This is a genomic window from Rhodococcus sp. PML026 (genome assembly GCF_000963615.1).
Lineage (GTDB): Bacteria > Actinomycetota > Actinomycetes > Mycobacteriales > Mycobacteriaceae > Rhodococcoides > Rhodococcoides fascians.
On sequence record NZ_KQ031373.1, the window covers coordinates 687,830 to 745,500 of the forward strand.

The window sequence follows — 57,671 nt, forward strand, 5'->3', positions numbered from 1 at the left end:
ACTCGTCCTCGAACTTGTAGCCCGGTCCGCCGGTGCCGGTTCCGGTCGGGTCGCCGCCCTGGATCATGAAACCGTCGATGACGCGGTGGAAGACTGCGCCGTCGTAGAACGGTCCGGTCTTGGCACCCGACGCGTTCTGCGTCGTGTATTCCTTCGACCCGTCCGCGAGACCGACGAAGTTCGCGACGGTCTTGGGGGCGTGATTGCCGAACAGTTCGATGACGATGTCGCCGCGGTTGGTGTGCAGCGTTGCCGTTTGGGTCTTGTTTGGTGAAGTCACGCTCACCATCGTGCCATCTCGAGCGACCGGGTAGTTCACAGGTGGTGTATCGGGAGGGTCGATCGGGGCGCTGTTGTGGAACAGTGAGGGCATGACGAGCACAACGAAGACCGAGCGGGTTCACTCCTCCACCGGTACGGCGGCGTCGACGCTGCTCGGTGCCGCTTCCGTCGTGAGCAAGGGCCCTGCCGGAGTGGGCCTGTTGCTCGCCAAGCGCGGCTACGGTCTGGCGCGTAAGCAGGCTGCGCAGCGTCGCGCGGCGACTGCCGAGCGCATTGCCCGGGCCGATCTGACCAAGGCAGCTCTCACGACTGATCGGACGCCGGGAAACAAGCGTCGCGTCTTGGCGCTCGGAGCTGCCGCTGTCGTCGTCGGAGGTGTCGTGTTCTACCTCAGCCGTCGCCGCCACGAGGTGCCGCCGCCCGCAGATGCGCCGCCCAGCTTGGTCGATTACGAAGACGAGTCGACGTCACAGGTATAGAAGCTTCTGTAGTAGATCGAACAGGCCCGGCCGGGGCTTGGTTTCTGCATCGTCACCCCGGCCGGCGACGACCAGCGCGACGTTGTGTTCGACGCTCGAACCGTCCGTGAGGTAGTCGCCGTGACCTGTCGTGCCCGGACGCCCGTCGCCCTCGTCGGTCGCCAGTTGGGTCACTCCATCGAGTGTGCCGGGATCGCGACCGAAGGCACCGATGTCGGCAACGATGTCCCCGCGCGCCTCCGCCGCGAAAACGTGACCGTCGGGAACCTGTAGGTCGGTCACACTGTCGGTGCCGAGGCCAGGTGATCCGAGGGCCACGAACTCGTCGACGCCGGTGCTTTCTTGCAGGGCAGCGGCTGCGGTCAATGATCCGTACGAGTGTGCGAGCACCGACAGATGTGGATCGTTCGACCGGGCCGCATCGAGGCCCTCCAGAAAGGGCACCAATCGCGTCGCCCCCGCGTGCGCTGCTGCATCGGATACGACGGTCCGATCGGGATCGAGCAGGCCCCATCCCAGCTGTGGTGCCTGGTAGTTCATCCACGTCACGGCTGCGACGGTGGGCGGCGGATCCTCCGAAACTGTCTGCTCCACAGCACTTTTGAGATTTTCCAGGTCGCCGTCGTAACGTACCGCGTCTCCGTGGACGGTCGAGCCGAGGCCGGGTACGAACACCGCCACGTGTGTTGCCGTGTCGACGTCACCCACCACGATCGCGGCAGTGGTCTCTGCATACGTCGAATTGTCGAGCGCCAACAGTTGCCTGTCACCCTGCGCCAGAGTGCTCTCGATCGCGTCGAGCGAACGCAACCGTGTTAGCGTCTGTTCCAAGCCGGCGTCGGCATCACTGAACATTCCTCCGAAAGTGTTGTCCTGCAACTGTTTTCTGAGTTCATCCGCCACAGCCTGCAGTCGGAGGCGCTCACTGGCAAGTACCCGACGGTTCGCTGAATCCCGAATTCGACCCGGCACGCCGTCGAGATTACCGATGAGAGCCGGGTGCTCGACGAGCAGTCGAGTGCGCTCGGCGGGCGAGAGTGCGCTCCAGAACGCCGCATTCGTGGCCGGGCTCCCAGCGACCGGCACTATCGATACCCCTGCCGTGGTCAGTTTTACCGGTGAGATGTCGCCGGCGAGGCGTCGGGCAAGGTCGTCGTCGAACGCGGTCGCGGCTCGCATCAGTTGGGTGATGCGTTCGGCCAACTCGGTGCAACGGCGACGCCGATCGCGAATGGTCGACGACAGGTCCTGCTGCGCAACCGAATACGACGTCAGCACGTCGGTCACCGAACCGTCGCGTCGGATATCGAAGTGCTCGCGCGCGGCGTTCGATTCCAGAGCGGTCAGCGCCGAGACGAGTCCGGCCATGTCGATGGCCGCCGGAGCGGTGCACAGCGCTACCCGCAGTAGCTCCGTCGCACAGTCCCCCACCTGCGCACGGAGAGCTCCGATGGCATCTCGGTATGCCGTTGCCGCGGGGCCCTGCCATCCGTCGTCGACGACGGTCTCCAGCAGTGAGCTGTGCACGGCGGTCAATTCGCGCCAACGGTGCATGAACTGATTCGAGACGGCGGTCAGCGCCTGACTGTCCCATGATCTGACGTCATCGAGCGTGACCATCGCAATCCCCCCGCAGAGTTGTCGTCGTACTCGACGAGTCAACGTCAGCGAGACGGTGCAGCGAGAAATCTATCCCCAGGCTGTGGATGAAATCTGGGGATGACGGGCATATCGGTGTATCGCTACACGATTCTGCGTACCGGCCCGCGATGTCCGTCGCCGGGCTCGGTATGGCGAGACGCCTTCGGGGGACGACTCCGCTTGGCGCGGTACAGGTCTGCGTCCGCGGCGCGGTAGATCTCACCCCACCGGCGGCCGGCAGGCATACAGGCCAGACCGACGCTCCACTCGGCTCGATGGGATCGGCGCAAGCCGTCGATGACCTGCCAGGCTTCGGCCTCGAGAACCCCTGGCATGAACAGGACGAATTCGTCTCCGCCGAGCCGGCCCAGAACATCCCGTTTCGTCAGTTGCCCCTTCCACGCCTTCGAGACGCGAGTGAGCAACACGTCGCCGGCAATGTGGCCGTACTCGTCGTTGATCTCCTTGAAGTTGTCGAGATCGAGCACCGCCAGACTGACCGTCAGACCACGAGCGGCGCACGCGGGCAACATCTTCTCGATCTTCGACTCGAAACCGAATCGATTGAGCAGGCCCGTCAACGCGTCATGAGTGGCCGAATACCGCATTCGACGCGCGAACACACCGAACACTTCCGTTGCGCCGACGATGCCGAGGGCGACCAGAATGTAGCTGATGAAGGGCGTGCCGTAGGGGGCGACGGCGGCACCCACGACCGCAGACACGGCCAGCACCGCAACCCATATTCCAGCGTCGCGCTCGGACCAGAATGCCCCGATGTGCATGCCGAGGAACATCGCCGCTTGCACGCAGATCAAGAACGCGGGCATCGTGTTACTACTACCCAATGCACAGGCAAGCGCGCCCACCGACAGAGCGGTGGCGATCCCGACCACATGCTTGGGACTCGGCGCTCCTGCCCGGGCGAGAACAACGATCGCCGCCGGCCCCAGAACCACTGCGAGCGCGGCGAAGAGCTGCTGCGGGTTGGACAGGTCCGACCACGATGCAATGCCGTTCGCGATGTAGAGAACCGTGGTCACCGCGGCGAATACCGCCAGCATCCGGCCGGACTCGTCGAACCTGAATCTGCTCACCAGCAGACACCGTCGACTACGCGTGACGCCTCACCGAGGCACGCAACGAACCGGACACCACCGCTCACGCGATTCCCCCCAGGCACCATCGGCCCTCCCCACGCACTACGACCATCGCCTCATCGGGCCCACCCGTGACCGGACTCTAACACCTCCGAGCTTCGATCACGACCCGCAGCAGCGATTCCGTAGCAGGTCAGGACGCTTTCTCGGCCCGCGCTGCCTCCCGCGCCAACAGGCGATCGCGTGATTCCTCGAACTTCGTCGCCTTCGCCTCGAGATCCTGGACGAATGCGGCCAGACGATCGCGATCGCGTTCGCCCTCACCACTGAAGTCGTTGCGCTCGAAGATGTTCCATTTCCGCAACACCGGCATCAGCACCTCGTCCAAATGCTGGCGGAGATCGTAGATCCCGTGCTTCGCCAGGATCATGGCGTTCTTGCGGAAGTTCGGCATGTTCAGTCCCGGCATCTGAAAGTCCGTCGCGACATCGGCGATGGCACGGACCATCTGGTCCGGGACCAGGTCGAGCGACGCCTCGCCGAGGTTCCGGTAGAAGATCATGTGCAAATTCTCGTCGGCGGCCACCCTGGCCAGCATTCGATCGGCGATCGGGTCACCACAGGCCAGACCCGTGTTGCGGTGGGACACGCGCGTCGCGAGCTCCTGGAACGTCACGTACGCCACCGAATGCAAGAAGTTGGAGCCGTCCATCGGGGCATCGACTCCGACCGTCATGTGGTGCATCCGAGCCCGCTCCAGCTCGACCGGGTCGACGGCGCGTGTGACGACCAGATAGTCGCGCATCACGATCCCGTGACGGTTCTCCTCCGCGGTCCAACGGCCCACCCAGGTGCCCCAGGCTCCGTCCAACGAGAAGTTGTCGGCCAGACCGCGGTGGTACGACGGCAGATTGTCTTCGGTCAACAGATTGGTGATCATCGCTGTACGAGCCAACTCCGACAAAGACGACTGCTCCAGCGACCAGTCCTCTCCGCCCATTGCTGCAAAATTGCGACCCAGATCCCACGGCACGTAATCATGCGGATGCCACTCCTTCGCCATCGACAGATGGCGATTCAGGTTGGCTTCCAACGTGCCGTCGAGTTCGGTCAACAGCTCTTCATGATCGAGAACACGCGTCATCTGTGGGGCTCCTCCGAGAAATATGAGACGCCCGAACCGAAGACCGATCCGAGACGCCGAGATCGAACGACGGCACACCCCCCTGCGGTGCGCCGTCGCGACCTGTCCCGTCGATCCGAGAACCGACGCTGCTGTACCCGAAGAACGCTAGGGACCGCGGACGTGATGCGAAACGAATCCAACAATGATCTGGATATCTGGGCACCGATCTCGACAGCGGTTGGTCCGAGTCACAACAGTGGTCGACGCATCCCTGCCACTCGGCCGGGACTCAATGTCACGTTCGGTGGACTTTTCGGGGGTCAATGTCACATCTAGTGGACTTGGGGTGAGCGGCAGTCGGGTGCAGACACGAAAAAGGACGCCCATCGGAATGGACGTCCTTTTGATTGTGGAGCCTAGGAGATTCGAACTCCTGACATCTGCCTTGCAAAGGCAGCGCTCTACCAACTGAGCTAAGGCCCCGGGTGTTGCTGTCGAACGTGCACGAACTTTACACGTTCTCTCCGAGCGATTGTCACCCGGTGGAGATGCTGTGCCAGACGCCTTCCGAGCTGCGCGTGGAGCGCACCTTCGATACTGTCAGCACTGCGATCACCACCGAAGCAACAAGAAGAAGGATTTTCACGTCCTGCCTCTTTTCGTTCGTTCGGTGTGGGCCTAGGAGGACTTGAACCTCCGACCTCTTCCTTATCAGGGAAGCGCTCTAACCGCCTGAGCTATAGGCCCTCGATACTGCTTCGGGCCGAAGAATTGCTCTCCTCGAACCGAGGGATGAGATTACCGTATCGGGCCGCTGTCTTCCAAAACGGCCCGATACGGCAGTCGTTCGTGCTGGTCAGTCGCGATCTGCCAGCGTCACTTCGAGGCCGCCGACCAGGTCCGACGACAGGTTGTAGATGAAGGCACCGATCGTGGTGAGTGCGGTGAACAGTACGACATTGATCACACCGATCACTGCCGCGTAGCCGAACACCTGACCGGCGCTGACGAGTCCGCCGTCGCCGGATTCATTGACGATCTCGGTGAAGGCACTGTTGAGTCGGTCCCACACACCCATGCCGTCGAGCACGGCGTACAGCAGGCCGACGGCCACCATCCACACGAAGAACAGCGACACAGCGATGACCAGTGCGATCTTGAGCGTCGACCAAGGATCGATCTTACGAATCTGGATCGTCGCCCGCAGAGGATCGCCGTCCGCGCTGGGTACCGCCGTGATGGCGGTGGGGGCTGCTCGATCGGCTGCCGTCGGCTCGGGATGCCGGGTGGCGGACAGATCCGGCATGTCCTTCGCCAGATCCTTGCGCTCGATGTGCCGAGTCGGTCCGTCGATCACGGCCGCTTTCGACCGCGCTGCCTCGCGTCGTTCGGTCTTGTCCCCACCCGATTCACGCTCGCCCGATTCACGCTCGCCCGATTCACGCTGGCCCGATTCACGCTGGCCCGGCGCTGCCGAGGCGGCTGCAGCTGCCGCTGTCGAACGATCGAACTCACCTGTTGCCGGCAGTGCGGTGCCGCGCCCGGACAGGTTCGTCTGAGGTTGGTTCTGGGGCTGCTGACGGTCGTCGGGCCCCTGCTGTGCCGGACGCTGGCCGGGGCCGCGCTGCCAGGGCGGAGTGCCGGAACCGCCCTGCGGGCCGTCTCCGCGTTGAGTCGGTATCGCCTGGGTCGGTGCCGGAGCCTTCGACTCGGCTGACCCCTCGGCGGCCGGAGCAGCGTCATTGGCGGGACGCGGCGGCGATGCGGGACCGGACGGTCCCTGACCCTGCGGCGGCTGGCCGTTGGCGGGGCGACCGCCGTCGGCGTTTGCGGTACCCGGCTCACCGGGCCGACCGTTGGCCGCCTGTGGCGGGCGAGACTGAGCCGGACCCTGCGGTGCCGGGCCCTGCTGAGGTGCTCGCGGCGGCGGTCCCTGAGGTGCCGGCTGACCCTGAGAACCCGGCTGACCCTGCGGTGCCGGTGGGCGCTGCGGCGGCGGTCCCTGCGTCGGACGAGGCGGGCCGGCCGGACCACCCTGTGTCGGGCGTGCCGGTGGCCGAGCACCCTGCTGCGGTGCCGGTCCTCGCCCGGCCGCGGGTGCCGGACGCGTCGCCGGCTGGGGGCGACTTCCCGGTCGGGCACCTTCGGGGGGTGCCGGACGCGATGGCTGCTCGGTCTGCGCAGCGTCCCTGCTGTCCGGTCCACCCGTGGGGCCGGGCCTGCTGCCAGGCCGGTTGGGAGTGCTCACTTACGACTCCTTCGGTGCATCGTCTTCGGGACCTGCTGCGTCCGGTTCGATCTCGTCGGCGTTGCGCGCTATCGCGAGCAGTGTGTCGCCTTCACCGAGATTCATCAACCGCACGCCCTTGGTCTGTCGGCCGGCTTTCCGAACCTGCTTGGCAGCGGTCCGGATGACGCCACCACTGGACGTGATGGCGTACAGCTCGTCCTCGTCGTCGACGATGAGAGCTCCCACCAGCGTGCCACGCTTGGGGTCGTACTGGATTGTCAGTACTCCCTTTCCGCCGCGGCCCTGCTGCGGGTAGTCCTCCATCGCGGTGCGCTTGGAATAACCGCCCGACGTCGCGACCAGCAGGAACTTGTTCTCGCTGACCACGTTGAGCGAGAGCAGCTCGTCTTCGCCGTTGAAGCGCATGCCCTGGACACCGGAGGTGGCGCGGCCCATGGGTCGCAGTACCTCGTCGGTGGCCGAGAATCGGATCGATTGGCCTTGAGCCGAGACGAGCAGCAGGTCGTCGTCGGACGACGCCAGAACTGCCCCGACCAACTCGTCCTCGCCGCGGAGGTTGACGGCCACGATGCCGCCGCTGCGGTTGGAGTCGAAGTCGGTCAGACGCGACTTCTTGACCAGACCGCCCTTGGTGGCGAGCACCAGGTAGGGAGCATCTTCGTAGGTCTTGATCTGGATGACCTGTGCGATGCGTTCGTCGGGCTGGAACGCCAGCAGGTTCGCGACGTGCTGTCCGCGCGCCGTGCGGTTGGCCTCGGGCAGCTCGTACGCCTTGGCCCGGTAGACGCGTCCCTTGGTGGTGAAGAACAGGATCCAGTCGTGCGTCGAGCAGACGAAGAACTTGCTGACGATGTCGTCCTGCTTGAGGCCTGCTCCCTGCACGCCCTTGCCGCCGCGCTTCTGCGACCGGTACAGATCGGTTCTGGTGCGCTTGGCGTATCCGGTTTCGGTGATCGTGACGACCACGTTCTCCCGGGCGATCAGATCTTCGTCGTTGACGTCGCCGTCGGCAGCGATGATGCGCGTGCGACGGTCGTCGCCGAACTTCTCGACGATCTCGGCCAGTTCGTCTCGCACGATCTGACGCTGACGCTCCGGCTTGGCCAGAATGTCCTGCAGGTCGGCGATGGTGCGTTCGAGTTCGGCCAACTCGTCGATGATCTTCTGGCGCTCGAGGGCTGCGAGGCGCCGCAGCTGCATGTCGAGAATTGCCTGCGCCTGGATCTCGTCGATGTCGAGCAGATCGATCAAGCCCTGCTTGGCGAGATCGACCGTCTGCGACGCACGGATGAGGGCGATGACCTCGTCCAACGCGTCGAGCGCCTTCACGAGACCGCGCAGAATGTGGGCCCGCTCCTCGGCTCTGCGCAGGCGGTACCGCGTACGACGAACGATGACGTCGAGTTGGTGAGTGACGTAGTACCGGATCATCTGATCGAGCCGCAGGGTGCGCGGCACGCCGTCGACGATCGAGAGCATGTTGGCACCGAAGCTGGTCTGCAGCTGCGAGTGCTTGTAGAGGTTGTTGAGCACGACCTTGGCGACGGCGTCGCGCTTGATCGTCACGACGATGCGCATACCGACGCGGTCCGAGGACTCGTCGTCGATCTTCGAGATACCGGACAACTTGCCGTCGCGAACCTGCTCGGCGATCGAGGTGATCAGGTTGTCGGGGTTGACCTGGAAGGGCAGTTCGGTGATGACAATCGTCGTGCGACCGTTGGAGTCTTCCTCGATCTCGACGACGCCGCGCATGCGGATCGAACCGCGGCCGGTCGAGTACGCATCCTGAATTCCCTGGCCGCCGACGATGAGTCCGTGGGTGGGGAAGTCGGGACCCTTGACGCGTTCCATGCAGGCCGCGAGAGTCGCTTCCTCGTCGGCCTCGAAGTTGTCGAGGGCCCAGAACACCGCGTCGCCGAGTTCACGCAGGTTGTGCGGCGGAATGTTGGTGGCCATACCGACGGCGATACCGTTGGAGCCGTTCATCAACAGGTTCGGCACGCGTGACGGAAGTACCGTCGGCTCTTGGGTTTTGCCGTCGTAGTTGGGGATGAAGTCGACGGTTTCCTCGTCGATGTCGCGCAGCATCTCCATGGCGAGCGGGGTAAGACGCGCTTCGGTGTATCGCATGGCGGCGGCACCGTCGTTGCCGCGGGAGCCGAAGTTGCCCTGGCCGTCGACCAGTGGGTACCGCATCGACCACGGCTGAGCCAGACGCACGAGCGCGTCGTAGATCGAGGTGTCGCCGTGGGGATGGTAGTTACCCATCGTTTCGGCAACGGGCCGTGCGGATTTCACGTAACTACGGTCGGGACGGAAGCCCGAGTCGTACATCGCGTACAGCACACGTCGGTGCACCGGCTTGAGACCGTCGCGGACCTCGGGAAGCGCGCGGCCGACGATGACGCTCATCGCGTAATCGATGTAGCTGCGCTGCATTTCCTGCTGGATGTCGACCGGATCGATCCGGTCGCCGCCCTCGGCGTTGGTGGTCGAGCCCGGCGGGGGCCCGACCGGCGGTTCGGTGATGTCAGACATAGAAGATCTCCTCGAAAACGGTCGTCGGACGCACCGACACTGAGTGCGGTGCGTCCGAGAAACGACTAAACGTCAAGAAAGCGAACATCTTTCGCGTTACGCGCGATGAAGCTTCGGCGGGCGGACACGTCCTCGCCCATCAGGACGCTGAACAGTTCGTCCGCGGCCGCGGCGTCGTCGAGAGTGACCAGACGAAGAACTCGCACTGCCGGGTCCATCGTGGTTTCCCACAGCTCCTTGGCGTTCATCTCGCCGAGGCCTTTGTAGCGCTGGACGCCGTCCTCGACGTTGATCTTGCGCTTGTTGGCGATACCGGCCTCGAGCAGACCGTCGCGCTCGCGGTCGGAGTACGCGAAATCCGGTTCGCCGCGGCTCCACTTGAGCTTGTACAGCGGCGGCATGGCCAGGTAGACGTGACCGTTCTCGATCAGCGGCCGCATGAACCGGAACAACAGGGTCATCAGCAGGGTGGAGATGTGCTGGCCGTCGACGTCGGCGTCGGCCATCAGCACGATCTTGTGATAGCGCAGTTTGGCGATGTCGAACTCGTCGTGAATGCCGGTGCCGAACGCGGTGATGATCGACTGGACCTCGTTGTTCTTGAGGACACGGTCGATGCGGGCCTTCTCGACGTTGATGATCTTTCCTCGCAGCGGCAGGATCGCCTGGAACATCGAGTCACGGCCGGATTTGGCCGAGCCGCCGGCGGAGTCGCCCTCCACGATGTAGATCTCCGACTTGCTCGGATCGTTCGAGCGGCAGTCTGCGAGCTTGCCGGGCAGGCCACCGATATCGGTTGCGCTCTTGCGCCGCACCAACTCTCGCGCCTTACGTGCGGCCATGCGGGCCTGCGCGGACGAGACCGCCTTGTTGATGATCGTCTTGGCATCGGCCGGGTTGGACTCGAACCAGTGCGAGAGGTGCTCGTTGCACGCCTTCTGCACGAACGAGCGAATCTCGGTGTTGCCGAGCTTGGTCTTGGTCTGGCCCTCGAACTGCGGCTCGCCGACCCGCACCGAGATGACGGCGGCGAGGCCTTCACGGATGTCGTCGCCGGTGAGCTTGACGTCCTTTTCCTTGACCAATTTCTTCTCGATGGCGTACTTGTTCACCGTCGACGTCAGCGCGGTACGGAAACCCTCTTCGTGGGTACCGCCCTCGTGCGTGTTGATCGTGTTGGCGAAGGTGTGCACCGATTCGGAGTAACCAGCGTTCCACTGCATGGCGATCTCGACCTCGTGGCCCTCACCCTTGCCGGTGAAGCCGACGACCGAGTTGTGAATCGCGGTCTTGGTGCGGTTGATGTGCTTGACGAAGTCCACCAGACCGTCGGGGTAGTGGTACGTCCGCTTACGAACCTTGGCCGGCTTCGCGTTGGCCGCGTCGGCCTGCTCTTCCTCGGCGGTCTTGGGTGCCTCGGCGGTCTCGCCGAGTTCTTCCTCGGTCGCGTCGGTGGCCGCCACTCGCTCGTCGGTGAAGTTGATGGTCAGTCCCTTGTTGAGGAACGCCATCTCCTGCAGGCGACGATGCACGGTCTCGAAGCTGTAGTCGAGAGTCTCGAAAATCTTGCCGTCGGCCCAGAACCGCACCGTGGTGCCGGTCTCCGTGGTGTCGCCGACGGTCTCGAGCGGGCCGGGCTTGGCGTAGTCGTATGTCTGCTTGTAGCGGTGACCGTCACGCGCGATCTGCAGTTCGACCTTGGTCGAGAGTGCGTTCACGACGGAGATACCGACGCCGTGCAGACCGCCGGAGACGGCGTAGGAGTCGGAGTCGAACTTGCCACCGGCGTGCAGCTGGGTCATGACGACCTCGACGGTGGGAACACCGGAGGAGTGCATGGCGACGGGGATGCCGCGGCCGTCGTCCTTGACCTCGACGCTGCCGTCTTCGTGGATGGTGACGTCGACGGTGGAGGCGTAGCCGGCCATGGCCTCGTCGACGGAGTTGTCGACGACCTCCCAGATCAGGTGGTGCAGGCCTCGTTCACCGGTGGAACCGATGTACATACCGGGCCTCTTACGGACTGCTTCCAGGCCCTCGAGGACCGTGATGGACGAAGCGCCGTAATCCTTGCTGTTCTCACTGTTACCTGACTTCTGGGCAGCCACGGTTAGCTGGTTCTCCTTCTACGCGTCCACTACCCCGCTCACACCTGCTGTAGGTGCTACCGCAGGGTCGGCACGGTCGTTTCCGCCGTGCTCGGTCCATGCGTTTGTTCCGGGCTTGATGTCGTACCGGTCCATAGTACTGGGTGGCTGCGACAGCATGGGGACGATGACACCCCTAAAAGGCCCCTGATTGCTTCACAGGCGCATTTTCTCGACATCGGACGACAAAGATGAAGGGTAAAACCGGCGATTCGGCTACAGATCGAGGACGATCCGTTCTCCGTCCGACCGCGAGACACAGATCAACATCTCGTGCCGCTGCTCCTCGGTCGTCAACCGATTCTCTCGATGCTGCGGTGTTCCGCTGAGCACTCGCACCCGACACGTGCCGCAGAAACCCTGCTGGCACGAGTACGCGACATCCGGCCTGATGCGTCGAATGGCATGCAGCGCAGTCTCTTCCGCACCGACCGACAGAATTTCGCCGGAATCGACGAGCTGCACTTCGAATTCCGTCCCGTTCTTCACCGGCGGCGGTGAGAAGCGCTCGAAGTGCAGATGCGTGGCCGGGAGGGCGTCGAACGAGGCGCGAACGAGGTCGATCATCGGCGGCGGACCACATACGTAGACCGAACCGCCGGGGGCCGTCGAGCCCAACAGATCCATACTCGACGGCATGCCGTCCACGTCGTCGGTGCGCACGGTGACCCGGGCGGGATCCCAGCCCTCGATCTCGTCGAGAAACGGCATCGACTCGCGGGAGCGGCCGCAGTAGACGAGGTGCCAGTCCATGCCCAGATCGCGGGCACGGCGCACCATCGAGATGATCGCGGTGATGCCGATTCCACCGGCGACGAATACTGCCTGTTCGGACGGTACGAACGGAAACCCGTTGCGCGGCCCCCTGATCGACACCGCAGTGCCGACCGTCAGCGCGTGCATCTCCGGAGATCCGCCGCCGCCGTCCGGCACGAGTCGTACTGCAATCGAGTACGTGTCGTCACTGGGCAATCCGCACAGGGAGTACTGCCGTCGCCGACCGGACGGGAGGTAAAAATCCAAGTGCATTCCCGGTGCCCACGCCGGCAGAGCCGACCCGTCGGCGGCGGCGAAGGTCAGCTGGACGACCTGTTCGTCGATGCACAGAACGTCACGGGAGACCAGTGTCAGTTCTCGGGTACGCGCGACGGGAGGCGCCGCGAACGAGGCGTCGTACTCACCGTTGTCGAGGAGGGCGAACCACTTGTCCAGTGCATCGGTGACCAGCGACACCGTCTGATCCGGCTCGTCACGCCCGTACAGATTCTGTGGAATCGTGCGGCCTACTCGGAACGAGTCGACCTTTCGAGCCATCGCGTCGAGCCTGCTCCGCAACGTGCGTTTGGTCATCGATCAGCGGACCGCGCCGCCGGCGAGGTGGCGAGATACTGCACGGCCTGGGCCGTCGAGCCTTCCTGAGACGGGTGATATGTGCTCTTGAAGTACCGCAGGGACGCCTTGACCATGGACATCGGCGTCGGAAACAGACCGGACTTGGCGACCCGTCGGAATTCCCGGAACGACGGCGTGCGCTCCTTCGGCGACAGATGCGCCAACGTCGGATCCTGGCTCATGAGGTAGCGCACGCCGCGCGTCCAGAACCAGACGAGAGTGGGTGCAATGACCACGTAGGTACGGATACGCCGGGCCGGCCGAACGTCGAAGTAGCGCATCACCTCGTACGCCACCGAACGATGCTCCACTTCTTCGGCGCCGTGCCACCGCAACAGATCGAGCATGACCGGATCGACGTCGGCTTCGTCGAGTTCGCGCGCGTTGAGGACCCAGTCGCCGAGAAACGCGGTCAGATGCTCGGCAGCTGCGATCAAGGCAAGACGCTCCACCAGGCTGTTCTGACCGTGGCCCGAGCGATTGCCGAGTGCGCGACCGAACAGGAACTTCATCTGGTCGACGTACGGATCGACATCGATGCCGTGGGCTCGAAGCTGATCGTGGACCTCGGTGTGGGCCTGTGCATGCATGGCTTCCTGGCCGATGAAGCCGATCACGTCGTCGCGCAACTGATCGTCGTGGATGAGCGGCAACGCCTCTTTGAACGTGCGCACGAACCACTCCTCACCCTCGGGCAGAAGCAGGTGCATCACATTGATCAGGTGGGTGGCCAGGGGATTGCCGTCCATATAGTGCAGCGGCAGAGTTTCCCAATCGAATTCGACGTTCCGAGCGTGCAGAACCACTCTGTCTTCGGGGGTCCCATCGACGTCGACCGCCGTTGTCGACGCCTTCTTCGTAGGTGCAGACACAACTTCTCCTCGTCCGATGGCCGCATGGAACAGTATTCGGTCCCCCGACCGTTGCGTGTCCCGAATCACGCTACGCATACCAACTGTCTCACAGCAACACTGCCCCCAACATCTGTTGAGGATCACCTGGACCAGGGGCTACGTCGAACGCGCATTGGGAACAGTCACTATCCGTAGGTGTCCCGCGGACCACGACCTTTGACGTGGCGCTCGCCTTTTCGCCAGCTCTGCGTCGTCGGCCCGGTGATCCGAAGCGACGTCACCACACCGTGGCCCACCGCCGCCGCGATCTTCGCCAGAATCTGCGACTGCATCAATCGGAGCTGCGTCGCCCACGCAGTCGACTCGGCGGAGATACTGAGCACTCCGTCCTTGAGGCCGGTGGGGTCGGCGTGCGCCGAGATGTCCTCACCGACGACGCTGGGCCACCGCCCCAGCACGGCACCCTCGGATACCTTGGCCGACCAACCACGCTTGGACGCGATCGAGTTCGCCAGTGCGCCGAACGCCTGCGGATCTCGATCGTCGGGGCCCGCCCCCGACCAACCCCGTCGTCGACGCCCCCGCAGTGCCCGGACACCCCCGGTCGGTGACGAACGACCTTGACCGACCGACTTGCCGCTCGCCTTGGCCGCGGCCCGGGCATCTTCGAGCGCCCGACGCGCAAGGTCGACGCCCTTCAACTCCGGCTGCTCATCCGGTGCCGATGAGTTCGTGTCGTCGCTCATGACACCTCACTCTCCGACGTCGACAGCTCGGTGATGGTCGAAATACGGCCTGCCGCACCGGAATCGGATTCCTGACGTGCCTCGACACCGTAGCGTCGTGCATCCAGTTCGGGTGGCACGTCCTCGGGAACCGCGGCGGTGATCAGTACCTGTTCCGCGTCGGCCGCGACCGCCGCCAGGGCCGTGCGCCGCTTGCGGTCGAGCTCGGCGAACACGTCGTCGAGCATCAGGACGGGGTCGGTCCCGTCCTCGCGCAGCAACGAAAAGGAGCCGAGCCGAAGAGAGAGTGCGTACGACCACGATTCACCGTGGCTGGCAAAGCCTTTGGCGGGTCGGTCGCCGAGCATCAATTCCAGATCGTCTCGATGGGGACCGACCAGACACACCCCACGTTCGATCTCTCGCTGCCTCATCACCGAAAGTTGGTGCAGGAAAGCAGCTTCCAGCACGTCGTCGTCGTCGGACTCCGGTGCTCGGCCGGCATCGGAGAATTCCGGCGGCAGTGCCTCGGCGAGGCTGCATCGATAGGACAACGTGGCGAGCCGCGATTCCGGCGCGATCGACTCGTAGGCCTGCTGCACGAAGGGCATCAGCTCGTGTACCAAAGATATTCTGGCCGACAGCAATCGGGCTCCGTGGGCGGCAAGATGGCCGTCCCAGACATCGAGCGTGGCCAGAGCGCTCGAGCCGTCGCTGGACGACGAGCCTCGGCGCAACGCCCCGCTGGCGGTCTTGAGCAGTGCCGACCGCTGACGCAGCACCTTGTCGTAATCTGCACGCACAGCGGCCATTCGAGGAATTCTGGTGGTGAGCAGCTCGTCCAAATACCGCCGGCGCTCGCTCGGGTCGCCGCGCACCAGAGACAGGTCCTCGGGTGCGAACAACACACTCTGGAGTACACCCAGAATTTCTCGTGGCCGACGCAGCGGAGACCTGTTCATCCTCGCCTTGTTCGCCTTGCCCTCGAGCAGTTCGACGTCGATGATCAACTCGCGTCCGTGGTTGACCACGGCGCTGCCGACGAACGCGGTGGACGCACCTGCCCTGATCATGGGCGCATCGGTCGAGACCCGGTGCGAGGACAGCGTCGACAGATAACCGAGTGATTCCAGCAGGTTGGTCTTACCGTGTCCGTTGGGCCCGACGAACACGGTCGATCCCGGGCCCAGGTCGACGATGACGTCGTCCCAGGACCGGAAATCGTGAAGTTGCAAAGACCGGACGAACACTTACTCGGTGTTCTTCGGCGCGGGTGCGCGCAGTGTCTCGTCCGCATCCGCCTTCTTGACGGCATGCCCGCCGAACTGGTTCCGCAACGCCGACACTGCCTTCATGGCAGGCGAATCTTCTTGTCGCGAAGCGAATCTCGCGAACAGAGCTGCGGAGATGACCGGGGCGGGTACGGCATGCCGAATGGCCTCCTCGACGGTCCATCGACCCTCGCCGGAGTCCTCGGTGTACCCCGAGATCTCACTGAACTCCGGATCCTGACCGAGTGCCTCGACCAACAGATCGAGCAGCCACGACCGCACGACGGTGCCCTTGCTCCAGGCCCGCAGTACGCCCTGCACGTCCTGCACCAATTCTTCGGCCTCGAGGATTTCGTAGCCCTCGGCGTACGCCTGCATCAGACCGTATTCGATGCCGTTGTGCACCATCTTCGAGTAATGCCCGGCACCGACAGGACCGGCGTGGACGAAACCGTCCGCGCGCTCCCCTTCCGGACGCAGGGCGTCGAAGATCGGCATAGCGCGTGCAACGTGCTCGTCGTCGCCGCCGACCATCAGGCCGTAGCCGTTCTTCAATCCCCAGACACCGCCCGAAACTCCGGCATCGATGTACCCGATTCCCTTGGCGTCCAACAGTTCTGCGTTGGGCTTGTCATCGGTGAAACGCGAGTTTCCACCGTCGATCACCAGGTCGCCCGGTTCGAGAACATCCCCGAGCCCGGTGATGGTGTCCCGGGTGATCTGGCCGGAGGGCACCATCACCCACACCACTCGGGGAGCGGTGAGGGATTCCGCGAGACCGGCGAGTGACGGGGTGTCCGTCACCTCGGGCCTCGGGTCGTAACCGATGACCTCGTGGCCGTGCTCGCGCAGCCGCTCGCGCATGTTGAAGCCCATTTTTCCGAGACCGACCAAGCCCAGCTGCATGAGGAAGCGTCCTTGTCTGTGTCAGGTGTAATTCCGGTCGAGCGGGAGTGGAGTCGGCGGAACGACTCGTCCGATCCCGCAACTTCAACAGTAACCAGGCAGGATCAGCCCGGCAGCCTGACCGGCATCAACAGATAGGTGTATTGGGACTGAGGCGCCGCGAACTTGCCGGAATCGTCGGGCACCAGCTCCTCGTCCGACGTCGGACGCAGCACTGCAGGCCGACTCGGGGTGGTGAAACCGAACGTGACCTTCTCGCTGTGCAAGGAGGACAGGCCGTCGATGAGGTACCCCGGATTGAACGCGATGGTGAGCGCCTCACCCTGGAAGTCGGCCGGCAGAGCTTCCTCGGCGCGGCCGGCATCGTCGCCGCCGGCCGAGAGCAGCACACCTTCGGCGTTGAATTCCAGACGCACCTGCGCACCGCGTTCGGCGACGAGTGCCACGCGCTTGATGGCCTCGACCAGCGGCGCGATCTCGAGTGTTGCGACGGCGGTGTGTTCTGCCGGGAGCAACTGACGGAACTTCGGGAATTCCGCATCGAGCAGTCGAGTGGTCGTGCGGCGCCCGTCACTGACGATTCCGAGCAAACCGTCGCTCCCGATGGAGGAACCCGAACCGAGAGCGAGCTCGACGGGCGAACCCGCGTTGCCGCCGAGAGTCTTGGCCGATTCGGACAGGGTCTTCGCCGGAATCAGCACTGCGGTGGTGGTGTCGGCGCCGGCGGGAGTCCAGTCGACCTCACGAACCGCCAACCGGAATCGGTCGGTCGCAGCCAGCACGACGTTGGTGCCGTCGATCTCGACACGAATACCGGTCAGCATGGGAAGCGTGTCGTCCTTGCCGGCCGCAATGGCGACCTGGGCAATTGCCTCGGAGAACACATCACCGGCCAGCGAACCGGTGTTGCTGGGCAACTCGGGTAGCTGAGGATAGTCCTCGACCGGCATCGTCGGCAGCGAGAATTTTGCGCTTCCGCAGTTGACGAGAACGCGGGTCCCGTCGACGGTGACGTCGACGGGCTTGTTCGGCAACGACTTGGTGATATCGGCAAGTAGCTTGCCCGACACCAGAACTCGTCCTGCGGTGGCCACCTCGGCCGATACCTTCACCTGGGCGGAGACCTCGTAATCGAAGCCCGAGACCGTCAGACCCTGTTCGTCGGCAGCAAGCAGAACGCCACCGAGAACGGGAACGGGCGGCCGGGACGGCAGGCTGCGGGCCACCCACGCCACGGAATCGGAAAAATCTTCACGAGCAACGCGAAACTTCAAACTTCCAAGCTCCATCGCTCGGCATTTCCTCTCGTTCGGGGCATTCGTATGCACAGTCGAGCGGTGCGACCACGATCGTCGCGGCTCCAACCGATGCAACGACGAGTCTGGCACATCCAGCGCAAGCACACCGTATGCCCTTCGAGACGAAGTTGAAAGCTCGGGCGAGGCCGCGAAGGGCACCGATGCGGTCGTCGGAAGGGGGCTGTGAACGGATCGTTCCCCAACACCTGTTTTCAAAGAAGTTCTTTCAAGGAGAAAACAGAAGTATTAATAGGTCCTGTGCAATCTGTGCATGGAGCCCTCGCGACGCTGGTGGCTAGGCGTGGTGTCGTGGGGATGAACTCGGGACCAATCTGCGGTTGACGGACGGCTGCCTGTGGACCAATCGCATCGGTGCACAGGCGCCCACATTCCATCCCCAGAAGTCGACGGTTGTCCACATGGTTATCCACAGGTGTGAATCAATGGTCGACGGCTCCGAAATGTCATCCGATTCGGCCCGGAATCGGCCCGGATTCGGCGCGGAATCGACCCAGATTCGATCCGGAATCGACTGGAGATCGTGTTCGATCGATGCCCGAGTCGAACCGAGGCGGCAGCGATCACCGACGAAAACGGCGACGGCGCCGACCCCCGCGATGGGAATCGGCGCCGTCGCCGTCGTTGCCGAAGGACTGTGGAGCTATCGCTTCGAGCGCTGCTTGATGCGGGCCGTCAACTCCTGGACCTGGTCGTAGACCTTGCGACGCTCGGTCATTTCCTTGCGAATCTTCTTGTCCGCGTACATCACCGTCGTGTGATCTCGGCCGAACGTCTGACCGATCTTCGGTAGTGACAGGTCGGTGAGCTCTCTGCAGAGGTACATCGCTATCTGCCTGGCCATGGCCAATGCTCGGGCCTTACCCGGCCCGCACAGGTCCTCGATGGAGGTGTCGAAGTATTCCGCGGTGACGGCCATGATCGTGGCCGCGTTGATCTCCAAGCTGGACGAATCGGGAATCAGGTCACGTAGGACGACCTCGGCGAGGGTGAGGTCGAGGGCCTGTCCGTTCAACGAGGCGAATGCCGTCACGCGAATGAGGGCGCCTTCGAGCTCGCGGATGTTGCGCTCGATGCGGCTGGCGATCAGCTCCAGGACGTCGTGCGGCACGTCGAGTCGGTCCATCCGAGCCTTCTTGCTCAGGATGGCGATTCGCGTCTCGAGCTCCGGTGGCTGGACGTCGGTGATCAGGCCCCACTCGAAGCGGGTGCGCAGCCGCTCCTCGAGGGTCGCCAACTGTTTGGGTGGTCGGTCGGACGAGACGACGATCTGTTTGTTGGCGTTGTGCAGCGTGTTGAAGGTGTGGAAGAACTCTTCCTGGATACCTTCCTTGCCCTCGATGAACTGAATGTCGTCGACCAGCAGCACGTCGGTCTCGCGGTAGCGGCGCTTGAACGCCACCTTGCGGTCGTCACGGAGACTGTTGATGAAGTCGTTGGTGAATTCTTCGGTGGAGACGTACTTGACGCGCATGCCCGGGAACAGGCGCTGCGCGTAGTGCCCGGCCGCGTGCAGCAGGTGCGTCTTGCCCAGGCCCGACGCCCCCCACACGAACAGTGGGTTGTACGCCCGGGCGGGTGCTTCGGCGATGGCGACCGCGGCGGCGTGCGCGAACCGGTTGGAGGCGCCGATCACGAACGTGTCGAAGGTGTACTTCGAGTTGAGGCTGTTGGCACCCGACGACGGTGGCGTCGACTCCGGTGGTTTGGTGAAGTACGTCGGCCACGAGTTCTGGACACTGGCGAGGGCTTCCCGCTCGTCGTCCACTTCCTCGTAATCGGCGGTCTCGGAATCCGACGGCTCGTCGTCTCTGCTGGTCAGGACGCGACGCCGGTACGTCGGGGAACTGACGGCATCGGGATACGTCGAGCGCTCGGTTTCGAGCTTCTCGTCCTCGGGCGCAGAGATACGAACGCCGAGACCTTCGACACCCTGTCCCAGATGACGCCCCAGAGCTCCCAGGATGGGTTCGCGCAGGTCACGTTCGATCGCTTCCTGAGCGAAGGTCGACGGGACGGCGAGCAGAGCGAAGCCCTGAGTCAACGTGAGCGGTTTGACCAGCGCGAGCCAGGCCTTCTGGCCCTTGGTCAGCGGCGACCCACTGTGTCGGTCGGACGTCAGCTCCGCGACTACCTCGGGCCAGATGCGCGCAAGCGCATCCGGATCGTCGTTCACGTCGATCCCTCCGTCGTCGAGCTTGTAGGTCTCGCCGGACTCCGACAACCGATTCGGTGCGGCGTTTCGAACCCGCGCAACCGCGTCGTCGGATAGCGTCGTCGATCGTGCGCCTCCGTGGCCGAGACAAGGGTCCTTCGGTGGACCCCGCAAGGTACGAATATGCCACCTGAACTGTGTTTCCACACAATTATCCACAGGTGTGGATAAACGACACCGATGTGAGCCCAACCGTCACCGACTGGCGTGGTATCACGAATACGACAGTCTGACCTGCGGCGATAGCCATTGTCAGTCGTTCGATCGCAGCAACGACCAGTTGCGCGGCGCTGCGGAACGACAGATATTGTCGACTCTTCGCCCCGTCCGAGGTCTCGTCGTCCGTGGCCTGTGTATGAATCGACGGATCGGTCGATGTCGAGCGAGTTTGACCACCGGTGACTCGATCAGTACTCTCGAACAGTCACCCAATAGCGAGGTGGCCGATGCTTGCTGGCTGCTCACAGTCTGTCTTCACTCGGATTTCTCGCTCGGGAGGCTAGCGAGTTCATCCGAACTCGCTGAGAACCTTTACAGCAGGCGCCGACAGATCGGCGTCTTCGAATCTCGAGGAGTGTTGACCGTGGCCAAGGGCAAGCGGACGTTCCAGCCGAACAATCGCCGCCGCGCGCGCGTTCATGGCTTCCGTCTTCGTATGCGTACCCGTGCGGGTCGTGCAATCGTTTCCGCACGTCGCGGCAAGGGCCGCAAAGAACTCACAGCCTGATAACCGTTCGTCCGAAGCTTGGAGCTCGGGATGCTTCCTGAGCCGAATCGGCTGCATCGCGCACGTGACTTCACCGTGGTGATGCGTCGAGGACGCCGAATGGGTAGATCAGACCTGGTCGTACACGCAGTTGCGCGTCACGAGCAGGACATCGCATCCACCGTTCATGGGCCACGTTTCGGATTGATCGTCAGCAAGGCAGTCGGGCCGGCCGTAACTCGTCATCGAGTTGCGCGCCGGCTTCGGCATATCTGTGCCGAGGTTATCGACGGGCTCGCGGTGAACACCGACGTGGTCATTCGAGCACTTCCAGATGCTGCGCACGCATCCTCGGCAGATCTACACGTTCAACTGCGTTCAGGTTTGAAGAAGCTCGGTCTACTCGAAGCTCCGAAGGGTCCGCCGTCATGACATTCATGGGCAACCTTCGTTCCATTCCTGCTCGAACCCTCGTCTACTGCATCGTGTTGTACCGGACCTATGTGTCCCCGATGCGGCCCCCTACCTGTCGCTTCTCCCCCACCTGCAGTGAATACGCCATCGAGGCGCTCCAGGTGCACGGGATGCCGAAGGGCTCGCTCCTGGCAGTCGTCCGCCTCCTCAAATGTGCTCCCTGGCACTCTGGAGGCTGGGACCCGGTGCCCGAACCCGGTAGGTGGCGCGCAACCGTCACCGAGCTGACCGAAACCGAAGAACACCACGATCTCCTGCGAGTGGAAGAACAGAGGAGTACATAGAGCCGTGCTCGACTTCATTTACTACCCGGTTGCCTGGATTCTCTGGGTGTGGCACAAGGTGTTCGGCTTTGTGTTCCAGGATCCCAGCAATGGCTTCGCCTGGGCATTGTCCGTCGTCTTCCTCGTCTTCACCCTCCGGCTGATCCTGTACAAGCCCTTCGTCAAGCAGGTCCGCACGACGCGGCAGATGCAGGAACTGCAGCCGCAGATCAAGGCGCTGCAGAAGAAGTACGGCAAAGACAAGCAAAAAATGGCCGTCGAGATGCAGAAGCTGCAAAAAGAACACGGCTTCAACCCACTGATGGGCTGCCTCCCCGTGCTGGCACAGGCACCCGTCTTCATCGGCCTGTTCCACGTGCTTCGCTCGTTCAACCGCACCGGCACCGGTTTCGGTCAGCTCGGGCTGACGCCCGAAGAGAATCGTGAGCTGTCGAACTACGCGTTCAACGTGTCCGATGTGCAGTCGTTCCTCGATGCTCGTCTGTTCGGTGCACCGATCTCGGCGTGGATCACGATGCCGCAGGATCAGCTCAACGCCTTCGCTGTGGGTCCGGGAGCAACAATTCCGTCCACATGGGTCATCGCGGCCGTATCCATCCCACTGATGATCATCGCGGCGATCATGACTCACCTGAACTCACGTGCGTCGGTCGCACGTCAGAGCGCTGCCGCGGCAGCAAACCCGCAGTCCGCAATCATGAACAAGCTTGCGCTGTACGTGTTCCCGCTCGGCGTCCTCGTCTTCGGCGCATTGCTTCCGATCGCCATCCTGCTGTACTGGGTCAGCAACAACACCTGGACCTACGCGCAGCAGCACCTCGTGTTCGGCAAGATCGACAAGGAAGAGGCCGCCAAGGTAGCGGCCGCCGTCGAGAAGCGCTCGGAGAATGCGCCCAAGCCAGGAGTGAAGCCGGTCTCGACAACCAAGCCCAAGCCCGGTGCTCGGCCGAAGCTCTCGAAGATGGCACCGACAGGTGAAGAGTCCTCGACCGATGCCGGAACCACCGGGACGGACTCTTCGTCAGGGTCTGCCACGCCGAGCAAACCGCGACCGCAGGCGAACAGGAACAAGTCGACCAAGCGCAAGCGGCGCTGACCGACACGTCGAGAGAAGGACGAACATGGCAGCGCACGCCGAAGAAGCACAGAACGACGAAGTACGGAACGCAGCAGCTGGGGATGGAGTGGGTGACGTGATGGTCGAGACCGATCAGGTGAGTGCCGTCGAGACGGAGTCCGACGACGAAGCTACCGTCGACGACGCCGTGCAGAAGACGCCGTCGGCTCCCACGAGTGTCGATGACGTTGCGGACTCGAACGACGACGATTCGGATGAGGACGACGAAGACGACGAGGATTATTTGGTCGAGGAAGGCGAAATCGCCGGCGACTACCTCGAGCAGCTTCTGGACGTGCTCGACTTCGACGGAGACATCGACCTCGACGTCGAGGGTGATCGCGCGATCGTCAGCATCGACGGCGGGGACGATCTCGCCAAGCTCGTCGGTCGCAAGGGCGAGGTACTCGACGCTCTGCAGGAACTCACGCGTCTGGCTGTGCAGCAGTCGACGGGCGAGCGCAGCAAGCTGATGCTCGACGTTGCTGGGTGGCGCGCCAAGCGACGCACCGAGCTCGGGAACCTGGGTGCCGAAGCGGCACGTCGAGTACTCGAATCCGGAGAGCGTGAAGAACTGACTCCGATGACTCCGTTCGAGCGCAAGATCGTGCACGACGCAGTCGCCAAGATCGACGGCGTTGCGAGCGAAAGTACCGGCGTCGAACCCGCTCGACGAGTCGTCGTCGTCAAGGCATAACGACACTTTCGATAAGCGATGGCCCCCACTTCGGTGGGGGCCATCGTCGTTTGTGTCGAAAGCTCGGGCTTGAATTGCACGGATGTAATTCATGCAGTGCGTGGCCGATCGGATGGGCTCCGAGAGCGAAAAATAGAGGGCCCAGCGGTATCGGACGCTTTCGTCACTGTGACGGGTGGTTGCAGGGCGGCTCTGTCCGTGATTCCACGTGACGGACGATGTTTCACGTGAAACGAACGCTCGGGCAGATGTCGATCGATAGGTCGAGGCGGCTGCCCCCTTTCCGGCGGTCATATGCACGCCGATCACGCGACCGGATCGCGGCCCCGTTTGGTCAACATCCGATGATCGAGGAATGCTTCACAGCTTGGCGGGGTGAAGGTGTCAACCAACTCTTGGACCCCAGCCGATTGCGAGTAGTCGAGACCGCCCACCGTGCAAGCGCTCGGAAGCGCCTGCATAGTTCTTCGGCAACAACGCACGTGGTTGCTCAGTTCCAAGTCCGAGGAGGAATCAATCACGGTCATACAGCGGACTATCCGACCGTCGGTTCGCTTGCCGCGATGCGCGCCCGCGGCGAGCACATAGTGACCGTGGGCCCTTTCGCGACGATATGACAGGCGGGCCTCGGTGTAGCGGGCTGGCACACCGGGCTAGTCCATGACCTCGAACTCTGCTGTCGTGTCTGGAGAAGGTGTGCTCCTCACTTGCCGAGCCGGTGTCGGGTAGGGAACTGAGCCGATCGACGGACGGTGGGTTGTCACTGTGTTGTGCTTGCCGCGCGAATACTTCGAGGCATGAGGCGTAGCAGCTTCAGTGTGGGCCATGATGACCTCGTTCTGGAATGCAACGGCGGAGTGTCCCGGGGGCGGTCACGACGCAGGTTGGGTCGAATGAGCATGGTTGGTTCACCATGGCGTGACGTGTGGCGGCCGGCAGAGCGTAGTCACCTTCGGGCGCGTCACGCTCAGCGGGACTCGATACACCAGCATCGGATCGCGAATGTCTGCGAACGCAGGATCACCCATCGTGGGTGCGCCCCGGCGTCGCATCATGGACACGACGGTCGCGTAGGGAGAACCTCTTCCCCCCGGGTGACTTACGAGGGGTGCGGACGCGTGAGCGTGTTTCACGTGAAACAGTCGGGTTTCTGGCCGGTCGCAACCTATCGAGACTGGGCTCGATTGGACTGATGCCGGCTCGCCCTATGCTTCCGACCCCAATTGCTCGAGGAGGGATCGACGTCGCCGCTCTCGATCGCCGTGCAGGCGTCGTCCTCGAATTGCGTCTGCGGGTGATGTGGTCCAACCGATCGGAGGCAACCGACGGTCGCCTGCGAATCTGACGTCCAGATTGATCGTCGGCAACACCCGTTGTGGAACTTGGTGCCGTGCCCGACTGACGGTCATCGACACTACGGTGACGTCGACGGCGAACGTGACCCGCAGAGAGTCGGATCGTGTTTCACGTGAAACACGATCTAGGGCACGATCCTGCCGTCGCAGCGTCCAACGGTCTTGAATACGCTCCGGCCGGTGCTCACGACATTCGGTGGGCCCGGCCCGAGGAGCATTCCGAACCGGGCGTCGATCTTGCGACCGGTCGACCGGTGCTCGCGACAGCCGGCGCTAGGCGGGCGCGAGGAGCAGTCCGAGCCGCGCGACATTTAGCGACAGTTCAAACGATGCCCGCAGCTGTCCAGTTGTATCCGAAAGCGTGGGCACGCCGATCGCCGACGACGCCACGGCGGGTGCTCGCAACATCCGGTCCCAACGAGGGGGTGTGGGGTCGGTTTCGAGCTGGGTGCTGTGGGGCCAGGCGGCGCCCGGGAATGAACGTGACGCCTAGTGGGCTCGGTCGAGGCAACATCGATTGCGGTGTCAGTCGGGGACGAATCTGCCGACGCTGTCCGACCAGAGCGAGCTGTCCGGTTTCACGTAAAACGGCGGGGGGGGCGCGCCCGACAGCACGGACACTGCTATCAGAGTCACGACTCGTCTCGACGAAATGGTTGCTCAAACCCAGGGTGGGACGGACGGATGCACTTCAGTGAACGCAGTCCTCAACGCCGTCCTTGGGGTGGCCTCATCGGATCGCCGGATTCTGTTGGACCCGTGATGGCGGTCGGGTCAGTGTGCCGGTGGGGTGCTTCCCTCGGCGAGCTCGCCGAGTGCCTATGGAGCAAGGGTCAAAGGCGCGCCCGTGCCGAGGACCCACGACGGCAGTGGGCGTAGGGCAGCGATGTACTTGGAGTCCCCAGCCTGACGTGTCCTTATCGGATGGGCGACGGGAACGGCTCCTGTACCGGATGGGTCTGGCCGTACGGGCATCTCGTCCACCATCGCCGGGACGGGAAGTCCTAGTCGATATCACTTGGTGCGCGAGTTCTTTGGAGGGTGCTGAGGACCGTGGGTCGGTCGCTCGAAGTACACGCAACTGTCGCGTCCCCAGCCGTCGGACCCTGGCACGGTTTCACGTGAAACACCGACGTACTCAACAACGGCGAAGTGTTGGGAAAGATGAACCGTCCAATCGGGAGCGGGCGCGCGGACGGCGGTCCGGCTGTGCTCGACCCATCGAATCGTGACTCCAACTCCCGGAACCTCGCGATCTCGTTGACTTACAGAGGTGTCGTTTGGCGATCCGTGCCCGAGCACGGGATGATGTTTCACGTGGAACAAGAAGCGTCGGATAGCACCGAGTTGATGGCCGTCGCCGAGCAGATGTTCGGAGATCGACTGGATCTCGCTCGGAGATATCACGAGTCCTTGGCTACCGCCGGAGTCGAACGGGGGCTGATCGGTCCACGCGAAGTTCCGCGACTCTGGGAGCGGCATATCCTCAATTGCGCTGCGATCGGCGAGCTCATCGACGAGGGCGAGACTGTGGTCGACATCGGCAGCGGTGCCGGTCTGCCCGGTATCCCTCTTGCCATCGCTCGACCGGATCTTCGGGTGACGCTCGTCGAGCCTCTTCTTCGGAGAACCGTTTATCTGGCCGAGTTCATCGACGAGCACGATCTGAACGTGTTGGTCGTACGTGGGCGGGCCGAGCAGCCCGGCGTGAAGAAAGAAGCCGGCGGCGCGGATGTCGTCACGTCGAGGGCTGTGGCCCCGCTGGAGAAGCTCGCCAAATGGTCTCTCCCCCTCGTTCACGAACGCGGCCGGATGCTCGCGCTGAAGGGTTCCAGCGCGAGTGAGGAGATCGAACGCGACAGGACTTCCCTCACCCGTATGGGTGCTGGCAAGCTGGAGGTCGTGGAGTGCGGTGTCGGTCTTCTCCCGACACCCACCATCGTCGTCAGGGCAGTCCGTGAGCCGCGGCGGCTCAGTCGCCACTGATGATCGATTGCGGGAATCGCCCCGCGCCGTTTGTATCGAACGTAGAACACATTCAGTTCCGCACTAAGGAGCACATATGTCGGGTGGGTCGGATCCCGCTGTTTCACGTGAAACAGAGTCCAAGAAGAAGTCGTCGAACGCAGCCGCCAACAAGGCGGGGGTGACGAGTGGCTTCGAGTACACCAACTCGATTTCGACCGACGACACCCCGATCGGGGCCGCCGCGCACCGGGCCAGTCAGGTCCTTCACCCGGGATCGGTGACGCTGCCCAAGCCGGCGAAGCGCCGCATGCTGACGATTGCGAATCAGAAGGGTGGCGTCGGCAAGACCACGACGGCGGTCAACCTCGCAGCCGCACTCGCGCTCCAGGGCCTGACAGTCTTGGTGGTGGATCTGGACCCTCAGGGCAACGCCAGCACCGCACTGGGCGTCGAACATCATTCCGGTGTGCCGTCGAGCTACGAGGTGCTCATCGGCGAAGTGAAGGCCAAAGACGCGATCCAGCAGAGTCCGCACAGTGAGCGGTTGTTCTGCATCCCGGCAACGATCGACCTCGCGGGCGCGGAGATCGAATTGGTCTCGATGGTGGCCCGGGAAGGACGCCTCAAGACGGCGTTGTCGGTCGAGGAATTGGCCGGACTCGACGCCGATTTCATCCTCATCGACTGCCCACCGTCACTCGGTCTGCTGACTGTCAATGCGCTTGTGGCGGCCACCGAGGTGCTGATTCCCATTCAATGCGAGTACTACGCACTGGAGGGTGTGGGGCAGCTGCTTCGAAACATCGAGCTGGTTCAGTCCCATCTCAATCCTGAATTGCACGTCTCGACCGTCATCCTCACGATGTACGACGGCCGCACCAAACTGGCCGATCAGGTCGCCGAGGAAGTGCGGAAGCACTTCGGCGATGCCGTGCTGCGTGCCGTGATTCCGCGCAGTGTGAAGGTCTCCGAAGCACCCGGGTACGGCATGACGGTGTTGGATTACGACCCCGGTTCGCGTGGAGCAATGAGTTACTTGGACGCCGGACGAGAGCTCGCTGCTCGCTCGGCCGGCATCGACGCACGAAAGAAGTAGGACATGAGTCAAGCACGTAAGGGCGGTCTGGGGCGCGGACTCGCGTCGCTCATCCCCACGGGCCCCGATGCCGGACCGCGCCTCGGTAATGCAGCAGCCGACGTCATCATCGGTGCCGACCGCAACGCCAAGGACAAGCCGGACACGTCGACGAAGCCCAAGCGGGCAGCGGCGTCCGACGACACCACAGAGACCGCAACGGCACCTACTCCGACGCCGCCGGTGCTGAACGGGGACGACCTCTCCCCTGTCGGTGCCGTGTATCGGGAGATCTCGCCGGAGAGAATCGAGGCCAATCCCAAGCAGCCGAGGCACGTCTTCGACGACGAATCCCTTGCCGAACTGGTGCACTCGATTCGCGAATTCGGTCTCATGCAGCCGATCGTGGTGCGCCTCGTATCCGGTTCTGCAGCTGCAGGAGATGCCAAGTATCAACTCGTCATGGGCGAGCGGCGGTGGCGCGCGAGCCAGGAAGCGGGCTTGGAGAAGATCCCCGCGATCGTCCGGGAAACCGCAGACGACGCAATGCTGCGCGACGCACTGCTCGAAAACATCCATCGCGTGCAGCTCAATCCCCTCGAAGAGGCGGCCGCATATCAGCAGCTGCTCGAGGAATTCGATGTCACGCACGAGGAGCTCGCGGCAAAGATCGGACGCTCACGCCCCGTCGTGACCAACATGATCCGTCTGCTGAAATTGCCGATTCCGGTCCAGAGACGTGTCGCAGCCGGTGTTCTGTCGGCGGGACATGCACGCGCACTGCTGTCGTTGGACGCGGGATCGGATGCACAGGAATCGTTGGCTGCGCGCATCGTGGCCGAGGGTCTCTCGGTTCGAGCGACGGAAGAAGCCGTCACTCTCGCCAATCGCGAGGACGGTAAGTCCCCCGAACCGGCGGCGAAGCGCAAGCCGATCCAGATGCCGGGCCTTCAGGATGTGGCCGATCGTCTCTCGGATTCGTTCGATACGAGGGTGACAGTGAGTCTGGGTAAGCGAAAGGGCAAGATCGTCGTCGAATTCGGGTCGGTCGACGACCTTCAGAGAATCGTCGAGATGATGGAAGCTCAGAAGAAAAAGTAGCCCGCGTTTTTTCGGGACCAGTCATACCAGGGCGTAACGTCACTGTGACGTATATCGACGATGAGTGGTCCCGAAAACGGCAAGTTGGACCGAAAACTATTGTGATGCACTAGGTTTCGAGGATCTTCCCCGATCACCAGGTAGCGCGACCCCGTCGCCTATCCTGGTCGAGGAGAGAATCGGCTCCCCACCGAGAATCGAGCGGTGGAACGACTGCACGGAGGCTGAGGTACGCGGTGTCGGCGATGGTGACCGGAGTGACCCTCGGCTCGTTCGAACATCTGCCGGCACATTCTCGGCGGTGTAGCTTCTGGGTCCTCGATCCCACGTCCGACGGCGCGGCAGTGGACCTCGAATTCGAGAACGAGGTGTGGCTGTCGACGATCATGCTCGAGTGGGGATCGTGCGGGCAGCTGTTGTCCGTGGACGGCGACACGATCGGGTGTGCGCTGTATTGCCCGCCCCGCGCAGTTCCTCGGGCGTCGACCTTCCCTACTTCGCCCGTCAGTCCCGACGCGGTCCTACTGACCCAGCTTCGTATCGACTCCCCGGCCGATGCGGATCTGCACTCGGCAACCCTGATTCAGGCGGTGGTCGGCGATCTCGTCAATCGTGGTGTTCGTGCCTTGGAGGCCTTCGGCATTCGCCACAATGCGGACGACGCGTCGCCGGCAATTCCCAACGCGACGGCACATGCAACGTGCTCGGCTGCGACATGCATGATCGACGCCGACTTTCTGGAGAAGGTCGGCTTCGAGGTGGTGGCACCGCATCACAGGTTCCCGAGACTCCGCCTCGAATTGGATCGCGATCACGGGTGGAAGCAGGACGTCGAATCGGCGCTCGAGCAATTGCTGGTGGCGGCGAGTATCTCGGTGGTCGACATCGAACAGAAGTCGACGGTCGGAGCTCGCTGAACGACGGGCTCCGACCGGTGGCGCGGGCGGAGCGGGGGCGCCGTCGATCAGGGACGGTCGGCGGCTGCGAGTTCCTCGGCCAGTAGTTCAGCGAACGTGAACGTGCCGGTCGGTTGGTCGTCCTGACCCAGGAGGTACAACCGCTTGACGGCGATCAGGATTGCCTCGGCAATGATGTCGCGGAATCGCGGATCGCTCAGTACTTCGACGTCCGATTCGTTGGTGAGGTAGCCGAGGTCTATCTGGATGGTCGGCATGTTGGTGAGCCGCAACAGATCCCACGTGCGGCCGTGACTGCGGCAATCGAGAAGTGGTGTGCGAGCCACGATTTCGCGTTGCACGTAGCTGGTGAGGACCTGGCCGATCATCGAGGTGGATCCGTGCGAGTTACCGAAGTGGAAGCTGGCCACTCCGTTGGCCACAGGACTGGTGCTCGACGCGCAGCGCAGCGAGATCATCAGATCTGCGCCCCAGGCGTTGGCGGTTTCCGCGCGGTCGGCCACCGACGGGTTGGTGCCCCGTGCACGAGAGAGGAACGTTTCCATTCCGGTCGCCGCCATTCGGCCTTCGAGACGACTGGCCAGATCCCACAGAATTTCCGATTCGGAGACGCGTCCGAATGTGCCGTCGACGATGCGGCCGGTGTCGGCACCACCGAGATCGGGATCGATGACGATTCGCTTACCCGTCAACTGTGGGCCGGATTTGCGTACGAGTTCTTCTTCGCTCATCGCGTGGGGCGATCCACCGGTGACACGGGTTCCGAGGAGGTCGAGCGAACGCAGTGTCGCCGGGCCGCAGATACCGTCGGGTGCCAGACCGATCTCGCGTTGAAATGAAGACAGGCCCTCGTGCGTCTTCGGTCCGAAGAAGCCGTCGACGCGCTCGTTGTAGAAACCGAGGTCCTGCAGGCGTGTCTGCAGGGTAGCGACATCGTCGCCGTACAGCGGAGCGGACAGCTGGTAGATCAGCGTGCGGGCACCGAGGTGGTAGGACGCTTCTTTGAGGGCGCGGTACGTGGCCGGACCGACGAGGCCGTCGACCAGTAGGCCGCGATGCTGCTGGAACGCGCGCACGGCACCGTCGAGGGCCCGGTCGAATACCGATCCTGGGGCCGTCCAGTGGCCGTCGTCCATCGGGCCGGGCGGAACCACGGCCTCGTGGAGGAAACCGAGTGCCGAGAGAGTGCCGCGGACCTCGGCGACGGCGGGTCCGGAATCGCCGTGACTGAGCTCCTGCATCCTGGAAAAACCCTCTCGATCGTCCTGACGGTCAACACGCACTTCGATGCGCTGATGTGCCGACGCAAGCATCGGCACATCAGATGATTGTCGCAGAAAGACGGCCTTCTGCGGCAATCCACACCAAGCGTGGGTGAGTCAGATAACGCCTTCGAGGTCCTTGAGCAGCGCGGCCTTGCCCTTTGCGCCGACGATCTGCTTGACCGGCTTGCCACCCTGGAACAGGATCAGCGTCGGGATGGACATGACCTTGAAGTCCCGAGCCGCCTGCGGGTTGGCGTCGATGTCGAGCTTGGCGATGGTCAGCTTGTCCTTGTGCTCGGCGGCGATCTCCTCGAGAACGGGAGCAACCATCTTGCACGGGCCGCACCAGGTGGCCCAGAAGTCGACCAGAACGGGCTTCTCGCTGGTCAGAACGTCGTCGACGAACGACGCGTCGGTGATGGTGACTGTGCTCTTGTCGTCGGACATGTGAATCTCCTCGGTGTGGGTCTGCAAACAGGTGGTGGGGCTACCGGTCAGGCGTTGACGGCGTCGACCGGCTGATCGGCGTGCTCGAGTGTGTTGGTGGTGATGTCGCCCTGCTCGGCCAGCCAACGCTCGGCGTCGATGGATGCGGTGCAGCCGGTACCCGCAGCGGTGATGGCCTGCTGGTAGACGTGATCGACGAGGTCGCCTGCAGCGAACACGCCTTTGACCGAGGTGGCCGACGTGGGCGATGCGACCTTGACGTAGCCGGCATCGTCGAGTTCGACCTGGCCCTTGACCAGCTCGTTGCGAGGATCGTGGCCGATCGCCACGAACATCCCGGTGACGTCCAGAGTCGTCTTCTCGCCGGTGACTGCATGTTCCAGAGACAGGCCGGTGACGCTGGTGTCGCCGAGCACTTCGAGAACCTTGGTGTCGGTGAGGAAACGAATCTTGTCGTTCTTCTTGGCGCGCTCGAGCATGATGCGCGACGCGCGGAACTCGCTGCGGCGGTGCACAATCGTCACGCTGCGGGCGAAGCGCGTGAGGAAGGTTGCCTCTTCCATTGCCGAGTCGCCGCCGCCGATGACGGCGATGTCCTGGTCGCGGAAGAAGAACCCGTCGCAGGTGGCGCATGCGCTGACGCCGCGTCCGAGGAGCTTCTCCTCACCGGGAATGGATAGGTACCGAGCGGCTGCGCCCATCGCGAGAATGATCGCGCGAGCACGGTAGGTCTCGCCGCCCGCCGAGACGGTCTTGATCGGCCCGGTCAACTCGAGCTCCTCGACGTCCTCGGTGCGGATGTCGGCACCGAAACGTTGCGCCTGCTCGCGCATCTGCTCCATCAGATCGGGGCCCATGATGCCCTCGCGGAAACCGGGGAAGTTCTCGACCTCGGTCGTCGTCATCAAGGCACCGCCGAACTGGGTTCCCTCGAACAGGATGGGCTCCAGCTCTGCGCGGGCCGCGTAGACACCGGCGGTGTATCCGGCCGGTCCCGAGCCGACGATGATGAGATCGTGAACCTTGGGGGTACTCAATGCAGACCTTCCGATCTTGTGCGGCGTGTTCTTGGCGTCGACGCGAAAGTGCACTGAGCACTGCCTATCGACGTACATCTGGTCAACACCACCCTAGAGGCAGTTGTTCCCCGGTGAGAGATGTGTCAGCCGATATCGCGACGCGTGAGGACGTCGGGATTACCGCCGCGGCAATCGTTGCCCACTGCCAGAGCGATGAACTGCGCGGGCCCGGCCCCGGCGAGGACGAGGAGAGTTCCCTGTCGGCCGTCGATTCGAACCTGACTGGATCCGAGAACGGCGGCGGCGGGGTCCACGCCGTTGGCGTCGAGACACGCGGCCAGGTCTGCCGGATCCGACAGGCTGCCGGGGTCGCGTTTACCGATGATGGTGAACGCGACGTTCGAGTCGAGATCGGTGGAATCGAGAACGAGGGACGGCTCGGGTGGCGTGGTCCCCGGCTCGGCTACGACGGGGTCCGACGTGCCCGGGCTGTGCAGGACGGCGGCGAAGGTGACCGAACCACCCGCGAGAAGTGCTGCAGCAGCGGCAATTCCGACGATGGCATGTCGGCGTGTACGCGCGCTACGTGGAGGTCTGCGAAGCGGAAGGACATCGGCGGTACGGTCCGCCGACTCTGTGTCGGCCAGGGTCTCGAGGGTGCGATCGATCTGCCGGGCGACGTCGGTGGGAACGGGCATCGTGCCGTTCGGATCCTCGCCCAACTCGTGCAGCCGAGCGGTGACGGTGTCCAGTGTCACCAGTATGCGCATTGCCTCGGCGTCGGCACGCACCAACGGCCACAGCCGACTGCTGACGTCCTCGGGTAGAGCATCTGCATGCAGATCGGCCAGCAACTCGGGTGAGAACGGGGCACCGGGTAGAGCGTCGGTGTTCGACGACACGTTCCTACCTCCCTTCGCCGAGTCTTCTTTCCCTCTCACACGGTTTAGACGCGAGGGGTCTAGATTCGGTTCCCTGCGTCCTTGAGGTATGCGAGCTGCGTCGACAACTTGAGTCTGCCGCGAGCGCATCGACTCTTCACGGTACCGGTGGGAACCCCCAGCAACGCTGCGGCGTCGGCCACGGAGTAGCCCTCCATGTCCACGACGACCACCGCCGCTCGTTGGTCGGGCGGCAGCGTCATCAGGGCCTGTCGGACGAGGATGCTGGTCTCGGATTCGGAGATGCGGTCCCGAGGCGACACCGGTTCGTGACTCTCGTTCTCGCTCAACGGAACCGACGGACGTGCCTTGTTTCGGCGAATGCGATCGAGGCACGCGTTGACGACGATCTTGTGCAACCAACTGCGGACTGCAGCGTCCGCGCGAAACGACCCGGCCGTTCGATGCGCGGAGAGCAACGCCTCCTGCAACGCGTCGGATGCGTCCTCGGGTGTGTAGCTCGTGCGGCGTGCCGTGAGCCACAGGTGTTCCTGATGGCGATGGATCAACGTGGCGAATGCGGTCGGCTCACCGGCTGCATGAGCAGCCAACAATTCCGCATCCGTGCGCTCCCCCAGCGCCGAATCGATACGTTCGGTCATACGAAAACGGCTCCCCCCGTGTTAACGCATTGGGGGGAGCCTAGGCCATCGATACCGCGAAGTACGAAACGAACGCGATTTGCCTCTGTATCGCCGGTTTTACGTGTCGAAACCGATCCCGGAGATCGAGGTAGCGATGCGGCCACCCTGCTCTCCGAGGGTGGTGATCCACACCAGGACGTTGCCGGTGGGTTCGGTGCCGTCGAGTGCGATATCGGTGCGGCCGTTCTGCAGAGTGGCTTCACCGAGCAGCGTGGTGTCGCCGAGGCTCGGGGAATCGTTGGGAGCGGACCTGATCTCGACGACCGTTCCCGGCGACGTCGATTCGATCCACGCGTTCTTCAACGTCGACGACGGGATGGTGACGAGCAGTCCGACACCGTTCTTCAGTGCCGGGAACTGCTGGAAGTAGGAGTCGGTGGTCCAGGCCGTGCTGGGGTTGTTGTCGATCACGTTCGATGCCGTGCCCGGGTTGTCTGCAGAACCCTGCGGCGAGAAGACGCTGACATCGCTCATCGCGACGGGTCCACCCGTCGGCGCCGGGGGCGCAGCGGTGTCGCCGGCCGGCGGTGCGGCAGCCGGGGTCGTCAGCCCGAACTCCTGGCTGTCCAGCGGTGCATCGGTGTTGTCGCCCGCGATAGAGGTGAACAACCAGTAGCCGGCGAACGCCAGAATCAGCACCGTCAGAGCGCCGAGAACGGCGATGGCGATGTTGGTTCGCGTCGACTTCGCCTTCTCGGCGGCCAGCTCTTCCGGGTCTGCGAGCGAGTGACCGCTGGCTCCCGGGGCACGCTGGCCCAGTCGCAGTGCCGGCATCAGGTCGGTCTTGTCGTTGACCACCGCGGCCTGATCGAGAACGTGCTGCACCGTCGCGGCGGTGCGAATGCCACTGTTCTGCTCGAGCGCTCGTACCGCGACGGCAGAGATCTCGAACGGAACGTCGGGGCGAATTTCGCGAGGCTCGCGCGGCGCACCCTTGTCGTCCCGATCGGCCGGACGCATGCCGCCGACGCTGCGCAGGGATGCCGCGTCACCGGGAACGACGGCTTCTCCGGTGGTGTCCGACAACGGCCAGCGTGCAGTGATCAGGGCGTAGAGCATGGCACCGAGACCACGGACGTCCGAACTGGAGTCGGCGTCCGCCAGAGTCGCGGGAAACGCCAGGACGGCGTTGCCGCTGGTACTGATGCGTACGCGATCGGGGTGGTCGATCGACAGTGCGCCGCCGCTTCGGTGCGCAGCCTCGGCCGCGGCGGCCAGGACCTTGATCGCACGGGCGGCGCCGGTGGGGGCAGGAACCGTATCGGCCATCTCGCGCAGCGAGCGACCGGGAGTCCACTCGGCGACGACGATGCCGCCGGAGCTACCGCGCACCACGTCGAGCACCCGGGCGAGGCCGGGAGAGTTGATCCGACCGAGGCGCAGCGTCCGGGACAGGATTGCCTGCGGGCCCTGAGTGCGGTCGTTGGGTGACGCCGTGGACTGCTGATCGGCGTCGACGAACGTCAACGCGACCTCGCGGTCGAGCTTGACGTCGTGGGCCTGCCAGAACTTCAGCCCGCGAGCTCCACCGTGCGGTGCCAACAGGCGGTAGCGTCCGCCGGCCACCGACGCACCGGGAATCAGTGTCGGTCCGCGAAGGGTGCGCCCGGGGGCGTCCGCGGTGGACTGGTCCTCGGCTGGTTTTTCGGCAGCTTTGTCCGTCGTCGGCTTCGGTGCTACTGGTTTGTCGACTGCCGCCGATTTCTTCGTCGCGTCCACCGGCGTGCTGTCGGTCTTCGGCTCGGCCTTGCTCGCGTCGTCGACCGGCAGCTTCGCCTTCGAGATGGAGACGGTCTTGTCCGACGGCTTGGCGGCCAGCGCTGCCTTGGAGATCGCGATCGTCTGATCCTTGGGAGCGGACGCTTTGGTTTCCTTCTTCTCGGTGGCCTCGGCACTCGATGCAGCCGACGACTCAGGCGTGCTGGGTGTGCTCGGCTTCTCCGAAGAATCAGATGCTTTCGGGTCCGGTGTCTTCGACTCGGGTGTTTTCGACTCGGGTGTTTTCGACGACGCAGCAGACTCGGCCTTCACGGGCTCGGTGCGGTCCTGGGTGTCGACTTCGACTCCGCCGCTCGTTCGGTCGGCTTCGTTTGCTGGAGACTGTGCCGGCCCCCCAGCAACATCGTCGTCGGTCACTGTTACTCCTTCAGGCGAATATGCCCCGTGTTGTTCTACAAGCGGTCGACCTGCAGGGGCGTCTGCCCCCGGGTGCCGTTGACCAGGGTACGGGAGTCGATCCCGCGCAGTGTCCCATGTGGGCTCGGTTCGAATAACAGGAATCACGCTGGTTTCCGCGGCAGCCGGATCCGGCACCGAACCGGACGTCACAGGCTCGGGCGGGGCCGACCGTCCGAGGACCCGGCGGACGAGCCGGCTCAACGCGACGGTGACGGCCAGTACTTCGGGAATCTTGCCGAACCACAGGATGGAGAACGTGATGCCGAGCATGATGACGGCGTCCATCGCGACGCGCACGAAGTTGCCGATCCAGCCGTTCGCCATGGCGTCGAATCCGACGATCCGGTCGATGGCGAGCATGGCTGCGCCGCCGGCCAGCGAGGCGATGAGAACCAGCCAGACAGTCTTCCCGACGTTGGCCATCCGCAGGTTGCCGAGGCTCTTGTGCAGCAGGTATCCGCCGATGACGGCACCTGCGGTGTAGCCGAGGCCGGTCGCGGTGCCGAGGAGCAGCACCACCTGCTCGGGATCGGATGCGACGATCGGCGCGAGCAATGACAGGCCGATCTTGACGGCGGTGATGCCGAGCACGATCCACGTCGGAGTCCAGGCCTGCTCGCGGGCGTAGAACACGCGCAGGTGGATCAGGACCAGGGCGTACGGGATAAGGGAGAACGCGGACCAGCTCACGGCCTCACCGAGCCGGTTGGCGTCGGGCGCAAACTTGCCGAACCCGTACAGCGCCTCGCCCACCCACGGCCCCGCGAAGGTCAGGAACACGACGATCGGGACCATCGCGACCATCGTCAATCGGGTGGCGACGGAGAGATCGTCGACGACCGAGGGCGTGTCACCGTTGGCGGCATTACGACTGAGTCGAGGCATGATCGCCGTCAGAACCGTGACGCCGAGAATGCCGTACGGCAGCTGCAGCACGATCCAGGCCTGGGAATAGATCGTGGGGCTCGCGTCGTCGGCTCCCGACGAGATGTTGGTGGCGACGATCAGACCGATCTGACTGATGACGACATAGAGCACGATCGCCGCCGCCATCGCGCCGAACTTCTTCAAGCGCGCGTCGAATCCCCACAGTGGGCGCAGGTCGATCTTCTCGCGGCGAAGCGCAGGGATCAACGCCAGCACCTGCGTGATGACACCGGTGGTGACGCCGAGGCCGATGATCAACAGCTGCGGGTTCGTCATGTCGACCGGGTTGACGGTGATCTCACCCGGCATCAGGAAGTAGATGCCGAACACCGCAAGTACCACGAGGTTGTTGAATACCGGCGCCCACGCACCGGGTTTGAAGTTCTGTCGGGTGTTGAGCACCGCGGTGAGCAAGCCGGAGAGCCCGTAGAACATCAGCGCCGGCAATACCAGATAGGTGAAGGCAATGGTCAGGTCCTCGTTGACCTTCGGATCACCGTTGAGCATCAGACGCGCCAGCAGCGGCGCAGCGATGGTTGCGGCCAACGCCACGGTGCCGAGCAGCGCGACCGCAATGGTGAAGAGGCGTCGGACGAAGTCACGTCCGCCGTCGGCGTCCTCTTGTTCTGCGCGTACCAGGACAGGAACGACGATCGCTCCGAGGACGGCACCGAGCACCAGCTCGGAGATCATGTTCGGCAGGATCGTCGAGACGGTGAACGCACTGGCCAGGCCGGCACCCAGGGTGGCCGTCATGGCTACTTGCTTGGCGAATCCGGTGATGCGGCTGACGAGGGTCGCCACCGCAATGGAACCGGAGGCGGCCAGCAACGACTTCTGAGGTCTGGGTTCGGACTGCGGTGGTGACTCGTTGCCGCCCGGTGGTGTCTGCGGCGGAGGGATGTTCCCCGACGGCGCGGCGGGTGGGTAGTCCTCGTCCCGGAACCGTGGGATGAGCTGAGTTGCGGAGTCGTCCGCTGCCGGTTGACCGTCGAGCGGGGGCGGCGCCGGATAGGAACGCATCTCGGGTCGCGGTTGTCGCTCCCAAGGGGCGGGGCGAGGGGGCGTCGTGCGCCGGAACACCTGCGCTGCGGGCATGCGTGACCGGGGCAGGTCGCCGTCGTACGGCACATTGCCTGTCATGGTCTCTCGTACCCTTCGTCGGCCGGGTCGGGTTGTCCTCGGAATCGGTGCCAGAGTCGTCGGCCTGCAAGCAACAGTAGGAGCGCGCCGGCGCAGGCGGTAATTATCGCGAGAGCTTGACCGTATGCGTTCGATCGAACCGACACCGTCGATACCTCGCCGAGCCGGGTGCCGTCGAGGGTGGTGACGGAGAAGTCGACCGACAGATTGCGTTTGTCGTCCACCTCGGCGGGCACGGTGATGGTGCGCGATCCGCGCGCCGGAAGTTGGGTCACCCCGACGTCGCTGATCGTCATCTCCGGTGGCGCGTCTACTCGGAGGAGCACGTTGACCGGCACCGGTAGGTCGTTGCGGGCCACGAGCAGCAGCGGACTCTGCTCGGAGGCCAGTGTGTAGACGCCGCCCGGGGCCAGCACGGTCACCGATCCGTAGACGGTGTCGAGTCCGACGCGGGTCGCGGTGAGACGGGTGCGTGCCATGGCCGCGGCGTCCTCGCCTTCGGCGCTGGCGCGACCCGCGGTCGACAGGGCGCGGAGCATGTCCTCCCGCAGCGGGGCGGTGTACAGGCGCGGAGTCAGTGCGGACTGGGGATCCTCGACCAGTGACTGCGCCAGGGTGTCCACGCGTGCGCTCTGTGTGCGCACCGTGTCGATGGCGGACGCATCGAGATCGGTCGGCACATCGATGCTGGTCACCGGGATGCCGGTGGGGGGCTCGGTGATCAGGCCGGGCAGCGGACGAGGCGTCGCCAGGCCCGAACGCAACAGCGAGGACACCGTCGACAGGATTGCCGACGGTTCGTCTCCTCCCGCGGTCCAGTACTGCGGCGGTGCGACGGTCACCGTGCGGCCGGGTCGATCGGCACCGACGAGGGCGTGGAAATTGATGGCACCGAGGGCGTCCTGCAGCCGTGCGGTGCGAGAGTCGGTGCCCAGGTCGAAGCGTTGATTCGCCGGGGTCAAGGCCGGGGTCGACGGGGTCGTCCCGACGCCGGCCAGTGCCGCGGTGGTCGCCGAGTCGTAGTGGGTGGCGGCCAAGGTGCCGGTCGGATCGGCGGCGGTCGGCGCGGTATCGGTGGACACCAGCAGAGATGTCGGCGACGACGTGGGTGGGCTGATGCTGTTGTCTGCTACGAGGACGGTCCCGGTTCCCGACGATCTCAGCGCGTCCGCAGCGCCCGCGTCGACGCCGCCGGTGGGACTCCAGGTGAAACCGCGTACCGAACTGATGCCCAGGATGCCGTCGACGATGTCGGCCGGGGCGGCGACAGCGCTGCTGAGCAGCGAGGAATCACCGATGTCGGCGACGGCGGCGAGGTCGGCCTGAGCGAACGGTAGGGCCGTCACGCACGTGTTCGACGCCAGTGCCTCGAGCCGCGTCAACCACTGGGCTGCGGCCCCGCTGCCGGAGCCCTCCCGCGCGGAGCTGGCCGGATCGGCCGGGTTGTCGACGACGAGGTAGCCGCGGGTCATGTTCGAGACGGTGACCAGCAGGTCGGGGTCGATGCCGATGCACAGGCTCGACGCCAGTTTGCCGTCGGGATCGAGACCGGGCTGCGTCGCGAATTCCAGGGCTTTGAGCAGGGTGTCGAGCCGACCACCAGCGGCGAGCTGGGTCGCCAGGTCGTCGTCGATCAAACGCACTCGATCGTCGATGGAACCGGGGATTCCGGCCGCGAGACGGGGAATGTCGGCGAGTGGCCACAACACCGTCATTGCAACGGGATTCCGGGTGTTGGGGGGCAGCGGCATCGCGCCGGGCGCTGCGGGGTCGAGCTGACCGGGATTCCGCGGCAGTCCGACGACGGGTAGCAGGAAGCGGGCGTCGTCGAGTCGAGCCGTCCCGCCGTACTCGGGGGTGCCGTTGACGTTGAGAAGTAGGGGGTAAACGCCGGGAGCGTCGATCCCGAGTGAGGGCTCGGTACTGCTTCGTAACTGCATCGACAGATCGAACTGGCGGCTCTGGTCCTTCTCCAGCGACTCGGCGACCGTGACGAACGATCCGACGCGGTCGAATCTCTCCTGGTCGAGGGTCAGGGAGGTCCGCAGACCCGACGTGGTGTCGATGGCCGCGGCACCCTGCAGGCGAACGCTGACGTCGTCGACGCGTCGATCGCCGGTGTTCTTCACTGTCGCGCGAACCGTGACGAACGGATCGCTGCTGGTGGTGACCGTCGAGGGTGCGACCGTATCGATGCTCAGCGTCAGGAACGGATCGCCGGCCTGCGTCATAGGGGTATCGGGAACGGCGCTGGTCGTGCCGCTGGCGTCTCCGGCGGAATCTGGTTGCGCCGCGGCAGTAGGGAGCTGTTGGGGTCCCAGTGCTGCGGTGCCGACGGCCGGCGCTGCAGCGAGGAAAAACGAGGTCAATGCGGCGGCAGCGACCTTCCTGGCCCGCACGATCACTTCCCGCCGGGCGTGGGTGCGTTCGTGTCGCCGCCGGTTGCCTGCTCGCCGTTCATGTCCTCGATGAGGCGGGTGGCGATGGCGGCGAGTTTGCGTTCGTCGGCGTAGGCGAGTCGGGACGGCAGTTCGCTCAGCGGTACCCAGGCGACTTCGGTGACTTCGAGATCCTCGTCGGACAGTTCACCGCCCAGGAAGCGGAGGAGATAGTGATGAACGGTCTTGTGGACCCGGCGGCCTTCGGTGACGAACCAGTAGTCGATGCTTCCCAGCGACGCCAGCACGGTGCCGCGGATGCCGGTCTCCTCGGCGACCTCGCGCATGGCTGTCTGCTCGGCGGTTTCGCCCTGCTCGATGTGCCCCTTGGGCAGGGACCAGAGCAGGCGTCCGCGCCGGTCGGTGCGGCCGATCAGGGCTGCGCAGCGGGTGGCAGGCGGGCCGTCGAGGCCGTCGACCACCAGGCCTCCGGCAGAGGTTTCTCGGACGGTCCGCAGCTTGGGTGCTTCGGTGTCGGCGCGTGCTTGACGCCGCCGCGGGTTGCGGCGGCTCCTGTTCGCACGTTCGGCAGCAGACACCCGATCCATACTAGTTGCCTCGGCGCCCCGCTCCGGCTTGCCGCACCGTGGCCGATGGCCGAGACGATCCGGTCGGTACTGCGCCAGTAGGCTCTTCCACCGTGGCCGATCAGTCCCTATCTTCCGTTTCCCCCGAGCACGCCGATGCGCGCCGGGAAAGGTTGCTGGCTGCAGCTGCGGTGACGTTGCGTGAACTCGCGCCGGTATTGACCCCGCTGGGCGCGTTGTTCGCCGCCGCGGGCCACGAGCTGTACCTCGTCGGAGGGTCCGTTCGGGACGCGGTTCTCGGTCGTTTGGGAACCGATCTGGATTTCACCACCGACGCCAGGCCGGAGGTCGTTCAGACGCTGCTGTCCGGGTGGGCGGACCATCAGTGGGACACGGGCATCGCGTTCGGAACAATCAGTGCGGCCAAGGACGGCCAGCAGATCGAGATCACGACGTTCCGCACCGATTCGTACGACCAGGTCTCGCGCAACCCCGAGGTGCAATACGGCAGCAGCCTCGAAGAAGATCTCGTTCGACGCGATTTCACCGTCAACGCCATGGCCGTGCGGTTGGGTGCGGACGGCGTGCAGGAGTTCGTCGATCCGCTCGGCGGCATGGACGCGTTGCTCGAGGGCGTTCTCGATACCCCGTCGGCACCGGAAACGTCGTTCGGTGACGATCCGCTGCGGATGCTGCGCGCGGCTCGATTCGTGTCGCAACTCGGCTTCTCGTTGTTGCCGCGGGTGCACAGCGCCATCGTCGACATGGCCGATCAGATCGATCGCATCACCGCCGAGCGCATTCAGGTGGAGCTGGACAAGCTGATTCTCGGCGCCCACCCGATCGAGGGCATCGACGTGATGTGCGAGACCGGTTTGGCTCAGCGGATCATTCCCGAGGTGCCGAACATGAAGCTCGAAATCGACGAGCATCATCAGCACAAGGACGTGTACTGGCATTCGTTGACGGTTCTGAAGCAGGCCATCGACCTCGAGGACGGCGACCCCGATCTCGTATTGCGTTGGGCCGCACTGCTGCACGACATCGGCAAGCCCGATACCAAACGTAACGAGCCCGGCGGCGGCGTCAGCTTTCACCACCACGAGGTCGTCGGGGCCAAGATGGTGCGAAAGCGTATGCGCGCGTTGAAGTATTCGAAGAAGATGATCGAGGACGTCTCGCATCTGGTGTTCCTGCATCTGCGATTCCACGGATACGGCAAGGGTCAGTGGACCGACTCGGCGGTGCGTCGCTACGCCACCGATGCCGGCGAGCTACTGCCCAAGTTGCACAAGCTGGTTCGAGCCGATTCGACCACCAGGAACAAGCGTCGAGCGGCTGCCCTGCAAGCCACCTACGACGATCTCGAAGAGCGGATCGCCCGCATCGCCGAGCAAGAGGACTTGGCGCGGGTTCGTCCCGACCTCGACGGTAACGCGATCATGGAGCTGCTCGGTATCCCCGCCGGTCCCGACGTGGGCAAGGCCTGGAAATACCTGAAGGAACTGCGCCTCGATCGAGGACCACTCTCACGTGAGGACGCCGAAGCGGCGCTGCTCGAGTGGTGGCCGACGCAGTAGCGCGTCCCGCGCACGTGCGCGGAACTTCGTAGCCCACTACGAGTTTCCACTCACGACGAGCGAAGCTCGGCCTTGACGAGATAGACGTTGTAGCTGTCCCACTCCGAGACGGTGAAGTACAGCTCGTTCGCCGTCGACCACGGATGAATGAAGCCGCCGTAGGTCTTGGGGTACTCGGCGGTATCGATCAGGGTGCTCGGGGCGGTCCACTCGCCCTGCGGTGAATTTGCTTCGCGCAGAACGATATCGCCGCGTAACGGATCCAGATACGTCATCCGCCAGAGGCCTCGGGCGTCGTCGTGATGAACCGACAGTTCCCCGGCCATACCGTCGGCGATGGGGGTGGCTTCGTTCGATCCGACGGGAGCCCAGGTGCCGTTCACCCAGTACTGGTAGGCGGTCTTGTTCAGTACGTCCGCTTTCGGGACGCGTGCCAGGCCGACCTGGCCGGCGCGACCGTTGACGGTGCCGAACATGTACACGTACTCCCCCGCCGGGACCATCGTCGACACCTGGAACTTGGAGAACCCGAAGACGTTGTCCCACTTGGCATGCTCGTCCTTGACCCAGGTGGAACCGTTGTCGTCGGAATAGGCGATGCCGCCGTAGTTGGTCCACCACATGCCGGGGATCGTGCTCCACCGCCGGATGGACATGTACGACATGTACTGCCGGTCGTCGATCGCGAACCCGGACGTGGGGATGACGGTGGTCTCCCAATTCTTGATCTTGCGCGAGGGTAGTAATTCGGCTGCGTGACAGCGGGAATCCTGCACCATCGAGTCCAGGGTCATACCGTCGGACAGGTCGGTGTCGGTGCTGTGTCCCAGTACGTTCGACCGCCAATCGTCTCCGCCGACCACACCGAATTCCCAACCCTTGCCGAAGGAATCGCCGAAAACGACGGCGACCTCGCCCGGTTTGCTCTCCCACATGATGCCGAGGTCGGTGCCGTCGACCTGCCAGCGCTTGTCGGTGCGGTTCTCCGATCCCGGTCCGGTCAGCTGCGAGACCACCTCGACGTGTCCGACGGCCGGTGCCACCGGCGGTACCGTCGTCGGCCCGGACTCCGCCGCGGTGACCGCTGGTGCCGGCGGCGGGGTTCCCGGAGTTCCACCGGGGCCGGGAATCGGGATGGGAATGGTCTCGGGCTGCGGGTCGATCTCGATGCGAGGGAACGGCAGATGGTCTGCAGAGCCGGTGGTGGGCGACTCCGTGGCGTCGGTGAGGTCGGGACAGGGGTCCGCGCACGGGTCGGCCGACGGCTCGGCCTGGACACGGGTGTTGTTCGGCGGCGGGTCGGGCACCGGCACGAGTTCGATCGACGGATACGGCACGGGGATCACCACACGATCCGGCAACGGCGGCAGCTGCGGCGGATTTCCGGGCCCGACGGGCTCTGGTGGGTAGTCCTTGGGGTCGAATCCGGTTTCTCCACAGGAATTCACCGGCGGCGGCGGGGCCGCGTACGCGGGGGGTGCGGAAAGAACGGCTGTACCTGCGGCAACCGCGATGATGCAGCCGAGCGACGTCGTGCGGCCATGCATGCGGTGCCCCCGTGTTGTCCGACGAAACCTAGCGGTCCGATACGGGAAGATACACCACGTCAGCGCGGTGCGCGCCTCGTGTTGAGTACCGCTGCCACGAAGCCGACGGCGTAGATCCCTGCTCCGACGAACACCAGCGCGTGCGCAGTGGGATCCTGGCTCAGCTCCGTGGCGTCGGGGCCGACGGCGAATGCGGCCGCGGCGAGGGCGCCGACGAACGCGACGTTGAACACGGTGTCCTGCAACGCGAAGACTCGTCCGCGATGCGCGTCGTCGATCTCGATCTGCATGGCGGCGTCCCCACTGAGTTTGACGGTCTGCCCGGCGATCCCGAGGAGAAAAGCTCCGAGCAGCAGACTGGTCTGGGTGAGGCCGGAGACGGCACCGACCTGAGCGGCGATGGCCAGGACGAGGGCCGTGGCGATGGTGCGGGTGCGGCCGAACCGCGGGACGGCGAACGGCGCGATGACGGCGGCGAGGAACATTCCGGTGGCCGTGGCTCCGACGGCAATGCCGAAGCCGGCGAGGCCGCCGGGCAGGGAACTCTGCGTGCTCTCCCGCAGCACCAGCACCATGATGAGGGTGTTGATGCCGAACACGACGCGGTGTGCCCCGATGCCGATCATCGCGGTGGTCACGCCCGGCGACCGCCACACCGCCAGGGCACCCGATTTCAGGCCGGCGGCAACATCTTTCAGCGGGTTGCCGGGCCGATCGTCCGTATCGGGACCGAGAGACCGCGGCGCGAACCGTCCGGCCGCAACAGCACCGACCACCGAGCCGGTCGCGGCCAGCCCCACGGCGACACCCGAGCCGAGATCCCCCGCTCCGACGGCACCGATCACTGCGACCGCCAGTCCCGCACCGGCCGCCGCGAAACCGGAGCCGACGGTGGCCAGTACCGAGTTCATCGGCACCAGCCACGATTGCCGCACCACATGCGGCAAGGATGCCGACGCGCCCGCCAGGACGAACCGACTGAGCCCGACGGTGGCCAGAGCCAACAGCAGCAGCGGCGTGGCGTCGACCCCGGCACACAGAAGCCCGGCGGTAGCGGTGATGAGAACGATGCGAACGATATTGGCCCACAACAGAACCGATCGACGATCCCAGCGGTCCAACAGCGCACCTGCGAACGGGCCCACCAAAGAGTAGGGCACGAGCAGAACAGCGAAACCGGCGGCGATCTCGGCGGGGTTGGTGGCGCGTTCGGGATTGAACAGGATGGCACCGCTCAATGCGGCTTGGAACAATCCATCACCGAACTGGCCGGCGAAACGAACGGTGGTGAGCTTGCCGACGCCCGGGGACTCACGTAGGCGGGTACGAAAGGAGGCGTCGTTCACCGACGGGACTCTATCCCGCGTCGGTCACACCGATACGGCGGGCTTGTCTGCCTTCCACCACGCGATCGTGGCGGCTGTGCCGTCGGCGAGCGGGGTGGGCTCGAGGCCGAGAACGCGCTCGCTGTGGCTCGAATCGAGGATGTAGGGGTAGCGGAACTGGTACAGGGTGTCCCCCAGCTCTTTCATCGGACCGGAAACGAGCCCCAGTGCTCGCATGACCCAAGCCGGTACGGCACCGATCTTCGGGGTCGGCAAGTCCGCTGCAGCGGAGTACATCTCGATCATCTCCCGCTGAGTCACCGCGGGGGCGGTCGGTGCATGCAGGACGGTATTCCACGTGGACGGTCGTGCGGCCGCGACGATCATCGCGGCTGCGAAATCCGGCACGTACGTGAAGGAATGGGGTAGGTTCGCGGCCCCGATCACCCGAATGGTCTTACCGGCGAGCACATTGGCGACCACACGTTCTCCCATGTGCGAGACGAGCACCCGGGGGCCGTAGAAGTCGGATGCCGCGATGCTGACGGTGGGGGTCGAGTGAGCGTCGCGTGCGGCCAGGAGTTCGGTGCGCACACCCAGCTTGCGGAACGTGGCATTTCTGGGTGAGTCCTCGCGGATGGGCCCGTCGACCCGGCCGTAGGCGTAGAGACTTTCGGGGAACACGACGACCGTGCCCGCGGCCGCGTCGAGCACACGTCGTTCCATCGCCTCGAGCTTGTCGCGCCACACCGTGTTCTCGTAGGCGGCGTGGGTGCAGTGATAGATGGCGGTTGCTCCGTCGACGTGCGCTCGGAGGTCGTCGGACTCGATGTCGACCGATCGCCGTTCGATGTTCGGATGCTGTGGCCCGCTGCCGGATCGAGTCAGGATACGCACCGTATGTCCCTGTGCAGCAAGCTGTTCGGCGATCGTCCAGCCGACGGGTCCCGCACCGGTGACGACGTGAAGTTCTGACATGGCTACTCCGTTTCGGTAAACGAGAGCGGTGCTCTCTGATGTGTCGAGTGTGCACCTCTGCTCGGAGAAAAGCAAGAGCAGTGCTCTCGGAAAAGAGCGGCAGTTACAGTAGCGAGCATGGCGAGCACTCCGCGTACCCGAGCCCGCGCCCAGACCCTGAGCGACATCACCCGCATCGGACGGGAGCACCTGGCCGCAGACGGTGCTGCGGCCCTGTCGCTACGCGCGGTCGCCCGAGATCTGGGCGTCGTCTCCTCGGCGGTCTATCGCTACGTCTCGAGCCGGGACGAGCTACTGACCTTGCTCGTCGTCGATGCGTATTCCGAGCTGGGCGACGAAGTCGACGCGGCCGTCGACGCAGCGGACGGCCCCGCCGACAAATTCCGGGCGTTGAGCCGGGCGGTGCGTCGATGGGGACTGCGGGAGCCGGCCCGGTACGCGCTGCTCTTCGGCAGCCCCGTACCCGGTTACCACGCGCCCGCCGAACAGACCACCGGCCCGGGGACCCGGGTGATCACCACATTGGTCGCAGTCCTGCAGTCGGCCTGGGACATCCGTCGCCCGGACATCGAATCGGCGCCCACCGAGTTGGCGTCGCTGCACGCAAGTTTCGAGGACATCCGCGCCCAGATGGACATGGACCTGCCCGACGAGCTCATCGCATTGGGCGTGATGGTGTGGGCGTCACTGTTCGGTGCGATCAATTTCGACGTGTTCGATCAGTACGGCGCGACGACGTTTGCCGACCGAGACGCGTTGTTCGAGTTCCAGTTGGGGATTCTGACCAAGATTGCCGGGCTCGAGTAGGACCGAGGACTGGCCGTCGTGCTTGTGCCACATCCGGCGGTGTGCGGTGCCACAATGGCTGATGTGGCAGCGCATGCGGAGGAACCCGAGGACCGGACGGCGTCGGCACTGCACGATGTTCGTCCCGGCAGTCTGCTGGTGTCGTCCATCGAACTCGTGGAGCCCACGTTTCGGCGCACCGTCATCTACATCATCGAACACAACGACGCGGGCAGTCTCGGCGTCGTGATCAACCGCCCCAGTGAGACCGCGGTGCAGAACGTGCTGCCCGATTGGTCCGAGCTCGCCGCGAAGCCGCGGGCCCTGTACGTCGGTGGTCCGGTCAAGCGTGATTCGGCACTGTGTCTGGCCACGCTGCGCACCGGTGCGTCGATCGACGGGGTCGCCGGTCTGCGCCGAGTCGACGGCCGGGTGGTGATGGTAGATCTGGATTCCGACCCCGCAGACATCGCGCAGTACGTGGAGGGTGTGCGCATCTTCGCCGGGTACTCGGGGTGGACGTTCGGGCAGCTCGAAGGTGAACTGGACCGAGAAGACTGGATCGTGTTGTCGGCCTTGGCTTCCGACGTGATCGGTCCGCCGCGCGTCGACCTGTGGGCGCAGGTTCTGCGTCGTCAGCCGATGCCGTTGGCGCTGTTGGCGTCCCACCCGATCGACGTCGAACGGAACTGAGAGCGGCTGCGCCGCACGTGCGCGGAACTTCGTAGCAGGGGTCGAGTTTCCACTCACGACCCAGGACGCAATCTAGTGCGAAAAAGCCCGCGCGGTCGAGTGTCCGCCCGATTTCAGACCGTCGATCACCTCGTCGATGGCGATGCACAGCATGCGGCCGAGGTCTGCGCTGAAGCCCTCGCGGACGACGATTCTGAGTACGGCGACGTCGGTGGCGTTGTCGGGCATCGTGTACGCCGGCACCTGCCAGCCGCGGGCGCGCAGTTCGTGGGACACGTCGAACACGGTGAACTCGCAGTGCTCCTTGAGCATGAACGACAGGACCGGAATGGCCGATCCGTCGGTGATCACGTCGATGTCGGGATGTCCCGCGAGATGAGTGCTGACGCGAACGGCCGTGTCGCGCAGTGCTTTCATGATGTCGGTGTAGCCGGACCTGCCGAGTCGCAGGAAGTTGTAGTACTGCCCGATCACCTGGTTGCCCGGCCTCGAGAAGTTCAGCGTGAAGGTGGGCATGTCGCCGCCGAGGTAGTTCACGCGGAACACGAGATCCTCGGGCAGGTCTTCCTTGGTTCGCCAGACCGCGAATCCGATTCCCGGATAGGTCAATCCGTACTTGTGTCCGCTGGCGTTGATGGACTTGACCCGAGGCAGACGGAAGTCCCATTCGAGCTCCGGGTACAAGAACGGTACGACGAAACCACCGCTGGCCGCGTCGACGTGAACCGGTACGTCGGGTCCACCGCCGCCGACGATCTCGTCGAGGACGGCGCAGATTTCCTGTACCGGTTCGAGTTCACCGGTGAACGTGGTGCCGAGAATCGCCACGACGCCGATGGTGTTCTCGTCCACCGCGTCCCGAACCTGTTCCGGGGTGATGACGTAGCGACCGCGCTCGACGGGCAGGTACTTGGGTTCGACGTCGAAGTAGCGACAGAATTTCTCCCACACCACCTGGACATTGCTGCCCAACACCAGGTTCGGGGTTCCTGTCCCGGCGCCCTTCGCCCGCCAGCGCCACTTGAGCGCCAACCCCGCCAGCATGACTGCTTCACTGGAGCCGATGGTCGAGACGCCGGTGGCCGACGACGGGTCCTCGCGGTCGAGGCCGGGTGCGTGGAACAGGTCGGCGACGATGTTGACGCAGCGTTCTTCGATGGCCGCGGTGGACGGGTACTCGTCCTTGTCGATCATGTTCTTGTCGAACGTTTCCGCCATCAGCTTTTCGGCCTGCGGATCCATCCAGGTGGTGACGAACGTCGCCAGGTTGAGGCGTGAGCTGCCGTCGAGCATCAGTTCGTCGTGGATGTAGCGGTAGGCGGCGTCTGGGTCGAGTTGATTCTCGGGGAGTCGCAGTGCGGGTACAGGATCGGTGGCGAGCCGGCCGGTGTAGGCGGCAGAGACGACGCCGTCCGTGTGCAGTTTCCTGGGCATTGTCTTCTCCGATTTCTCGACTGACACCAACCTAGTCCGCGACGACCGCCGCCGGGCTCGGTTCCGGTCGACGCGCGAAATGCTGAGCGATGACGGTGCACACCATCAGTTGAATCTGATGGAACAGCAACAGCGGCAGGACGATCAACCCGATGGGTTGGCCGACGAACAGCACGGCGGCCATCGGCAGTCCGCTCGCCAGGCTCTTCTTGGATCCGCAGAACAGCAGCACCAGACGATCCTCGAGTGAGAAACCGAACCACTTGCCTGCGTACCAGGTGATCGTCAGAACGAGGGCGAGCAGCAGGATGCACACGGCGACGACGATGCCGATGCGCCACAGGGCGACCGAGGACCACACGTGTTGATTCATCGATGCGCTGAAGGCGGAAAAGACGACCAGCAGAATCGATCCCCGGTCGACGAGCTTCGTCGACGCGCTGTGGCGGGTCAGCCAGCCCGTCACCCAGGGTCGGAGCAACTGACCGACGGCGAACGGGAGCAGCAGCTGCGCAACGATGTCGAGGATCGAGCTGGGATCGATGCTCGCCGAACCAGTGGTGGTCATCAGCGCGAGCACCAGCAGCGGGGTGACGAACACGCCGAGGATGTTGGAGAACGACGCGCTCACCACGGCACCGGCCACGTTGCCTCGGGCGATGGAGGTGAAGGCGATCGAGGATTGGACGGTCGAGGGCACCAGGCAGAGGAACAGCATTCCGGTGTAGAGGTCCTCGCTGAGCAGACTCGATTCGAGGACCCTCAGGGCCAGGCCGAGCGCGGGGAACAGCAGGTACGTCGACGCCAGGATCACCGAGTGCAAGCGCCAGTGTTTGACGCCTTCCCAGGCGTCACGTGGGGACAGTCGCGCGCCGTAGATGAGGAACAGCAGCCCGATGGCGACGCGTGTCACCCAGCCGAGAACGTCCTCGGCGGTTCCCGACGCCGGGAAGATGCTCGCCAGCGCGGCGACCGCGAAGATGCTCAGCAGGAAGGGATCCAGGACGGTGTCCCGCAACGCTTTCACTCGGCCACTCAGTCCGCAGTGGTGGTGCGGGCACGGTCGGTGAGGGTGTTGAGCGTTCCCGCGATCGTGTCGGCGGCTACGGTTCCGATGGTCAGTCGATCACCGTTGGCGAAGGTGACGAATGCCGCCGGCCCGGCTTCGGTGGCGACGGCGTAGTTGCCGCGGCCCTTCGCTCGAAGACCCCACCCGCCGAAGTCCTTGGCCGGGTTCACCGTCCGCACCGAGGCACCGGTGATCTCGGCGATGTCGTAGTCGAATGCCGCCATTCCCAGGCTCGAGACGTAGAGACCGTCGCTGTCGATGTGCACGGTGAATCGCAGTAGGGACAGGATCAGGATGGTCAGCGGAACGAACAGAAAGATCGGCCACGGCGAATTCGAGAGGTAGCACGTCACGCCGGCTCCGGCCGCAGACAGCGCGATCACCGTGACTGCGGCGACGCGGCTCGCTCCGACGGGAACCACCAGCGGCAGTTCGAGGCCGCACCGAGGTAGGTCGGTGTGCAGGGGTGCGGTGGCGACGACGCGTTGGCGGTGATCCCGCAGGCGCGTCGCTCCGAACAGTCCGATGGCGAACCCGGCAACGGTACCGACGGCGATGGCCCAGCCGGGAATGGTGACGCTCTGCTCGGTGGGTAGGTCGAGTTCGCGTGCGAGGGTCGCGATCTCCAGCACGCCGATCGTCCCGACGACGGTGAGCCCGATGATCAGCATCGTCCGACGCATGATCAGCAGCACTCGGGCCAGGGCGGCCACCGCGCTCACACCGCCCCCGACCAACACGATGACGATGGCGACGGTCCAGGCGTTGGCGAGCGGATTGGAGAAGTCGTCCGGCTGGGTTCCGCTGAAGTGAGTCGCCACCTGGTCCGGCAGGCGACCCTCCCACAGATAGGCCAGGACGAGGCAGAGAGCGGCAACCGCGAGCGGGAGGACGACGCCGAAGACGACTCCGGCCGGATCGAAGGTGCGCAGACTCTTCTGTTTCATGCGCTCAGCTCGGCTGGCAGGCGTCCTTGAGGCTGCACGAGATGCACGATTGTCCGCATCCGTCGGCCTCGGCGGGTGCCGGCACTGCCGCGGCTGCGCGGGCACCGATGGATCCGCCGGCTGCGGCGATGAACAGCGCTGCAGCGAGGGCAACGACCACTCCGACGACCGCTGCGATGCCGCTCAGTGCGAGTGCGGCTACGCCGCCGATGGCCAGTACCAGCGCAGATGCGGCTGTGGTCGGGCCGGCGACACGGTTCGCGAGGACGAACGTCTCGTCGTCGCGCATTGCCTCGGGGGTACGGACACCGGCGAATCGATTGCGCGGGAGCCGGCCGAGCAGCGACAGGGCAGCGACAGCCCCGACGACGAGGGCGAGCACGAACAACACAACCGAGACGATGACCACCTGGCCAGGATACGGCGCAGCGAGGTCCTGGTACCAGGCGGGCCGCGTCACACTTTAGGCTGGTAGGTGTGACCGATTCCGTTGAAGCATCCACCGAGTCCGTTCCCGAGTACCGCTACACAGCCGAACTCGCCGGGCGCATCGAGGAGCAGTGGCAGGACCTGTGGGAATCGCAGGGCACCTTCGACGCGCCCAACCCGGTCGGAGCGCTCGCCGGAGACGTCCCCAAGGACAAGCTCTTCGTCCAGGACATGTTCCCGTACCCGTCGGGCAGCGGCCTGCATGTCGGGCACCCCCTGGGCTACATCGCCACCGATGTATTCGCGCGGTACCACCGCATGCAGGGACGCAACGTGCTGCACGCACTGGGCTACGACGCCTTCGGGCTGCCCGCCGAGCAGTACGCCGTGCAGACGGGTACGCATCCGCGCAGCACCACCGAGGACAACATCGTCAACATGCGACGCCAGTTGCGTCGGCTGGGTCTCGGGCACGATCGTCGACGGTCCCTGGCGACGACGGATGTCGACTTCTACCACTGGACGCAGTGGATCTTTCTGCAGATCTTCAATGCTTGGTTCGACGACGAGCTCGGCAAGGCGCGCCCCATCTCGGAGCTGGAGGCGGAATTCGCCTCGGGTGAGCGGACATTGGACGACGGCCGCTCCTGGGAGTCGCTGACCGTCGGTGAACGCCGCGAGGTGATCGACGGCTTCCGTTTGGTGTACGAGTCCAACTCGATGGTCAACTGGTGCCCTGGCCTGGGTACCGTGCTGGCCAACGAGGAGGTCACCGCCGACGGACGTAGCGATCGCGGCAACTTCCCGGTCTTCCGAAAGAACCTGCGCCAGTGGATGATGCGCATCACTGCGTACTCCGATCGGCTGGTTGACGACCTCGAATACCTGGATTGGCCCGAGAAGGTCAAGACCATGCAGCGCAACTGGATCGGACGCTCTCGCGGAGCGCAGGTCTCGTTCTCCGGGATCGAGGTGTTCACCACCCGCCCGGACACGCTGTTCGGTGCCACCTACGTGGTGCTGGCGCCCGAGCACGATCTGGTCGACGGCATGGTGGCCGAGCAGTGGCCTGCCGGAATTTCGGACAAGTGGACCGGCGGCGCCGCGACACCGGCCGAAGCCGTTGCCGCATACCGCGCGTCGATCGCCGCGAAGTCCGATCTCGAGCGGCAGGAGAACAAAGAGAAGACCGGCGTCTTCATCGGTGCGTACGCCGAGAACCCGGTCAACGGTGAGCAGGTGCCGGTGTTCATCGCCGATTACGTGCTGACCGGGTACGGCACCGGTGCCATCATGGCCGTTCCGGGCCACGACGCACGTGACTGGGAGTTCGCGACGGCATTCGATCTGCCTGTGCGCGAGGTCATCTCCGGCGGCGATGTCACCGAGGCGGCTTACGTCGGCGACGGTGAATTGGTGAACTCCGGTTTCCTCGACGGCCTGCCGGTGGACGAGGCCAAAGCCGCCGTCATTTCCCGACTGGAGTCGGAAGGCAAGGGCCGCGGCACAATTCAGTACAAGCTGCGCGACTGGCTCTTCGCGCGCCAGCGCTACTGGGGCGAGCCGTTCCCGATCGTCTGGGACGCCGAAGGCAACCCGCACGGACTGCCCGATTCTGCTCTGCCAGTGGAACTTCCCGAGATCGAGAACTACGCCCCGGTGTCGTTCGATCCTGACGACGCCAGCTCCGAGCCGTCCCCACCGCTGGCCAAGGCCGACGAGTGGGTCAACGTCGAACTCGATCTGGGCGACGGACTGCAGACCTACACCCGCGACACCAACGTGATGCCGCAGTGGGCCGGTAGCTCTTGGTACCAGCTGCGCTATGTCGACCCCACCAACTCCGAGGCCTTCGCAGACCCGGAGAACGAAAAGTACTGGGTGGGGCCGCGTCCCGAAATCCACGGACCCAACGATCCGGGCGGAGTGGATCTCTACGTCGGTGGCGTCGAGCATGCGGTGTTGCACCTGCTGTACTCGCGCTTCTGGCACAAGGTGCTGTTCGATCTGGGTCACGTCAGCTCCAGCGAGCCCTACCGACGCCTGTACAACCAGGGCTACATCCAGGCCTACGCGTACACCGATTCCCGCGGGGTCTACGTTCCTGCAGCCGAGGTCGTCGAACGCGACGGCGGCTACTTCTATCAGGACCAGCCCGTCAACCGTGAGTACGGCAAGATGGGTAAGTCGCTGAAGAACTCGGTCTCACCCGACGAGATCTTCGCCGAGTACGGTGCCGACACTCTGCGTGTCTACGAGATGTCGATGGGTCCGCTGGACACCTCACGCCCGTGGGCGACGAAGGACGTCGTCGGCGCGCAGCGTTTCCTGCAGCGCGTGTGGCGACTGGTGCTCGACGAGGTGACCGGCGAGGTTCGCGTCACCGATGCGAAGCCCACCGAGGACACTCTGCGAGTGCTCAACCGGGTGATCGACGGTGTGCACGCGGATTACGCTGCGCTGCGCGACAATACGGCCGGTGCCAAGTTGATCGAGCTGACCAACCACATCACCAAGGCGTACCCCGACGGTGCGCCACGCGGTGTGGTGGAGCCGTTGATCCTGATGCTCGCTCCCCTGGCACCGCACCTCGCCGAGGACCTGTGGGGCAGGCTCGGACACGAGAAGTCGTTGGCGCACGGGCCATTCCCGCGCGTGGAGAAGAAGTGGTTGGTCGCCGATACCGTCGACTACCCCATCCAGGTCAACGGCAAAGTCCGCAGTCGCATCACTGTGTCTGCCGATGCAACGAAGGACGACGTCGAGAAGACGGCATTGGAAGACGAGAAGATCGTGGCCCTGCTCGACGGGAAGGCCCCGACCAAGATCATCGTGATCCCTGGTCGCATGGTGAACATCGTTCTGAAGTAGCTCTCGCCTCCGCCGAACTCGAAGTTATGGATGAAAATCTTGCGATTTCCGTCCATAACTTCGAGCTCGCGGGGGTTTAATTTGTTGCATGTCACTGGCTGGTAGAGGGTTTGCGTTGAGGCTGATGGCCTCCGTCGTGCTACTTCTCGGGTCCGCCACGCTCGTGAGTGTCCCTGTTGCACAAGCAGATCCGGGACCCGGCTCGCCGATTCCAGCGAATGATCCGTTCTACGATTGGGACGGCGGCCTGGACGTCTCCCCGGGAACGGTGCTGCGGTCGAGGCCCATGACGTTCCGTACCCCCACCCAGCCGACGCCGATCACAGGTAGCCAGGTGCTCTACAGGACTACCGACCAGCAGGGCGACGGTGTCGTCACGGTTGCCACGGTGCTGCGGCCCTTGGTCCCCGGGCCGACTCGGATCGTCTCGTACCACATGGCGTACGACGCCCTGGGCTCTCAGTGCAATCCCTCGTACACCCTCAGCGGCGGGTCCACGAGTCCCATTGCCGGCGCGGAACAGGCGGTCATTGCCGGTTACCTTGCAGCCGGCTACACCGTCGTCGTGCCGGATTACGAGGGCGAGGAGCTCGAATGGACGATCGGGCGGCAGTCGGGCTACGCCGCTCTGGACGGCATTCGTGCCGCGCAGTCCCTCCTGCAGCTTCCGTCGAGCACGCCCGTCGGCATGGTCGGGTACTCCGGTGGATCCGTCCCGACGCAGTGGGGTGCCGAAGTTGCCCCCGAATACGCGCCCGAGCTGAATCTGGTCGGTGCGGCGGCCGGCGGGCTACCGGTCGACCTGGCTCACAACCTTCCGTACGTCAGCGGTAACAGAGAGTGGGCGGGTGTCATCCCGGCACTGATCGTCGCCTACGAGCGTGCGTACGACCTCGACCTGAACAGTTTCATCTCCGACTACGGCCTCGAGGTGATCGACCAGGTCGATCAGGAATGCATCGCCCAGTTCGCCGACGACTACCCCACGCTCACCGACGCCTCGATGGTCAAGGCCCCGTACACCTCCCTGCTGGATGTACCCGAGGTGGTGGCGGCGATCGACGACAACATCATGGGCAGCCAGGGCACCCCGCGGACGCCGATGTTTCTGGCCGTCGGTCACGCCGATCCGATCGGCGATACCGTCATGATCACCGGCGACGTGCAGGGACTGGCGTACGGCTACTGCGGCCGGGGCGTGGATGTGCAGTACGCGCAGTACGACGGCCTGACGCACAGCGACGCCTTCCCGGCATTCGAGGCGCAGAGCCTGCAGTTCCTGACCGAACGGTTCAGCGGTGGGCCGACGCACAGCAACTGTGTGACGATCCCGCCCGGCAATGCCTTGACCCCGACTTCGTAGTTCTCTCAGATGGCCCCGAGATCGGCAGACAGCCAGTGTTCGGGGCGCAGGTAGAACACCACGTTCTCCTCGTGCTCACGGTTGGCCATCTCGAGGTAGCCGTCGACCTTCTCCGGGGGCAGGTAGCGGGCTGCCATGGCGCGCAGCAACTCGGGAGTACTCGGCTCCTCTCGCGCCACCGGACCTTCGACGCTGACGTAGCGGATCGTCGGATCGGACTGCTCGATCATCAGAGTGAATCGCCCTGCAGTCCTGATCAATTGGGCCTTCTTCGACGTGGCGCCGGTCAACACCCAGGCTTCACCGCCGGGGGTGTAGTCGTACCAGATCGGTACCGTCAGCGGGCCACGGTCCGCCCCGGCCGCTACCGAGAGGGCGGCGATATGCGATTCGGACAAATACTCTTCGCGTTCTGTCTTCGACAGTGCCATGAATCAACCGTAAGACTTCCCCGGGCGAAGTTCCAGACCTGATTCGACGCCCAATGTGGCCTGATCCTGGTCCGCCGTGGACAGTGGAGGGATGCCGATCGACGAGCCGAAGATTACGGGTAGCCCCGTGGGTCGCCGAGTCGTGCTCGGCCTGGTGGCGGCCGGGGTCGCGGGCATCGTCGGTGGGGGCGCGGTGCAGAAGGGTCTCGCGTCGGTACTCGGGCCGATCGGTAACCACGATCCGACGGGACTGATCGGACTGATTCCCGTGGGCGACAACTTTCGCTTCTATTCGGTGACGCAGGGCGCGCCGCGCAAGGACGAGAACTCCTATGCCCTGACGGTGGGCGGTTCCGTCGACACACCGCGCACGTTCACGCTGCAGGACCTCCGCGCGATGCCGCAGACGTCGTTGGTACGTGACTTCCAGTGCGTGACGGGATGGCGGGTACCCGAAGTTGCTTGGAGCGGAGTGCGATTGGCCGATATCCTCGATGCCGTCGGACCCACCGCGTCGGCGACGTCGTTGCGGTTCACCTCGTTCGACGGCACGTATACCGAGAGTCTGACGCTCGATCAGGCCCGTCGCGACGACGTGCTGGTTGCGTTGACCATGCTCGACGGCCCCGTCACCCACGATCACGGAGGTCCGGTTCGGCTGTTCGTCGCTTCGATGTACGGCTACAAGAGCATCAAGTGGCTCGGCGGAATCGAGTTGACGGACAACGTGGTTCCCGGATACTGGGAGA

The 57,671-nt window shown here is 64.4% G+C and carries 46 protein-coding genes and 2 tRNA genes (2 of these 48 running past the window's edge); 16 read left to right on the top strand and 32 right to left on the bottom strand.

The window, feature by feature from the left end; genetic code table 11:
* A protein-coding gene (locus VF34_RS13935) for a peptidylprolyl isomerase (RefSeq protein WP_094621787.1) crosses the window boundary here: on the bottom strand, positions 1-289 show its 5' portion. Its footprint begins 248 nt before the window's first position; only the first 289 of its 537 coding nucleotides appear in the window; its start codon is at positions 287-289; its stop codon lies beyond the left edge, outside the window.
* An 82-nt stretch (positions 290-371) separates the two neighbouring features.
* Between VF34_RS13935 and VF34_RS13940 the strand changes: the two genes are divergently transcribed.
* Positions 372-761 (top strand): hypothetical protein, encoded by a 390-nt coding sequence (locus tag VF34_RS13940; protein ID WP_027494989.1) that lies wholly within the window; start codon positions 372-374, stop codon positions 759-761.
* Here VF34_RS13940 and VF34_RS13945 read toward each other — a convergent pair.
* The 15 genes from VF34_RS13945 to dnaA form a co-directional block, all read right to left on the bottom strand.
* On the bottom strand, positions 750-2,381 hold the full coding sequence (locus VF34_RS13945; RefSeq protein WP_052062923.1) for an alpha/beta hydrolase: 1,632 nt from the start codon (positions 2,379-2,381) through the stop codon (positions 750-752). The two genes, VF34_RS13940 and VF34_RS13945, sit on opposite strands and share 12 nt — an antisense overlap.
* Positions 2,382-2,503: 122 nt before the next feature.
* Positions 2,504-3,499 carry a GGDEF domain-containing protein gene (locus VF34_RS13950; protein ID WP_230595162.1) on the bottom strand — a complete coding sequence of 332 codons (996 nt, stop codon included), beginning with the start codon at positions 3,497-3,499 and terminating at the stop codon, positions 2,504-2,506.
* 196 nt (positions 3,500-3,695) lie between these two features.
* Positions 3,696-4,646: an acyl-ACP desaturase gene (locus VF34_RS13955; RefSeq protein ID WP_032367964.1), complete on the bottom strand. Its 951-nt coding sequence runs from the start codon at positions 4,644-4,646 to the stop codon at positions 3,696-3,698.
* A 392-nt stretch (positions 4,647-5,038) separates the two neighbouring features.
* Positions 5,039-5,111, bottom strand: a tRNA-Ala gene (locus tag VF34_RS13960).
* 190 nt (positions 5,112-5,301) lie between these two features.
* Positions 5,302-5,375: transfer RNA gene (locus VF34_RS13965), tRNA-Ile, on the bottom strand.
* Between the two features lie 109 nt (positions 5,376-5,484).
* Positions 5,485-6,876 (bottom strand): DUF3566 domain-containing protein, encoded by a 1,392-nt coding sequence (locus VF34_RS25295; protein WP_080733232.1) that lies wholly within the window; start codon positions 6,874-6,876, stop codon positions 5,485-5,487.
* Complete coding sequence (gene gyrA, locus VF34_RS13975) at positions 6,877-9,420, bottom strand: DNA gyrase subunit A (RefSeq protein WP_027494992.1); 2,544 nt, start codon at positions 9,418-9,420, stop codon at positions 6,877-6,879. It abuts the gene before it with no gap.
* Between the two features lie 65 nt (positions 9,421-9,485).
* Positions 9,486-11,528: a DNA topoisomerase (ATP-hydrolyzing) subunit B gene (gene gyrB / locus VF34_RS13980; protein ID WP_027494993.1), complete on the bottom strand. Its 2,043-nt coding sequence runs from the start codon at positions 11,526-11,528 to the stop codon at positions 9,486-9,488.
* Between the two features lie 255 nt (positions 11,529-11,783).
* A complete protein-coding gene (locus tag VF34_RS13985; protein WP_045841530.1) occupies positions 11,784-12,881 on the bottom strand; it encodes a PDR/VanB family oxidoreductase in 1,098 nt (365 codons plus the stop codon).
* 32 nt (positions 12,882-12,913) lie between these two features.
* The gene (locus VF34_RS13990) at positions 12,914-13,831 is read right to left on the bottom strand and encodes a metal-dependent hydrolase (protein WP_032371404.1); all 918 of its coding nucleotides are present in this window, start codon (positions 13,829-13,831) and stop codon (positions 12,914-12,916) included.
* Between the two features lie 167 nt (positions 13,832-13,998).
* Positions 13,999-14,559 carry a DUF721 family protein gene (locus VF34_RS13995; protein ID WP_045841531.1) on the bottom strand — a complete coding sequence of 187 codons (561 nt, stop codon included), beginning with the start codon at positions 14,557-14,559 and terminating at the stop codon, positions 13,999-14,001.
* Positions 14,556-15,788, bottom strand: coding sequence for a DNA replication/repair protein RecF (gene recF, locus VF34_RS14000; protein WP_045841532.1), 1,233 nt, complete (start codon positions 15,786-15,788; stop codon positions 14,556-14,558). Before recF ends, VF34_RS13995 begins: the two co-directional genes overlap by 4 nt.
* Complete coding sequence (gene gnd / locus VF34_RS14005) at positions 15,789-16,715, bottom strand: phosphogluconate dehydrogenase (NAD(+)-dependent, decarboxylating) (RefSeq protein WP_027494998.1); 927 nt, start codon at positions 16,713-16,715, stop codon at positions 15,789-15,791.
* Between the two features lie 104 nt (positions 16,716-16,819).
* Entirely contained in the window at positions 16,820-18,004 is a 1,185-nt protein-coding gene (dnaN, locus tag VF34_RS14010; RefSeq protein WP_027494999.1) for a DNA polymerase III subunit beta, read from the bottom strand.
* 670 nt (positions 18,005-18,674) lie between these two features.
* Positions 18,675-20,207 (bottom strand): chromosomal replication initiator protein DnaA, encoded by a 1,533-nt coding sequence (gene dnaA, locus VF34_RS14020; RefSeq protein WP_027495001.1) that lies wholly within the window; start codon positions 20,205-20,207, stop codon positions 18,675-18,677.
* Positions 20,208-20,829: 622 nt separating this feature from the next.
* Between dnaA and rpmH the strand changes: the two genes are divergently transcribed.
* From rpmH to VF34_RS14065, 9 genes are all read left to right on the top strand, one after another.
* Positions 20,830-20,973, top strand: coding sequence for a 50S ribosomal protein L34 (rpmH, locus tag VF34_RS14025; RefSeq protein WP_026347786.1), 144 nt, complete (start codon positions 20,830-20,832; stop codon positions 20,971-20,973).
* A 30-nt stretch (positions 20,974-21,003) separates the two neighbouring features.
* On the top strand, positions 21,004-21,384 hold the full coding sequence (gene rnpA, locus VF34_RS14030) for a ribonuclease P protein component (RefSeq protein ID WP_032400885.1): 381 nt from the start codon (positions 21,004-21,006) through the stop codon (positions 21,382-21,384).
* Positions 21,381-21,710 carry a membrane protein insertion efficiency factor YidD gene (gene yidD / locus VF34_RS14035; RefSeq protein ID WP_027495003.1) on the top strand — a complete coding sequence of 110 codons (330 nt, stop codon included), beginning with the start codon at positions 21,381-21,383 and terminating at the stop codon, positions 21,708-21,710. The genes rnpA and yidD overlap by 4 nt, the downstream gene beginning before the upstream one ends.
* Before the next feature lie 4 nt (positions 21,711-21,714).
* Positions 21,715-22,806 carry a membrane protein insertase YidC gene (yidC, locus tag VF34_RS14040; RefSeq protein ID WP_032400884.1) on the top strand — a complete coding sequence of 364 codons (1,092 nt, stop codon included), beginning with the start codon at positions 21,715-21,717 and terminating at the stop codon, positions 22,804-22,806.
* A 25-nt stretch (positions 22,807-22,831) separates the two neighbouring features.
* Positions 22,832-23,524, top strand: a complete 693-nt coding sequence (locus tag VF34_RS14045; protein ID WP_032400883.1) for a Jag family protein — start codon at positions 22,832-22,834, stop codon at positions 23,522-23,524.
* 2,663 nt (positions 23,525-26,187) lie between these two features.
* Positions 26,188-26,865 (top strand): 16S rRNA (guanine(527)-N(7))-methyltransferase RsmG, encoded by a 678-nt coding sequence (gene rsmG, locus VF34_RS14050; RefSeq protein WP_032371601.1) that lies wholly within the window; start codon positions 26,188-26,190, stop codon positions 26,863-26,865.
* A gap of 76 nt (positions 26,866-26,941) precedes the next feature.
* Positions 26,942-27,943 carry a ParA family protein gene (locus VF34_RS14055; protein ID WP_027495008.1) on the top strand — a complete coding sequence of 334 codons (1,002 nt, stop codon included), beginning with the start codon at positions 26,942-26,944 and terminating at the stop codon, positions 27,941-27,943.
* A gap of 3 nt (positions 27,944-27,946) precedes the next feature.
* A complete protein-coding gene (locus VF34_RS14060; protein WP_032400882.1) occupies positions 27,947-29,023 on the top strand; it encodes a ParB/RepB/Spo0J family partition protein in 1,077 nt (358 codons plus the stop codon).
* Positions 29,024-29,259: 236 nt separating this feature from the next.
* On the top strand, positions 29,260-29,940 hold the full coding sequence (locus VF34_RS14065) for a hypothetical protein (RefSeq protein WP_032373407.1): 681 nt from the start codon (positions 29,260-29,262) through the stop codon (positions 29,938-29,940).
* 47 nt (positions 29,941-29,987) lie between these two features.
* Here the strand turns inward: VF34_RS14065 and VF34_RS14070 are convergent, their stop codons facing one another.
* From VF34_RS14070 to VF34_RS14105, 8 genes are all read right to left on the bottom strand, one after another.
* Complete coding sequence (locus tag VF34_RS14070; RefSeq protein ID WP_032400881.1) at positions 29,988-31,181, bottom strand: N-acetylmuramoyl-L-alanine amidase; 1,194 nt, start codon at positions 31,179-31,181, stop codon at positions 29,988-29,990.
* Positions 31,182-31,319: 138 nt separating this feature from the next.
* Positions 31,320-31,652, bottom strand: coding sequence for a thioredoxin (gene trxA / locus VF34_RS14075; RefSeq protein WP_008711582.1), 333 nt, complete (start codon positions 31,650-31,652; stop codon positions 31,320-31,322).
* Positions 31,653-31,699: 47 nt separating this feature from the next.
* Positions 31,700-32,689 (bottom strand): thioredoxin-disulfide reductase, encoded by a 990-nt coding sequence (gene trxB / locus VF34_RS14080; protein WP_045841699.1) that lies wholly within the window; start codon positions 32,687-32,689, stop codon positions 31,700-31,702.
* A 125-nt stretch (positions 32,690-32,814) separates the two neighbouring features.
* Complete coding sequence (locus tag VF34_RS14085) at positions 32,815-33,573, bottom strand: hypothetical protein (RefSeq protein WP_045841534.1); 759 nt, start codon at positions 33,571-33,573, stop codon at positions 32,815-32,817.
* A 59-nt stretch (positions 33,574-33,632) separates the two neighbouring features.
* Complete coding sequence (sigM, locus tag VF34_RS14090; RefSeq protein WP_045841535.1) at positions 33,633-34,214, bottom strand: RNA polymerase sigma factor SigM; 582 nt, start codon at positions 34,212-34,214, stop codon at positions 33,633-33,635.
* A 99-nt stretch (positions 34,215-34,313) separates the two neighbouring features.
* Positions 34,314-38,504, bottom strand: a complete 4,191-nt coding sequence (gene murJ / locus VF34_RS14095; protein ID WP_082079189.1) for a murein biosynthesis integral membrane protein MurJ — start codon at positions 38,502-38,504, stop codon at positions 34,314-34,316.
* Positions 38,501-40,903, bottom strand: a complete 2,403-nt coding sequence (locus VF34_RS14100; RefSeq protein WP_231578219.1) for a glycoprotein — start codon at positions 40,901-40,903, stop codon at positions 38,501-38,503. Before VF34_RS14100 ends, murJ begins: the two co-directional genes overlap by 4 nt.
* Positions 40,904-40,905: 2 nt before the next feature.
* Complete coding sequence (locus VF34_RS14105; RefSeq protein WP_027495017.1) at positions 40,906-41,481, bottom strand: NUDIX hydrolase; 576 nt, start codon at positions 41,479-41,481, stop codon at positions 40,906-40,908.
* A 101-nt stretch (positions 41,482-41,582) separates the two neighbouring features.
* On the opposite strand from VF34_RS14105, the gene VF34_RS14110 reads away from it, so the two are divergent.
* The gene (locus VF34_RS14110; protein WP_032371394.1) at positions 41,583-43,049 is read left to right on the top strand and encodes a CCA tRNA nucleotidyltransferase; all 1,467 of its coding nucleotides are present in this window, start codon (positions 41,583-41,585) and stop codon (positions 43,047-43,049) included.
* A gap of 50 nt (positions 43,050-43,099) precedes the next feature.
* Here the strand turns inward: VF34_RS14110 and VF34_RS14115 are convergent, their stop codons facing one another.
* Genes VF34_RS14115 through VF34_RS14125 form a run of 3 tightly spaced genes read right to left on the bottom strand, consistent with a single transcriptional unit; the run spans position 43,100 to position 46,899 of the window.
* Positions 43,100-44,596: a DUF4185 domain-containing protein gene (locus VF34_RS14115; protein ID WP_045841537.1), complete on the bottom strand. Its 1,497-nt coding sequence runs from the start codon at positions 44,594-44,596 to the stop codon at positions 43,100-43,102.
* A 59-nt stretch (positions 44,597-44,655) separates the two neighbouring features.
* Positions 44,656-45,942: an MFS transporter gene (locus VF34_RS14120; RefSeq protein WP_045841538.1), complete on the bottom strand. Its 1,287-nt coding sequence runs from the start codon at positions 45,940-45,942 to the stop codon at positions 44,656-44,658.
* 24 nt (positions 45,943-45,966) lie between these two features.
* Complete coding sequence (locus tag VF34_RS14125) at positions 45,967-46,899, bottom strand: NAD-dependent epimerase/dehydratase family protein (RefSeq protein ID WP_045841539.1); 933 nt, start codon at positions 46,897-46,899, stop codon at positions 45,967-45,969.
* A 117-nt stretch (positions 46,900-47,016) separates the two neighbouring features.
* On the opposite strand from VF34_RS14125, the gene VF34_RS14130 reads away from it, so the two are divergent.
* Entirely contained in the window at positions 47,017-47,706 is a 690-nt protein-coding gene (locus VF34_RS14130; RefSeq protein WP_027495021.1) for a TetR/AcrR family transcriptional regulator, read from the top strand.
* Positions 47,707-47,760: 54 nt separating this feature from the next.
* A complete protein-coding gene (locus VF34_RS14135) occupies positions 47,761-48,378 on the top strand; it encodes a YqgE/AlgH family protein (RefSeq protein ID WP_032400878.1) in 618 nt (205 codons plus the stop codon).
* A 72-nt stretch (positions 48,379-48,450) separates the two neighbouring features.
* Here the strand turns inward: VF34_RS14135 and VF34_RS14140 are convergent, their stop codons facing one another.
* The 4 genes from VF34_RS14140 to VF34_RS14155 are packed head-to-tail and all read right to left on the bottom strand — an operon-like array spanning position 48,451 to position 52,237.
* Positions 48,451-49,812: a glutamate decarboxylase gene (locus tag VF34_RS14140; RefSeq protein WP_045841540.1), complete on the bottom strand. Its 1,362-nt coding sequence runs from the start codon at positions 49,810-49,812 to the stop codon at positions 48,451-48,453.
* 31 nt (positions 49,813-49,843) lie between these two features.
* Positions 49,844-50,839 carry a bile acid:sodium symporter family protein gene (locus tag VF34_RS14145; protein ID WP_045841541.1) on the bottom strand — a complete coding sequence of 332 codons (996 nt, stop codon included), beginning with the start codon at positions 50,837-50,839 and terminating at the stop codon, positions 49,844-49,846.
* A gap of 8 nt (positions 50,840-50,847) precedes the next feature.
* The gene (locus tag VF34_RS14150) at positions 50,848-51,828 is read right to left on the bottom strand and encodes a DUF1648 domain-containing protein (protein WP_032399365.1); all 981 of its coding nucleotides are present in this window, start codon (positions 51,826-51,828) and stop codon (positions 50,848-50,850) included.
* Positions 51,829-51,832: 4 nt separating this feature from the next.
* Entirely contained in the window at positions 51,833-52,237 is a 405-nt protein-coding gene (locus tag VF34_RS14155) for an SdpI family protein (RefSeq protein ID WP_027495026.1), read from the bottom strand.
* Between the two features lie 68 nt (positions 52,238-52,305).
* Between VF34_RS14155 and leuS the strand changes: the two genes are divergently transcribed.
* Both leuS and VF34_RS14165 read left to right on the top strand, forming a co-directional pair.
* Complete coding sequence (gene leuS, locus VF34_RS14160; RefSeq protein WP_045841542.1) at positions 52,306-55,128, top strand: leucine--tRNA ligase; 2,823 nt, start codon at positions 52,306-52,308, stop codon at positions 55,126-55,128.
* Positions 55,129-55,216: 88 nt separating this feature from the next.
* A complete protein-coding gene (locus VF34_RS14165) occupies positions 55,217-56,491 on the top strand; it encodes a lipase family protein (protein WP_032399367.1) in 1,275 nt (424 codons plus the stop codon).
* Positions 56,492-56,496: 5 nt separating this feature from the next.
* Here VF34_RS14165 and VF34_RS14170 read toward each other — a convergent pair whose 3' ends face one another.
* On the bottom strand, positions 56,497-56,922 hold the full coding sequence (locus tag VF34_RS14170; protein WP_032399368.1) for a pyridoxamine 5'-phosphate oxidase family protein: 426 nt from the start codon (positions 56,920-56,922) through the stop codon (positions 56,497-56,499).
* 91 nt (positions 56,923-57,013) lie between these two features.
* Between VF34_RS14170 and VF34_RS14175 the strand changes: the two genes are divergently transcribed.
* Positions 57,014-57,671, top strand: partial view of a molybdopterin-dependent oxidoreductase gene (locus tag VF34_RS14175; protein ID WP_080736367.1) — the 5' portion only. Its footprint extends 68 nt past the window's final position; only the first 658 of its 726 coding nucleotides appear in the window; its start codon is at positions 57,014-57,016; its stop codon lies beyond the right edge, outside the window.

What these genes read in the sequence shown, in the direction of transcription:
- VF34_RS13940 (WP_027494989.1), top strand. Translation starts at nt 372, where the DNA reads ATGACGAGCACAACGAAGACCGAGCGGGTTCACTCCTCCACCGGTACG.
- VF34_RS13945 (WP_052062923.1), bottom strand. Translation starts at nt 2,381, where the DNA reads ATGGTCACGCTCGATGACGTCAGATCATGGGACAGTCAGGCGCTGACC.
- VF34_RS13955 (WP_032367964.1), bottom strand. Translation starts at nt 4,646, where the DNA reads ATGACGCGTGTTCTCGATCATGAAGAGCTGTTGACCGAACTCGACGGC.
- gyrA (WP_027494992.1), bottom strand. Translation starts at nt 9,420, where the DNA reads ATGTCTGACATCACCGAACCGCCGGTCGGGCCCCCGCCGGGCTCGACC.
- VF34_RS13985 (WP_045841530.1), bottom strand. Translation starts at nt 12,881, where the DNA reads ATGGCTCGAAAGGTCGACTCGTTCCGAGTAGGCCGCACGATTCCACAG.
- VF34_RS13995 (WP_045841531.1), bottom strand. Translation starts at nt 14,559, where the DNA reads ATGAGCGACGACACGAACTCATCGGCACCGGATGAGCAGCCGGAGTTG.
- gnd (WP_027494998.1), bottom strand. Translation starts at nt 16,715, where the DNA reads ATGCAGCTGGGCTTGGTCGGTCTCGGAAAAATGGGCTTCAACATGCGC.
- dnaN (WP_027494999.1), bottom strand. Translation starts at nt 18,004, where the DNA reads ATGGAGCTTGGAAGTTTGAAGTTTCGCGTTGCTCGTGAAGATTTTTCC.
- rnpA (WP_032400885.1), top strand. Translation starts at nt 21,004, where the DNA reads ATGCTTCCTGAGCCGAATCGGCTGCATCGCGCACGTGACTTCACCGTG.
- yidD (WP_027495003.1), top strand. Translation starts at nt 21,381, where the DNA reads ATGACATTCATGGGCAACCTTCGTTCCATTCCTGCTCGAACCCTCGTC.
- VF34_RS14045 (WP_032400883.1), top strand. Translation starts at nt 22,832, where the DNA reads ATGGCAGCGCACGCCGAAGAAGCACAGAACGACGAAGTACGGAACGCA.
- rsmG (WP_032371601.1), top strand. Translation starts at nt 26,188, where the DNA reads ATGTTTCACGTGGAACAAGAAGCGTCGGATAGCACCGAGTTGATGGCC.
- VF34_RS14055 (WP_027495008.1), top strand. Translation starts at nt 26,942, where the DNA reads ATGTCGGGTGGGTCGGATCCCGCTGTTTCACGTGAAACAGAGTCCAAG.
- VF34_RS14060 (WP_032400882.1), top strand. Translation starts at nt 27,947, where the DNA reads ATGAGTCAAGCACGTAAGGGCGGTCTGGGGCGCGGACTCGCGTCGCTC.
- VF34_RS14070 (WP_032400881.1), bottom strand. Translation starts at nt 31,181, where the DNA reads ATGCAGGAGCTCAGTCACGGCGATTCCGGACCCGCCGTCGCCGAGGTC.
- trxA (WP_008711582.1), bottom strand. Translation starts at nt 31,652, where the DNA reads ATGTCCGACGACAAGAGCACAGTCACCATCACCGACGCGTCGTTCGTC.
- sigM (WP_045841535.1), bottom strand. Translation starts at nt 34,214, where the DNA reads ATGACCGAACGTATCGATTCGGCGCTGGGGGAGCGCACGGATGCGGAA.
- murJ (WP_082079189.1), bottom strand. Translation starts at nt 38,504, where the DNA reads ATGACAGGCAATGTGCCGTACGACGGCGACCTGCCCCGGTCACGCATG.
- VF34_RS14115 (WP_045841537.1), bottom strand. Translation starts at nt 44,596, where the DNA reads ATGCATGGCCGCACGACGTCGCTCGGCTGCATCATCGCGGTTGCCGCA.
- VF34_RS14125 (WP_045841539.1), bottom strand. Translation starts at nt 46,899, where the DNA reads ATGTCAGAACTTCACGTCGTCACCGGTGCGGGACCCGTCGGCTGGACG.
- VF34_RS14130 (WP_027495021.1), top strand. Translation starts at nt 47,017, where the DNA reads ATGGCGAGCACTCCGCGTACCCGAGCCCGCGCCCAGACCCTGAGCGAC.
- VF34_RS14135 (WP_032400878.1), top strand. Translation starts at nt 47,761, where the DNA reads ATGGCTGATGTGGCAGCGCATGCGGAGGAACCCGAGGACCGGACGGCG.
- VF34_RS14140 (WP_045841540.1), bottom strand. Translation starts at nt 49,812, where the DNA reads ATGCCCAGGAAACTGCACACGGACGGCGTCGTCTCTGCCGCCTACACC.
- VF34_RS14150 (WP_032399365.1), bottom strand. Translation starts at nt 51,828, where the DNA reads ATGAAACAGAAGAGTCTGCGCACCTTCGATCCGGCCGGAGTCGTCTTC.
- VF34_RS14165 (WP_032399367.1), top strand. Translation starts at nt 55,217, where the DNA reads ATGTCACTGGCTGGTAGAGGGTTTGCGTTGAGGCTGATGGCCTCCGTC.
- VF34_RS14170 (WP_032399368.1), bottom strand. Translation starts at nt 56,922, where the DNA reads ATGGCACTGTCGAAGACAGAACGCGAAGAGTATTTGTCCGAATCGCAT.